Raw genomic sequence first — 57671 nt, forward strand, 5'->3', positions numbered from 1 at the left:
TCAATCCTCACGTATGTCTAATACGCTGCGGTTGCCCGTCTTCCGGCGCCTTGCAGGATGAACTTTTTCAACAGCCTGCCAGATTATCGGGAGGAATTATGAAAGAGACACAGAATACAAGAAAACCATTTATTTATTATTACGGAATAGTTTTAATAGTCATATTGCTATTAAATTCATTGGTTATGCCATATATTAATAAAATGAATCCGGAGGTTCAAGAGGTGGACTACGGTACATTTTTATCCATGATACAATCGGGAGATGTTACTACCGTGGAGGTTGAAGAAAAGCAAATTGCATTTTTGACAAAATCTAATTCTGAAAAGATTTATTTAACCAACAAGATGGAGGATCCGTACCTGGTGGACAGACTCCTTGCTGCCGGGCAAAATATAGCATTTGACAGAGTATACCCAAAGGAAAATTCCATGTTTGTGAATGCTCTCATATCGTGGGTTCTGCCGCTTATATTTTTTATAGCGATAGGTCAGCTTATGTCAAGGCAGATGCAGAAAAGGATGGGCTCGGGAGCAATGCAGTTCGGTAAAAGCAATGCAAAAATTTATGTGGAGGCACAGACCGGCAAAAGATTTGAGGATGTTGCGGGACAGGATGAGGCCAAGGAGGCTCTGACCGAAATAGTTGATTTTCTTCATAACCCGCAAAAATATGAAGCAATCGGTGCCGCGATGCCAAAGGGCGCACTGCTGGTGGGACCTCCGGGAACCGGCAAGACACTGTTGGCTAAGGCCGTTGCGGGCGAAGCAAAGGTACCGTTCTTTTCGATTTCCGGATCTGAATTTGTTGAAATGTTTGTTGGTATGGGTGCAGCCAAGGTCAGAGATTTGTTCAAGCAGGCGCAGGAAAAAGCACCGTGCATAATATTTATAGATGAAATAGATACCATAGGTAAAAAAAGAGATTCGGTAAGCGGCATGGGCGGCAATGATGAAAGAGAGCAGACCTTGAATCAGCTTTTAACTGAAATGGACGGCTTTGACGGACAGAAGGGAGTTGTGATTCTAGCCGCTACCAACAGACCCGAATCGCTGGACAGAGCACTTCTGAGACCCGGCCGCTTTGACAGAAGAATACCTGTTGAGCTTCCTGATCTGGCAGGACGTGAAGCTATTTTAAATGTCCATGCTAAAAATGTAAAAATGGATGAAAGCATAGATTATAATGCAATAGCAAGAGCAACAGCCGGCGCCAGCGGTGCAGAGCTTGCAAACATAATTAACGAGGGTGCACTGAGAGCAGTTAAAAGCGGAAGAAATGTTACTACTCAGGAGGATTTGGAGGAGGCAGTTGAAGTTGTCATTGCCGGATATCAAAGAAAAAATGCGGTGATATCTCCCAAGGAAAAGAAAATTGTCGCATATCATGAGATTGGGCATGCCTTGGTAGCTGCAAAGCAAACGGAATCTGCTCCTGTTCATAAAATCACCATAATACCGCGTACCTCCGGAGCGCTGGGCTATACTATGCAGGTGGCCGAAGAAGAGCAATTTTTGTTGAGCAAGGAAGAGGCATTCAATAAAATTGTTACATTTACGGGCGGACGCGCTGCCGAGGAGGTAGTGTTCAATACATTTACGACAGGTGCTTCAAATGATATTGAACAGGCAACTAAATTGGCAAGGGCAATGGTAACCCGCTACGGAATGAGTGAAGAATTTGACATGATGGCATTGGAAAGCGTGGCTAATCCTTATTTGGGAGGAGACTCATCTCTTGCCTGCTCATCCGTTACTTCAAGCAAAATAGATGATGAGGTGCTGAAAATAATTAAAAATGCTCATGAAAAGGCAATAAATATTTTGAAGGAAAATGAAAACAAGCTTCATGAGCTGGCAAGCTATTTATTGGAAAAGGAAACAATTACGGGGGATGAATTTATGGAAATTCTCAATAAGGAGCAGATGGGGAGTGAAGCATTATGAAAGATGAAATATTAAAAAGAGAATTGTGGGATATGACAAGAAATGTTACGACAGCGCTTCAGGCGATCCTCGGTCCTGTAATGGAAGCTCATGGACTTACAGCCATGCAGGGAAGGGTGTTGTCTGCCGTCAAGGAATGCGATGATGTAAATGTAGGCACCATATCAAAAATACTGGATGTTTGCGGCAGCAATGCTTCCAACATGTGCAAGAAGCTGGAAAAGGACGGTTTTATTATAAGGAAAAGAAGCAAGGAAGATGAAAGAGTTGTGGAGCTTTTGCTGACCGAAAAGGGTGAGAGCGTATTGGGGAGAATCAATAATGAATTGAAAGAAAGATATGGAGCGGTTCTAAAAGATATGGACGATGAGAAATTCGATTCAATAATCAAAGGAATAACCGCCCTCAATGAATTGTTGGAGGATTTTGAAAAAAGTATAAGTAATCAGGAGTGATTTGTAAATGAATATTTTAGTAACCCTTAATTCGAATTATATTGAACAATTGATAGTTATGCTTACTTCTCTTATTAAATCTGACGATAATGAGAAATTTGAGGTATATATTGTTCATTCATCCTTAGACGAAGATGATCTGATTTTAATAGTCAACAGTGTATGTATAGACAGGTGTAAAATTACAGATGTAAAAATACCTGAGGGTATGTTCGATGAAGCGCCTGTAACGTACAGATATCCGAAAGAAATGTATTACCGCATTTTTGCAGCTCAATATCTCCCGGAATCCGTGGACAGAATTTTATATCTTGATCCGGACATAGTGATTATTAACAGGATAAGCGGCTTATACAACATGGATATGGGCGACAATTTTTTTGCTGCGGCATCCCATGTGAGTAAAAGTCTTAAAAAAATTAATGAATTAAGGCTTGACATGCCTGAGGACAGCACATATATTAACTCAGGCGTCATGCTTTTGAATTTACAGGAATTAAGGAAAAGCCAGAATATCCGGGAGGTTTATGACTATATCGAAAATAAAAAAGCTTTTTTCCTGTTGCCGGATCAGGATGTAATCAATGGTGTGTATGCCGACAGGACAGTCCATGTTGATGCGATGATATATAATTTAAGTGACAGATATTTATACCTGTATAATGCGAATCCGAAGAACATAAGCACGAAAAGGGATATGAGATGGATAGCGAACAATACGTCAATCATACATTACTGCGGAAGAAATAAGCCCTGGAAAAACAACTATAAAGGAGAGCTGGGAGTTTTTTATTACTATTTTGAAAATTTAGTAAACAGGAAAATTTGCGCAATGGAATGAAATGGAAACCCCGTATTGACTAATAGCGCATATAATTATATAATTATATGATATTAATTAAGCCCCCCTTGTAAAGAGTATTTACATACACTTTACTTTTTATAAAGATGATTTCATTTGAAGTCATCTTTATTTATTTAAAAGCTTGACATAATGACTATACAGTCATACAATATGACTGTATAGTCATTATTTTATTGGAGGTATAATATTGCCTAAAAAAACATTTCATCGATTGGATGAGGATAAAAAAGAAAAAATATTGCGCTCTGCAATAGATGAATTTCATCAGAAGGGTTTTGAGCGTGCAACGGTTGATGCCATAGCCGCAAATGCCGGTGTGGCAAAGGGAAGTATCTATCAGTATTTCTCCGATAAGAAAGAGCTGCTTTTGTATTCCGCAACCTGGGCTCTCGAATATTTTATGAATGAGATTGATAAACGAGAAGCTTTGTGCGACATGGATGTATTTGAATATTTTTTGTCGGCTCAAAGAGGAAACAGAGTGGATTTATTAAAAAGGGAGCCCTTGCTTGTGGCGTTTACATCTGACGTTATGTTCGGCAAATTCGGAGAGTTGACGAAAAACCTGAGCGACGAAATCTGGAAGACAAGTGAATCCTATATGCTGTCACTTATCCGCAACGGTAAGAAAAAAGGAACTGTCAGAAGCGATATCGACGACGAGACATTGCTCCTGTTTTTCCAAGGTGTTGTAGACAGAATGGAGATGCATATGTTTAAAGGAATACAAGATCAAAATTTTGAAATGAGTAAGGAAGCATATGATGAGAGCATAAAAATGCTTAATAACATGGTGTCGTTATTAAAAGAAGGGATGGGTTGTTAAAATGTTTATATCAGCAGAAAGTCTTTGTAAAAGCTACGGATCGGGAGACGGTAAAAATGATGTGCTGAAGAATGTGGATATTTCATTGGAAAAAGGTCATATCGGCGTTATCTTGGGTCCTTCCGGTTCGGGAAAATCCACACTGATGAATATGATAGGCGGAGTTGACCGTGTCGATTCGGGAAGCATCATAGTGGACAATGATAATGTTGCCGGATTTGATGATGATGCTCTTACGGAGTATCGCCGTAAGAATGTAGGTTTTATCTTTCAGTTTTATAATCTTGTGCCTAACCTTACGGTTTCTGAAAATATTGAAGTATGTGCGAATATAAGTGATTCGCCATTAAGACTGAATGAAATTTTATCAATAGTTGGGCTTGAGGATAAAAAGAACCGCTTCCCACGGGAGCTGTCAGGCGGCGAGCAGCAGCGGGTTGCAGTTGCACGGGCAATTGTTAAAAACCCGAAGCTGCTTCTTTGCGATGAACCCACAGGTGCTTTGGACTTCGAGACATCCAGGGATGTGCTGTCACTCCTGCAAAAAATAAACCGTGAATTTGGTACTACCATACTTATGATTACGCACAATATCGCTATCGGTGATATGGCCCATGTGGTTTATAAGCTGCGCAGCGGTGAGATTACGGAGGTAATAAGGAATGATGAAATAATTCCGGCAGAAAGGATTGAATGGTGATGGTACTTAACAAACGTATTTTCCGCATGATGCGGGAGAATTTTGGTCGCTATACAGGTATTATACTTCTGATTTTCTTTGCAAGCTTTACATTGGTTGTTATGGGAGGGATAGGACAGAATCTCGGCCGGTTACTGACTTCATTTGCGGAGAATAATCGTCAGGAGGATATATCTTTTACAACCGATTACCCGATATCCGATATTGGTGAAATTGAAAGGGAGCTTGGACTTTCAATGGAAGATTTCATAAGTATGGACGTGGAGCTTTCTCAGTCTCAGACCTTGAGATTAATTTCTCCTAACCAAAAAATTAATATACCTGCTTTGAACGAGGGTCAGGATCTGTCATCTTCCGGTCAGATACTGCTTGAAAATTTGTATGCGGAGGCAAACGGATATTTGCCGGGTAGCACAATAGAGATTAACGGAAAAACATTTACCGTAACCGGACTTATATCCCTGCCAAACTATATTTATCCTCTTAAAAATCCATTTGATATTCTGGTATCATACAGCAATTTTGGTGTAGGAATTGTCGGCAGAGAAGATATGGAGGCATCAGGAGGCTATCTTCGCGGCTACACAGTTCGTTTTGATGACAGCAATACAAGCATTAACCAGCAGGCGGTCATACTGCGTGAAAGGTTGGAAAATGAAGGTGTTAATATATCAGATTGGATTGATAACAGAAATAACAAGCGCATGAGCGTTCCCTGGGCGTCTGTGACAGGAATGCAGAGCATGAGCATACCAATTCCCATAGCAATGTTTTTGCTTTGCTGTATTATCGTGGGTATTATGAACCGCAGAATTATCCGAGCTGAATCGGTAATCATCGGCACGTTTTATGCCCAGGGATATAGACGTCGTGAGCTGGTCAGACATTATATGGTCATTCCTGTACTTCTGCCCGCCATAGGAGGATTGTCGGGCGTACTGCTTGCATTACCCTGCCTTTCACCCGGAGTTAACGCTATGCTCATGTACTATAATGTTCCGTTTACAGGAATAGAATGGAATGTGCTTCATATTGCACTGGGAGTCTTATTACCGATAATATTGATGGGAGTCAGCAGCTACTTTATTATCCGCCGACAGCTGAGTCAAACACCCATGGAGCTTATGAAAGGAGATAAGCATAAAACAAAAGTAAATGCCCTTGAACGTGTTGTCAATCTTGAAAAATTTAAATTCAATACAAAATATAAACTCAGGGAGCAAATGAGAAGCATTTCGCGGCTTTTATTCCTTTTGTTTGGAATTATGGGGGCATCCGCACTTATGATGCTTGGCTTCACGATTCAGAACTCCTTGAATCATGTGTTCAGCAGCAGTACAGAAGGTACCTATGATTTTGCATATGAGTATTCCTTCAGGCAATGGCATTATGGTACTGCGCCTGAAGATGCCGAAGTTTTTTCGGCAGAAAAATTTTACCCTGAAGGCAACGAAATTATGGAGTTTTATGTAACGGGGGTTCAGTCTGATTCGGAGATGATTTTCTTGGAAGATTTGAACGGCAATCCCCTGTCGGTTAATCAGACTATTATTACAAGACCATTGGCCGAGAGGCTGAAGGTTGGTGCCGGAGATACGGTAAGTGTAATCGGTAAACGTGACGGCAAGACCTATGATTTCATGATTGACGCCGTATCGGGGACACAAGCCGGACAATTCATTTTCATGCCGATTGCTGAGTTAAACATAAAATTAGGACTGCCGAAAGACGCTCATATCGGATATTGGAGCAACATAAGGCTTGATATACCAGGTGATCAGCTTTCGGGGATGAAGTCTCTTGAGGATGTTGAAAATGCGGCATCCGAGTTTATGGGGCCCATGTTGTCAGCGATTATAGCCATGACTGCCTCTGCATGTATCATAGGGCTGATAATAATCTTTTTGGTTACATCATTAATAATAGAAGAAAGCAAAAAGACGATTTCTCTTTTTAAGATTTTCGGATATAAGAAAAAAGAAGTGCGTTCCCTTGTTTTAGGCGGGACCGTCTATATTGTTGTTGTCGGCTTCCTGCTTGGTATTCCTTTAATGGCTTTGTCTATGGGCGGCATATATGGGTATCTGGGAGAACAGATAAATATGGTACTGCCTGTTATAGTCAATCCTCTTTATATTATCATTTGTTTTGCGGCGATACTGCTTACTTATGAGGTAAGCAAAATGATGTGTGCTAGAAAAGTAGACAGAGTTGCAATGAGTGAGGCACTTAAATCTAATGCAGAATAAAAAATAACTGACATCTGTCATTGCTGATATATATTGTTCTGTACCTTTTTAAAGATACAGATGAATTTTATAATATATATACCAATTATTTAGGAGAAAGATATGCATAACATTCCAAAGGTTGCGGCAATTCATGATATGTCAGGTATAGGAAGATGCTCGATGACGGTTATAATGCCTGTCATGTCGGCATTGGGCTGTCAAGTGTGCCCGCTTCCGACAGCATTATTAAGCAGTCATTCAGAATTTAAGGATTTTTACTTTTTTGATTTTACCGACCATATGGAAGAGTATTTCAATATGTGGGAGAAGAACAATGCAGTCTTTGACTGTGTGTACAGTGGTTTTATCGGTTCTGAAAAGCAAATAGATATAATGAAAAGCATTATAGGCAGAGTAAAAAAAATCAATAATCCTCTGATAGTTGTTGACCCTGTAATGGGTGACCACGGCGTCATTTATCAGACCTATACAAATGCAATGGTAGAAAAAATGAATACTCTTGTGAGTGTTGCGGATATTATAACACCAAATCTTACAGAAGCGGAAATTCTTCTGAGAGAAAAATATACAAGCGAAAAGATAAATATTGAAAAGCTCAAGCAATATTTAAAACGCCTTTGCGATATGGGACCGTCAATATCTGTAATAACCGGAGTTATAACAGAGGACGGCGAACACATAAACGGATGCTATGATAAGATCAATGACAAGTTTTACAAGGTACCGTTTGATTATGTCAATAAAAGATATCCCGGAACGGGAGATTTGTTTACTTCATTATTTTTAGGTTATCTGCTGCAGGGGAAAAGTCTTCCCGAAGCAATGGAATATGCTTCTGTCTTTGTTTCAAAAGCTGTAACGGCAACATATGAGGCTGAAACTCCCGGCTCAGAGGGTGTTTTGTTTGAAAAAATAATGAAGGAACTGTACGTAGAAAAGGAAAACTTTATTTATACACAAATGTGATTAAATATGAGAATATGAGATTAACCCCCGGAGAATGTACCTGAAATGCATTCTCTTTTTTTTATTGCTTATTATGGTATATTTTTATAAAAATTGCTAATAATAAAAATAATTTACAGAAAAATTTACTTAAAAATCCCTTTGAAATGTACTGTGGACAAACATTTTATAAAAATAATAATATTTTCGATAAAAAAAGCTTGTTTTTTTTCCGTATTAGAGTTATAATACGTCTTGTGCAAAAATTTATGGGATTTTGCATAGGGATTGCCAATAATGTGTAAGTTCATACTTATACAAAAAGTAAATTTTTCAAGTAAAAATTTATACCTTTAATTGACAATGCGCAGGTCAATTTTTTGGATATTATTAAAGGTTGGTGGTAATATGAAGAAAATATACCCATTAATAGTTGTAACAATTTTAATAATGAGCTTTATTGTAATTAATGATAGTAATGAGGGAGACTCTAAATACAGCGCTTTTGCAAGCATATTCAAGGATGATGAAGCAGAAGCAAAATCTCCATTAAAGGAATTAAAGTATGATATTGACAGAAGTAAGGTAGAGCATAACACACAAATATTATATAATGATCAAAAATATGTAGACTATAAACAAGTAATTCAGCAAGGTTCGGATGGTTTAAAGAAATCAGTGTATCAGGAGTGCTATGTAGATGGAATGATGGTGCTCAGAACATTAGAGGAAGAAATAATCATCAAGGATCCTGTTGATAAAATTATCGAAGTAGGTACGAAGGAAAATACAGTGGCAACCTCAAGAGGCGGGTTCAGATTTAAAGATGAACTTGATATGGTTGCGACAGCGTATGACTTATCGTTTGAAAGTACGGGTAAAAGACCCGGAGATCCCTACTACGGTATTACGGCATCTGGCGCAAAAGCTCAGCCAGGAACAGTTGCGGTTGACCCGAAAGTAATACCTCTTGGAACGAAGCTATACGTAGCTTCCATAGATGGCAGTCCTGACTATGGGTTCGCAACGGCACTTGATACGGGTGGAGCAATCAAGGGAAACAGAATAGACTTGTTTATGGAAGACGGTACCGACGCGTACTGGTTTGGAATAAGACAAGTAAAAGTTTATATTTTAGAGTAAAATATCATTAAGCGAGAGAAGAAAGGAAAAAATCATATTGATTTTTTCCTTTTTTCATACAATAGGAAAGTCTATTGTATGAAAAACGAGGATTGCAAAGGACGGTACGTCCTTGCCGTTAAGAGGAGTGCTCAGTAAAAATGTTTACATTTTTACGCCGAAGGGGGACATAGGTCCCCCTAGCGGAATTTGCGCAGCAAATTTTCTTGTATGCAAATTGCAAAAAATAGTGTATATTGTAAGTAGAAAACAATATATGAGAGGAAATTATGAGGCAACCTATTTTTATTGGAGTATGTGGCGGCAGCGGTTCAGGTAAAACAACAATCGTTAACAGAATTAATTCAGAGGTTCCGGAAAAAAGTATATCAATAATGGAACATGATGCTTATTATAAGGACCAAAGCCATTTAACATACGAGCAAAGATGTAAAACTAATTATGACCATCCGTTTGCGTTTGACACGGATTTGTTTGTGGAACATATAAAGGAATTAAAAAAAGGAAGTACGATACAAAAACCCATCTATGATTATGGAATACATAACAGAACAAAGGAAACAATTATTTCAGAACCCAAGGAAATAATTATAGTTGAAGGCTTGCTGATTTTTTATGAAGAAAGAATAAGAGAGCTGTTAGACATAAAAATATTTGTGGACACTGATGCAGATATAAGAATTTTAAGAAGAATTGTAAGAGACATGAATGAAAGAAAAAGAAGCTTGGATTCGGTTATTAATCAGTATATGAGCACTGTAAGACCGGCACATGAGCAATTTATCGAGCCAAGCAAAAAATATGCGGACATCATTGTTACGGAAGGCGGCAATAATTTGGTGGCGGTTGATCTGATGGTTACAAAAATTAAATCATTGCTCGAACATGCTTACAGAGCTTAGCTTGAAGAGGTGCTAATTTGATAAAGGAAATAATAGTAGTTGAAGGAAAATCTGATATATCAGCTGTAAAAAGAGCAGTGGATGCAGAAGTAATAGCGACCAGCGGTCTTGGTATAAATGAAAATATAATCAAGGTTATAAAGAAAGCTTCCAAAAACAGAGGTATAATAATTTTGACTGATCCCGATTTTCCGGGCAAAAAGATCAGAAATATTCTTGCAGAGGAAATAGAAAACTGCAAGCACGCATATATACCCAGAGATAAGGCAAAAAAGGATGATGACATAGGTGTCGAAAATGCATCCCCCGAGGTCATCAGAGAAGCTTTAAAAAATGCAAGAGCAGAAATTTCAGACAGTGTTGCGGAATTTACAAATAAAGATATGGTTTATTACGGCCTTGTGGGTAATGACAATGCTTCAAAAATGAGAGGGCTGCTTGGTGATGAGCTTGCCATAGGCTATTGCAGCGCAAAGCAATTTTTAAAAAGATTGAATTCTTTTGGTATTACGAGAGAGGAATTGGAAGAAGCTATAATTAAAGTTGAAAATAACGAGGAATAAAGATTAATGGATGATAAAAAGTTATATTCACCTAGAGTGATGAAATACATACTTGATAAATACGGATTTAAATTCAGCAAAAGCTTAGGTCAAAATTTTCTTATAGATGGCAATATAATAAATAAAATAGCTGAAACCGCAGAACTGGATGAAAATTCAGGTGTCTTGGAAATAGGTCCGGGCTTCGGAACTCTTACTCAGATTTTATGCGGCAAGGCAAAGAAGGTTGTTGCTGTTGAGGTTGACAAAAGCCTGATTGAGGTTCACAAGGAAACCTTAAATTTTGACAATCTTAAAATAATTTACGATGACTTTATGAAGGTTGATGTGAATAAGTTGATAGAAGAAGAATTTAAAGGTCTTGATGTAAAAATAGTTGCGAACCTGCCCTACTACATTACAACACCGATTATTATGAAAATATTGGAGGAAGGTTACAAGGTATCTAAAATTGTTGTAATGGTACAGAAGGAAGTTGCACAGCGATTAAATTCAAAGCCCGGCAGCAAGGAATACGGGGCAATAACATTAGCTGTTCAATACAGGGCTGATACCAATATTGCTATTATTGTACCCAATACCGTATTTATGCCAAGACCTAAGGTAGATTCGGCGGTTATTGAATTTAATATATTAAATGCCCCCAAGATAAAGGTTAATGATGAAAAACTGATGTTTGATATAATAAAGGCATCATTCGGACAGAGAAGAAAAACATTGTTAAACGGTTTAAGTAACAATCTTAAAATTCCTAAGGAAACAGTAAAAACTGCCTTAGAAAATTCAAATATAGATCCCGGAATTAGAGGAGAAAATTTAGGACTTGAGGAATTTGGAAAAATTTCAGATGAAATCAGTAAAATTTTAGATAATGGGAGGAATATATGAAAATTTACACAAAGACAGGCGACAAGGGACAAACATCTCTGTATGATGGTACGAGAGTATACAAGGATTCATTGAGAGTAGAATCCTATGGAACAGTTGACGAGCTTAACTCATCGATCGGTTTTGCGATGAAGTTTGTAAAAGATGAGGAAATAAAAGAAAAGCTGAAGAAAATTCAAATGAGGTTATTCTTTGTAGCAGGTGAATTGGCGACGGTGGAAGAAGGTAAATATGTCTATAAAATAAAGGAAGAGGATATTGTTGCATTAGAAAAGATAATCGATGATTATCTTCCTAAGATAAAAGGTGTTGATAAATTTATAGTTCCCGGCTCATCAGAGGCTGCAGCAGCACTTCATGTTTCAAGAACAATATGCAGAAGAGCCGAAAGAAGAATATTGACTCTCAAAAGAGAAGAATCGGTAAGTGATATTCTGTTAAAATTCGTGAACCGTTTGTCTGATGTTCTATACACCTATGCAAGATACCTGGAAAGTGATTTAACTATTATGGATTTTGAAAAATTCTACAATGAAAAGTTGTAAAAATCTTCATAAATTCTTAATATTTGAATTCTTTACAAATAATATATTTATGATATCATATAATGCATATATCATACCATCGCCTCGGCAATGCAAGCGAGCTTGCGCTGCACTCTGCTCAGATATGATATAAAAGTAATATGATTGGAGGAATTTAAATTGAAGCGTTTTTTAAAAGTATTCTTTACTTCGCTCATATGCTTTTCATTGGTAGTTACCGGCGGTTTGTTTATGATGACGGGTTCAGATAATGGTTTAAGAGTGGAAGCTACAGATATTTTCAATAATATAATAGGTAACAATAAAAATGAAAGAATTAACGTATTGTTATTAGGTCTGGAGCATGAACGTTCTGACACGATAATGATTGCAAGCTATAATACGAAGACGAAGACAGCTGATATTATATCAATCCCAAGAGATACATACATAGAAAGGGATGGATTCAGAAACAATGCAAACAATAAAATAAATACTGTTTATACCGTAAAGGGAATAGAAGGACTTAATGAAACTATTTTAGGTATAACCGGCATGAAAATTGACAAATACGTCACTGTTGACTATGACGGTGTAAGAGCTGCAGTTGATGCAGTTGGAGGAGTGGAGGTAAATGTACCGTTCCATATGAGATATACAGATCCTTACTCGGACCCACCGTTAGATATCAATATACCAGAGGGAGAACAGCTGATTAAGGGTGACAGAGCAATGGAGTTTTTGAGATTCAGAAAAACTAATTATGCAGGTTACCGAGGGTATTCAGGAGGCGACTTAGGAAGAATAGAAGCTCAGCAGGGTTTCATAAAAGCAGCTATAAAAAAAGCTTTAACCTTTAGATTGCCAAAGGTAGTAAGCGAGGTATATCCCCACGTGAAAACAGATTTTGCATTAACAGAAGCAACCTCATTGGCAGTGAGTAGTGTGGGACTTTCGACTGACAATATAAACTTCCATACTTTGCCTGGAGCACCTAAAACAATAAACGATATTTCATTTTATATAATTAATCAAGAGGAAACAAAAAATTTAGTATATGGTATACTTAATATCAAATAAAAAACGCCGTCAGGCGTTTTTTATTTAGTGTTAAAATATATCTCTATCGGTAGGTGCTTGATTATTTATAAGCATTTTTTCGCCCATTCGTACCATTTCTCTTACACTTAATCCATTAACAACAGCAGGATACATTTCTGAAGTTGCATTTCTTAAAACAGGGACACCTAAATCCTGAGCTATTTCCATTTTTAAATTGTTAACAGCTTGTTGGGCTTCAGGAACTACTAATTTATTTCTGCTACTCATTTTTACAGCTCCTTTATGATTATTTACCTACACAAGCTCCAATTTTTATATGAAGCTATAAGATTATTATTAACTTTAAAAAATAATATAAACTGAAAAATATTTCAAAAAATAAAAATAAAATGAAAAAAATGAGCAGAAAAACTGCCCATTTCATATAGATTCACTGTCATTCTGAGGGCTTTGCCCGAAGAATCTCATCTTTTGCTCTACGAGATATTTCGCTTTCGCTTACCTTGGGACTACGGTAGGTGTTCCCAGACACCAATCGCACACATTCCAGCATCTGTTGCTTCCGCCTGTTCCTGCAACGTTATTACATCTGCTTCTTCCGCCGGTACCCGCAACGTTATTACATCTGTTGCTTCCACCTGTACCCGCAACGTTATTACATCTGTTACTTCCGCCGGTACCCATAACATTACCGCATCCGCAACCGCCGCCTGTTCCTGCAACTTCTCCACAACAGCAGCAGCATCGTCTTCCGCCGGTTCCTGCTACGCCGTCACAAAGTCCTGTTCCTGATATGCATCCAGGTCCTCTTAAAGCTATTCTTTGAACTCCGAATGTACCCATTACTTGGCCGCAATCTCCGGATCTATTAATAAATCTATCACAACTCATAATTAACACCTTTTTCTCTTAATATTTGAGTCAAGCTCAATATTATCATATTCGACAGCTTATAAAGTGTTACGACATACTTTTTAAATTTATTATTTATTATTTATTATGAAACAATGAACTTAAAAATTAATAAATTGTTAATAATTAGTTTATAGTTATTCAAGAGTAATAATGTATTATATAAATATACAACTACATAAACGTTTATGATTTTATGTTGCCAAATTATATATTGGAGGCAGGAAAATGAAAATTAATAAAAGATCAGCCATATTCATTGTTTTTATTCTTGGGGTATTGATTTTTGCAACATCTGCCTTTGCAGATATTATGCTTGGTTCGGGATACCACAGCCTGAAAAATTCTGCAAAGACAACAGCGGAAAAATTGACAAATGAGGTTGATAACTTTAGTATTGATGTTATAGTATCTTTAAAAGTTGACGGTGAGATTTTCTTGGAATCAACCGATAATACAAAGTTTGATTTTGTAAAACAATCACGTATAACAAATGGAACGCATTTTGAAAAAGGTGAAATGAGGAAGAATTATTCGTACAGCGATGAAAATCAGTCTATATACAAAAATTTTGAGGATGGCTCGTATAATGTAACAGAGAAACAAAAATCTAATAATAACAGAAAATTAATTGAAAATCCATTTGAAGAAGAACGGGTTAAGGATGCAGAAAAAATTATGGATGCATTTGTAGGAAGCTTGGAGGATATTATTCAAATCGAGGAATCAGGCGGAAAGAAAATGTATATGGGCAACATATCAGACACAGAAGTCCCTCCTCTTGTGAATGCTGTTTCATCCTTTGCATTAAAATATTCAATAATCAATGATTATACGGCGAAAAGGCTGGATGTTCCATATCCTAAATCAAATATATATGTTATAAATGCATCAGGAAAGGCAATTGAAAGCGAAGAGGGACTAATAGAAAGCGGCATTTTTACTGCAAGTATGTCTGCAGAGGACAGTAACGGTACAGAACACGTTTATACTGTGGAATTTTCAATTGACGTAAAAGATATTAACAATACGGTTGTTGTCGCTCCGGATTTAAATGGACAAAAGGTGACTTATGTCAAGGAAGGCTTTGAATTTGATACGAAATATATTGGAAAATATAAAAATGATATTGTAAAAGAAGAAAACAATTCCTTTGTGAAACAAGGTGAAAGAATTGTAGAAATAACCTCTGCTGATAAAGGCAGCATAAAGGGTAGATATTATGAGGTTTATAATGAGGGGTATGCCCCCGATACAGTAAGAAACTTTGAATTTAGTTCGAATTATGGTGAGTCAAGACATTACACGATACTAAATTATACTGACAGCAACGGCGAGAAGAAAAAGGGAGTTATACGCCGCGAAGGTTTACAAAATATCAGCATATCATTTGATGTTACATTCGATGAAGATGATGATGGCAACGTGAGTGGATATTCGTATTCAAACTATGATGGTGACTTTGATACTTACTTCTTTAGGATATTAGAATAAGAAAAGGGCGCAAGGGCTTTGTACTTTGCGTCCCAAAACTATTTTACGGAGAGGGTTATGTTGGATAAAGCAATTATAATTGAAAATCTTTCAAAGATGTATAAAAATAACCGTGGAATACATGACATTAATCTGGAAATTGACCGTGGAGAAATATTCGGATTTTTAGGACCGAATGGAGCAGGGAAGACTACTACAATGAAGATTATGGTGGGTCTTATGAAAGCTGATAAGGGTGATGTTATACTAAATGGCTATAGGATTTCAAAAGATTATGAAAAGGCAATGAAAAAGGTCGGCTGCATTGTAGAAAGTGTAAACCCATTTTCTTATCTTACTGCATATGAAAATATGAAGCTGTGCGGACGCTTTAATAATGATGTTGATGGAGCGAGAATTGATGAATGCCTGGAGATTACAGGGCTTATTAAATATAAAAATGAAAAGATAAAGCACTATTCACTAGGTATGAAGCAAAGAATCGGTATCGCCATGGCAATTTTATCAAATCCTGAGGTTTTAATTTTGGACGAGCCCCTAAATGGTTTGGATGTTGAAGGGATGGTGGAGATGAGGAAATTAATACTTAATCTGTCAGAACAGCACAAAACAACATTTTTTATATCCAGCCATTTAATACATGATATAGAGCTTACATGCAATAAAGTTGGAATTTTGTATAACGGTAAACTTTTAGGTGTAGACAGCACACATAATATTTTAAAAAATTATTCTTCTTTAGAGAATTATTATTTAAGTGAGGTAATATGAATGCAGGCTCTTAATGCAGTATACATAAATGAAATATTTAAAATGTCTAAAAAGAAAAAGGTTACAGCATCATTGATATTTTCTTTTTTTTCAGTTATTGTTACAGCAATTGCAGTATATGCTTTAAATAACTTTGCGGGAATAAGCATAACGGGAAGCTCAGAATTTTCAATTATGGTTTTGGCAGTTTTAAGCTACACATTTTTCCCTCTTTTTACCGCTTTTATTTGTATAGATATGTTTGCCGGAGAATTTGCCGATCATACGATTAAATTTACTCTTACGGGACCGGCATCAAGATTTAAGGTGTTTTTGGGGAAAATTCTTGCTATCGCCGTATTCATAATAGCTAACCTTGTTTTGGTAATGTTTTTGTCCCTTGTAGCTTCCATGTTTATAAACAGAGGTATGCCAAATTTTTTTAAAATATTAATTGCATATATCATGGAATTCTTTCCGATTCTTATCTTTGCATTGGCAGTTGTCTTGATTTCAAATATTACAAAGGGGACAACAAGCGCTTTTATGCTTTCTGTTTTTGTGTTTTTGGTGTTTAATGGAGTAGGCTTGGCTTTTCCGTACTTAAAAAGCCTGTTATTTACAGCCGCTTTTGATTGGTATAGATTGGCCTTGGGCAGCTATATAAATTTCGGCAAGATACTCAGGGTATTTCTAATTTTGCTCGGTTACGGTATAATGTTATTTACAGCAGGATATTATCTGTTTGAAAACAAAGATATTTAGGATGATTTTATGAATTTAAAACAAAGGTTTTTAACACAAAGTATGATGACGCTCGTAGGCACAATTATTATTACCGGTTGTGTTGGTTTTGCTTATGTCTTTTTTTATAATTTATTGAATAAATCGCCCATTTCCGTAAGTATGGGGGAAACGGCCATAGTTGTTATGGAAGATGATAATATTATATATAATAATGAGGAATTCAGTAACCTGCAAATTAAAGAAATGCTGATGAATATAAGTGTTAAAAATAATTATTATGACAATGGTGATACAAATTACAGCATAAATGCGGAAAACTTTACAACATCAAATGGTGATAAATATATGATAATAACCCTTAATCCTGTTATAAATACAGATGATAATTACAGGTCTCTTATTGCATTTGTTTTTATAACTTTTCTGATAGTCTTTGTTGTAGCAAGTACAGTTGTTCAAAAGCAAAATATGAAAAATATTATAATACCTATTACAAATTTAACAAAGGAAACGGAGAAGTTAAGAACCGGTGAGCTTGAAACAGCAATTACAGATCATGGCTACGGTGAAGTCAGAGAGCTTGGAAGAGCTGTGGAACAACTGCGTCTGCAGCTTAAAAACTCTATATACTATCAGCAAAAATATGATGAAAACAGAAAATTTTTAATATCAAGCATATCACATGATCTAAAAACCCCCGTTACATCCATAAGAGGATATATAGATGGAGTTCTGGACGGTGTTGCTGACACCGACGAAAAGAAGAAGTACTATTTATCAAAAGCCGTCAAAAAAACAAAGCTGATAGACACCATGATAGAGGATTTGTTGTTGTACTCCAAACTTGATTTAAATCAAATGCCCTTTGAAAAAGAAAAGGTTAATATTGTTAAATATATGGAAAGTTGCATTGAGGATAGTTCAGCGGAATTTGAACGTGAGAATAAAAATATAATCTTAGAGAATGAACTTTCAGATGTATATTTCGTAATAATAGACAGTGAAAAATTTAAACGAGTGATACAAAATATATTAGATAATGCTAAGAGGAACATCGAAAAGGGATTCGGTCAACTAAAAATTATATTAAGAGAAACAAATTCATCGGTTATATTAGAGTTTAAGGATAATGGTGCAGGAATCAGTAAGGATGATTTGCCTTATGTTTTTGATAGGTTTTATAAGGCAGATACTGCAAGAGCGGTTGAGGGTTCAAGCGGCTTGGGACTTGCAATTGCAAAGCAGATAGTAGAGGTCCTAGGAGGAAGAATTTGGGCAATTTCTGAAATTGGCACAGGTGCTTCCATCATTATTTCTTTAAAAAAGTTAAATGAGAGGAAATGAAAGAATGAAAAGGATATTAATTATTGAAGATGATAAAAGCATATCGGAGCTGCAAAAGGATTATTTGGAAATGAGCGGCTATGAGGTCGTTTGTGTTTTCGATGGTGATGCCGGTCTTGAGCATATAAAAACTGATAAATTTGATCTGGTTATTTTGGATTTGATGCTTCCTCAAAAGGGTGGATTTGATATATTAAAAGATATAGCCGATTCAAAACAAATACCCGTACTTATTGTGTCTGCGAAATCCGATGAAACGTATAAAATTAAAGGATTAAACTTAGGTGCTGATGATTACATAACTAAGCCTTTCAGCATGGGTGAATTGGTTGCAAGGGTAAACAGTCACCTGAAAACATATGAAAGATTTAACAGCAACTTAAAGAAAAAACTGATAAGAACAGGAGCGTTATCTATTGATAAAGAAGACCGCAGAGTTTTTATAGAAGATAATGAAATTCTTTTACCTCAAAAGGAATTTGACTTACTTTTATTTTTAGCTGAAAACCCAAATAGAGTTTTTAGTAAGGAAGAGTTGTTTGAAAAAGTTTGGGGGTATGATGCTTTGTCAGATACAACAACAATAACTGTACATATAGCAAGAATAAGAGAAAAGATTGAAACGAACTGCGAAGGACGTCAATATATTGAAACGGTATGGGGAACAGGATACAGATTTAAAATTTAGTAATATATAGGTGGAAGTATTATGGATATGGAAGTGTTTTTTAAAAGAGTATATACAGTTGCTTTTAGACTTACCGGGGATAAAGAGATTGCAGCAGAAATGGCTGCTCATGCAATCACACATACTGTTAATGAATTGGATGAAGATTATAAGATAACAGAGGATTTGCTTCAACTAACAATTATAGAACTGGTAAAAATATTCCTGAATGTACCGAAGTCACATCGCGATCATAATTTAAAAGGAATTCAAAAGGCTTTATTAGAACTTAAACCTATAAACAGAGCAGTACTAATCTGGAAGGATGTGCTAGGGTATCGGATATATGATAACATACCTGTATCGGATTGCACTCATGAAGAATTATTTAAAGAACTTGTTCATGGGAGAAAAATGCTTAAAGAATATATTAGCATGTAGGGAAATTACAAGATATAGATTCCATTGCAATAACTGCTAATTTTTTTCACTAGCGTATAGATTATCAGTTGTACAATAATTGAATTTAATTTTTGATTTTTGTATAAGTTTAATTATCATACGCTTCAATGTGCATCCATGTTTTACCATAATCGTCACTTGATAAATAAATTGTTTCTAAGACATTACTTGCACCGTTTTTACTTAACAGTATGGGTAAAAGCCCTCGCGTTTTTATTATAATGTATTTTACTTATTATACATTTACAAATTTATAGGTGTCAATATTCGGATGAAAAGTTATATTATATATCGATTTTGTAGATATAATTTTACATTTTACATGGGAGGTATATTTAAAAGTACGATGGATAGGAAGCGTATAAGAAATATTTATAAAAACATATAATTTCATGGTAATTAGTGGTATAATATTATATATAAGTCAGTTGGTTCATTTGTAGAATTATTGGTTATGAGGTGATAAAAATTGATAAAGCAAGCATTAAAAAGTGCTTTAGGCATAAGTTTAGGTGTAACAATAGGAATGGTAATGATTCCAAGAATTATGGATCCAAATTTAAACAAAATATATCCACCCATTTTTGTGCAGGCTGTTGTGCAATTTGTTGCATCATATATTGTGGCTTTCTTAATTTTCTTGATATTAGACTATTTTAAATTAAAAAAACAAAAGTAATATCAGGATAATTTTAATCGCAATGAAAATATTAATAAATAAAAGCTTTGGAGAAGATTATGAGAGATAATATTTTAATCGTTAATGAAGAAGATATCGTACAAAAACATAAAAATGAACATGATACTTATGCTTATTCAAAACGTGAAGTTACAAGCAGAAAAGATTTTGCTCAATGTTATGTTGCTGTTTATGAAATACCACCTCAAAAAGCTAACTATCCGTTACATTATCATGCTGCAAATACAGAGGTGTTTTATATAATTCAAGGAAATGGTATATTAATTACCGAGGATGGTAAGAAAGAAATAAAGCAAGGGGATTTCATAGTGTGCCCGCCTACTGAAAAGTCAGCACACAAAATAATTAATACATCAGAAAATAATATACTGAAGTATATTGATTTTGATACAACAAATTCACCTGATGTAATACATTATCCTGATTCCGGCAAGGTGGGGATTGTTATTCATAATAAATCAAGTGATTTTTTTAGAATTAAAGATAAAGTAGATTATTACGACGGAGAATGAAGTATAAATCTGGAGGGGATTAAATTGAGACCAGCATTAGTAATTATTGATATGCAACATTATTTTTTTAGAAGTGAGGAAAGAAGAGTTAAATTACCGGAACTTATTTTATCAATAAATGCACTAATAGATATTGCATATGAAAGCATTCCGTTTGAAGTGAAACTCAACGAGTCTAATTATACTGAGGATGAAGCAATAGCTGAGATAAATGCAACTTTAGCAATGGAAAACATGAATTTAACGAAAGAAGATATATTATTATTAAAAGAATATAGAATTAATAAAAGTTCAGTTGAAAATGTTCGGAAAAAAATAGTTTCTGAATATACTAAGGAGTAATAGGAATGAGCGATCAAATATATTGCTATCCTAATTCTGGTGCATTGATTAATAAATTAAATATTCGAGATTGTGATATATTGTCTGAAGCTGAAAGAAAACTTACAATGCTACGTATTTCCGATTTGATTGATAATCCAATTAAAGGTGAGTTTGATTTGAAACATTTGCAGACAATTCATAAATATATATTTCAGGATATTTATGATTGGGCTGGTGAAATTCGCACTGTTGATATTGCTAAGCAAAACATGTTTTTAGAAATATTGGATTATGTTATGAAGAGGACAGGTAAAGTGGCTGTTTTATCGGAATATGGTGATAAACCACCATATAACTGTGAACCAGAATATAGTATTAACACAAGCAAGGCAGTACAAAATTTAAAATATAATGTATAAAAAATCTTAAAATATGAGGCAAGTATGAAGTTAGAGGTTAAGTTTTATGATGAAATTAACGATGAAGATTTAAGGTTTGCTGTAATTATGGCGAAATATGATAGTAAATGGATTTTTTGCAAACATAGAGAAAGAGAAACATATGAAATTCCCGGTGGTCATAGAGAAGAGAATGAAATAATATTAGACACTGCAAAACGTGAATTACAAGAAGAGACAGGAGCAATTGAGTTTAAAATTGAACCTATTTCAATATATTCAGTTATAAGGAAGAATAGCATTAATAATAAAGAAAATGAGTCGTTTGGAATGTTATTTTATGCTGAGATATATACTATCAAAAAATCATTAGAAAATGAGATTGAGAAAATTGAATTGTTTGAAAAAATTCCGGTTAATCTGACTTATCCGGAAATTCAACCTTATTTGTATAACAAAGTGATTGAAAGTAAGGGAATAAAATAAGTTCAATGAAGTTTCCAAGTCAACAAAATAGATATCTTATTTATGATAAGCTTCACCTGCATTTATTTTGAATGCGCGGTATATTTGTTCCAATAATATGATTTTAAAAAGCTGATGAGGAAATGTCATTTTAGAAAATGACAGCTTAAAGTCAGCTTTTTTTATTACATCCTCTGACAGACCGTTGCTGCCTCCGATGATAAAAGACATATCAGAAATACCGTTGATACCTAAATTGTTTATTTTATCGGCTAATTCTTCGGAGCTGAGTTGTTTTCCCCTTATATCCATAACGACAACAAATGAATTTTTAGGTATGCTGTTAATTATTTTTATACCTTCCTTGATTTTTACTTGTTCTATTTCTGCCAGAGAATAGGTGTCATCCGCTCTTTCGTCAGGTATTATTTCTTCTGTCAACTTACAGAACTTTGACAATCGTTTTGTGTATTCACTGATGGCATCAATAAAAAACTTTTCTTTTATTTTTCCTACGGATATAATTGTTATTTTCATAATTCACCTTATTTGAAACATTATTATTTGCTTTATTAATTATAGTATATCATAAAAAAACAATTATCTACATATTTTTTGAATTTAAGAGGAAACGTTTACAAGTTTTTTGTTGATTAAATTTTAACTGTGTGTTATAATTTTTTAATATAACGACAATTGAGGTATATTATGATGAAGATAAAAATAGTATTGATTATTTCATTATTGATTTGTTTTTTTAGTATACAAGCTTACGGAGCAACCGAAGAACCTGTTAATGCAGATAAATTGATTGACGATTTAAAGAGTACATATGGCATTAAAGTAATAATACAGGATAAGGATGATAACATAAATTATAATGATTGTTTGATAGTGCTGGACAAAGGTCTAAGCAGATTCCCTGACGGCTTAATTAAAGAAATAACAGATTATTATGCTAAAAAAGAAATCAGCACCAATATTATTGTTAATAAAACAGAAAAAATCAGCGACTTATTTTCAGAATATGTAATGAGTGACTCGTCTGCAAATATTTATATAAATACATTGCTATACAGAAATTCATGCGTTGCTTCTGAAGAAGGGTTTATTTATGAAACAGGTCATTTTATAAGAGATTACATATTTGAAATATATGGATACGATAAATTAAAAAGTGAATTTGAAAAATTAAATTCAGGATATAATTACGGTACTTGGGCAGAAGGATATGAAAATATATTTTTAAATAAACATGCAGCGGCCTCATTTAAGGAGGAGGTTGCTAATTTAATTTGGTATACCGAAATTCATCCCGATAAACTTAGAAATATTAGTGATGGGAACTTTACGATTATACATAAGAAAATAGAGATATTATCTAATGCAGCAGAACAGAGTTTTTCGTCCGTAACAAAAGAAACGAATCTTTGGAATGAAGCATTACCTCAAAAACCGGATGAATGGGCGAGAGAAACGATTGAAAAAATGGAGACAGCTTCCTTAATACCAGAGGAATATGAAGGAATATACAGAGCATATATAACAAAAAAAGATTTTTATAATTTGACATTTAGTATTATTGAGAAAAAAATAGGCAAGGAAAGCTTTTCAAATACATTCGGTATAGTAGAAAAGGAAGAATATACGAGTCTGGACCCATTAAAGGGAGAAGCATATGTTAATATAGATGTGTATGATTCCGATGAAGATAACTACATAACAAGATTAGAAATAGCTAAGTTTTTTGGTTATGTCAGCAATAAATTAAATAAGGATATTTCTGATTATAAAATAGTTGAATTTGATGATATTTCCAGTGTAAGCGAATCAGAAAAATTATTTATTTATTATGTTTCAAGCAACGGATTATTAAATGGAAACGGCACCAGCTTTAAACCCTTTAAGAATTGCACCTATCAGGAGTCATATTTAATGTTGATGAGATTATACAATTTCTTGTAACATGTAATAATTTATATTTTAATAATAACTCTTTTTGTGATATAATACATATATCATACCATCGCCTCGGCAATGCAAGAGAGCTTGCGCTGCACTCGGCTCAGATATGATATAATGGTAAAACAATGAGGGCGGACTATGTTTGACTTAAGAAGTATTGTTGTCGGCATTATACTAATGCTTAAAAAATATACTTGCATCAATATTACCATATATGCAGATACAACTGATGAGGATTACAAAAGCGGCATTCTTGTTTTACCACTAATAGGATTTGTCATTGGTTTTGTTGCGTTTTTTATAGCTGGTCTAAAGTTTTTTTATGACAGCTTTTTTATTGGCGCATTAATTTTAATTTATTTGAATATAATTACAAAATCAGTTAATATAAAAGGTACATATGTCTCATTAAACTCTCTTTTAAAGACCAAGGACAACAATGAGCAAGTAACCGGTATGATCGGTATAATATTAATAAATTTATTGTATTTTTCATTAATTGGAATTATTCCTGCAACCGGCTTGATAATTATGCCTCTTGCGGGATATTCGAACCTTATTATATTGAGCTTTATTATTAAAAGCAATAAAGAAGATACATCTGTTATGAAACACTGTGAAAAATATCATATTATTTTTGCATTTGTAATTTCATTTTTATTGACTGTAATTTTTAACTATCGTTTAATTATTTCCTTATCATTGACATATATGTTTACAGGAATAATAATAAGCTTATTTGATGAAAAAATCGGCAAAATAACAGAATCCTTTGAGGGCTTCATAATAGAAATAACGCAAGCTCTGTTTTTGATAATAACGTATATGATGTATTTATAATATTAATTTTATTGATAATTTTGAAAGGTGAGATTATGCATACCGGCAAAAAGATACTGTTAGTAGAAGATAGTCGTTTTATAACAGCAGTAGTAGGAGATTATTTAAAAAAGAACGGTTTTGAAATAGATAGCGTTGCAACCGGTGAAGATGCAGTAGAAATAGTATGCGGTCATTCAGCTTGGGATTTGATACTTATGGATATAGAATTAGCAGGCGAGATGAATGGCATAGAAGCGGCTAAAATCATAAATAATCATAAAGAGCTGCCTATAATATTTCTTACGGCTAATGCTTCTGATACAATAATTAACCAAATAAGAAATATCAGTGCTTACGGTTTTATAGAAAAGGGAATGGATAACACCGCCTTACTTGCGACAATTGAAATGGCTTTAAAGCTTCATGATGTTAAATCTGAAATTAAGCAGAAGGAATCTATTTTAAATGCTGTAATTAATTCTGTTCAGGACGGTATGATTATGACGGATGACAAAGGTTATGTGTCTCTTTGGAATCCTGCTGCAGTTCAGTTGTTTGGCTATACAAAGGATGAGATGCTGGGCAAAGAGCTTCATGAGCTTACAGCAGCCGAAAGCATGAATAAGAATGATATTATTAATAGCTTATTTGCAGATAAAAAAGTAAAAGAATTAAAAATCAAGCATAAAAACGGACAAGTTTTTGATGCTGAGATTTCTACTTCAACGCTAAAAATTAATGATAAGGATTATTTTGTAGGAATTTTCCGTGACATAAGCGATAGGATCAAAGCAAGAGAAGAATTAGAAAAATTATCTGTAACAGACTATTTAACCAATACTTATAACAGAAGATTTTTTGTAACCAGATTGGAAGAAGAAATTGAACGCTCAAAAAGAACCGGAAGAGTTTTTTCGATTGCAATGTTAGATATCGATAGATTTAAAACAATAAATGACAAATATGGTCATAGCATAGGTGATTTGGTTTTGCAAAGTATAACCGGTTATATAAAGAAAAGGATACGTAAAGTTGATTGTCTTGCACGCTGGGGTGGTGAGGAATTTATGATATTACTGGCTGATACACCTATAATTAATTCCGGTGTACTGTTGGAAGATTTGAGATTAGGTATCAGTAAAATTGAAATTCCAAATGTTGACAGATTTACAGGAAGCTTTGGAGTAGTAGAATATGCTCCGGGAGATACAGCAGATATGATGATACAAAAAGCAGACAGCATGATGTATGAAGCAAAGAAATGCGGAAGAAATTGTATAAAATATATGATGTAGCTGTTTAAAGTATTTTTGACAAATAAAAAACGCTGTAGTATAATCAAAAAAGTACTTTTGAGAGCTTTCTGCTCCATTGTGGAAGAAAGTTCTTTTTATATACAGGATAACAATTTATATACGGAGGATAGCAATGGAAAATAAAAAGGTAATATTCAGCGGTATGCAGCCATCAGGTTCACTTACTCTCGGAAACTATTTAGGAGCATTGAAAAACTGGGTTAAGCTTCAAAGCGAATATGACAGCTACTATTGTGTGGTAGATATGCATGCTATAACAGTTCCGAAGGAACCAAAGGATTTAAGAAAAAATACATTTGAAGTACTTGCAAATTATATAGCAGCGGGCATTGACCCCGAACAAGTAACATTATTTATACAATCACACGTTTCGGCACACGCAGAGCTAAGCTGGATTTTAAATTGCTTTTCATACTACGGTGAATTAGGAAGAATGACTCAATTTAAGGATAAATCTAAGAAGCTTGATCACAATGCCATTACTGCAGGTCTGTTTACGTACCCTGTTTTAATGGCATCAGATATTCTTCTTTATCAAGCAGATTTAGTGCCTGTAGGGGAGGACCAGAGACAGCATCTGGAAATTACAAGAGATATTGCTACACGATTTAATAACAGATTCAGTGAAACCTTTAAAATTCCCGAACCATTCATAGAAAAGGAAGGCGCTAAAATAATGAATCTGCAGGAACCGTTAAGTAAAATGTCTAAATCAGATTCTAATGAGAATGCATACATATTGCTTTCTGATGATGTTGATTTAATAAGAAGAAAGTTCAAAAGGTCGGTAACAGATTCTATTGGAGTAGTTAAATATACTGATGAACAACCGGGAATCAAAAACTTATTAAATATTTATTCTAAAATAACACATAAACCATATGACGAAATTGTAGCTGACTATGAAGGTAAAGGTTACGCTCAATTTAAGGATGATGTGGCAGAGGTTGTTATCAATGAGTTGAAACCTATACAGGAAAAAATTGATTATTTATTGAAAAATAAAGATTACTTAGAGAAAATCTATCAAAGTGGTGCAGAAAAAGCAGATGCAACAGCAAGGAAAACACTTAGAAAAGTATCTAAAAAGGTAGGCTTTTTACCTAAATAATATGTATTTGGAGGAAGTATGTTAGTAATTAAAAATGGTTGCATAAAGACAATGGCAGGAGAAGACATCCCTAACGGACAAATAATTATTGAAGAAGGTAAAATAAAAGCCGTGGGAACCGGCTTGGAAATACCAAAGGATGCAGAGATAATAGACGCAAATGGTATGTTGGTTACGCCGGGATTTGTGGACGGACATTGTCATATAGGCTTATTTGAAGAGGGCATCGGCTTTGAAGGTGAGGACGGTAATGAAGCAGTTGAACCGATTACACCTCAGCTAAGAGCAATTGATGCCATTAATCCATTAGACCAAGGTTTCATAGATGCAATTGAAGGCGGAGTAACCTGCGCAGTAACGGGACCCGGCAGTGCCAATGTTATAGGCGGATCATTTCTTGCCATGAAGACATACGGCAAGAGAGTTGACGACATGGTTATAAAGGACCCTGTTGCAATGAAAATTGCATTTGGCGAAAATCCAAAGAGAGTTTATGACGAACAGCATAAATCGCCTGTTACAAGGATGGCTATTGCAGCGCTTTTAAGAGAAACATTATATGAAGCAAAACAATATAAAGAGGATTTAGAGGCCTCAGTGGAAGATCCCGATAAAAAACCTGACTTTGACCTGAAGCTTGAAGCACTGATGCCTGTTATGAGAAAGGAAATACCGTTAAAAGCTCATGCTCACAGAACTGATGATATATTTACGGCTCTAAGAATAGCCAAGGAATTTGATTTAGATATAACATTAGACCACTGTACAGAAGGACATTTAATAGCTGATGAATTAAAATCAGCAGGGAAACCATGCTTTATAGGACCAACCTTCGGTTCAAGGGTAAAATACGAGCTTAAAAATAAAAGCTTCGAAACACCAAAAATATTGCATGAAGCAGGTATAAAAATAGCAATAATAACTGATTCTAATGTTATACCGATCCAACATATAAATATGTGTGCCGGTATGGCAGTTAAAGCGGGATTACCTGAGAAAGAAGCATGGAAGGCAATAACTATCAACCCTGCACAAATAACCGGAATTGCCGACAGAGTAGGAAGCATAGAGGTCGGAAAAGATGCAGATATAGCTATATTCAAAGGAAATCCGTTGTTAGATATTGACTATGAAACAGTAATGACCATTATAGATGGGAAAGTAGTTTATAAAAATAATAAATTTTAATGACTTGATAAAGACACTATGTGGTGTCTTTCGGATTATTGATAAACTTTGTTTTCGTCATCCTGAGCGGCAGCGAAGGATCTCAGAACTTCAAAAGATGAGATTCTTCGGGCTAAAGACCTCTGAATGACAGTAACATACGATACGTTTCTTCATAGCAATGACAAATCCGAAAATACACTTTGCTATCAATTTTGGGGGACACTTAACGTGTCCCTTTTAAAGTATGAAAAAAAAGCTTGCATATTGCCTTTAAAAAGAATAAAATAATCCGTGGTTAAAAAAGGATGGTATGTATGAAAAATAAAATTATAAATATAGCAGTAATAGCTCACGTTGATGCAGGAAAATCCACATTAGTAGATGCTTTTTTGCAACAAAGCGGAGTTTTTAGAGAAAATCAGGAGTTAGTGGATCAGGTAATGGACTCCAATGCTATTGAACGTGAAAGGGGAATTACTATTTATTCCAAGAACTGTTCGGTAATGCATAATGACTATAAAATAAATATAGTCGATACACCAGGTCATGCCGATTTTTCATCTGAAGTTGAAAGAATCATGAAGACCGTCGATACGGTAATTCTTTTGGTTGATTCAATAGAAGGTCCTATGCCTCAGACAAGGTTTGTTTTACAAAAATCCTTGGAGGTCGGCTTAAGACCGATTTTATTAATAAATAAAATAGACAAAAAAAATCACAGAGCTGAAGAAGTCGTAGACATGGTATTTGATTTATTTGTTGAATTAAATGCAACAGATGAACAATTAGATTTCCCGATACTTTACGGTATAGCTAAGCAAGGTATAGTTCAATATGAGTTGGATCAGCCCAATGACAGTATAACACCTTTATTTGATACGATAATAAAGCACGTGGAAGCATACTCGGACAAAGACAATGATGATTTGCAGATGCAGATATCATCACTTGCTTACGATGATTATATAGGAAGATTAGGTATAGGCAGAGTTACAGAAGGTACAATCAAAGAAGGGCAGACGGTTTCTGTCGCTAAGCATGACGGAACGGTGGAAAAGCAAAAGATATCAAGCATATATGTATATCAGGGACTTAGCAGAATCAGTGTAAGTGAGGCATACAGTGGAGATATAGTTGTTGTATCCGGAATTTCCAATATTTCCATAGGTGACACCATATGCAATGAAAATAAAGTGATTCCGATGGAAACAATAAAAATAGAAGAACCGACACTGTCAATGAATTTCCTGATCAATACTTCGCCATTCGTCGGATTATCAGGTAAATATGTAACCACAAGGCATTTGAAGGCAAGATTGGAAAAAGAGCTTGAGATAAATGTAGGTTTAAGAGTAGAGCCATTAGAAGGAGCAGTTGACGGCTACAAGGTTTCAGGCAGAGGAGAGCTTCATTTGTCAATATTACTTGAAAATATGCGAAGAGAAGGATATGAGGTTTCAGTTTCAAGACCTGAAGTAATATTAAAGAAAATTGACGGCGTAGTAATGGAGCCTATTGAAAGAGTCTTTGTAAATACACCGGAAGTATATTCAGGCTCGGTTATATCAAAGCTCAATGTAAGAAAAGGAATGATGGTTTCAATGGTTCCTGACGGAAACTATGTAAGAATTGAATACATGGTACCTACAAGAGGACTTCTCGGTTATCGAACAGAGCTGATTAATGATACAAGGGGCGAAGGGACAATAGTCAGAAGCTTTGATCATTACGAAAAATACAAGGGTGAAATACCTCAAAGAATAAACGGAGTTTTAATATCCACAGAGCAAGGGGAGGCAATTGCTTATTCGTTGGCAAACCTTGAAAGCAGGGGGTCATTATTTATTAATCCCGGCGAAAAGGTGTACGAAGGAATGATTATAGGAATGTGTGCACGAGGTGAGGATATAACCGTTAATCCTTGCAAAGCAAAGAAACAATCCAATACTCGTTCTTCATCGGCAGATGACTCAATAAAATTAACACCCCCAAGAGTTATGACATTAGAATCGGCACTTGAATTTATCAATGATGATGAATTGGTTGAAGTAACTCCCGACAACATCAGATTAAGAAAAAGATACTTAACTGAAATAGAAAGAAGAAAACAAGCAAACAGATTGAAAACAGAACAATAATTGAACGATTGGTGAACAATAGATAAAGGGCGCGCAGCGCCCTTTATTAATATCCAATATCCATAGCCAATCAATAGCTTATTAATTGCCAATCTATTGCAAATCCATAGCTATTCCGGGTAATTTAAATTTTCTTCTTTTAAATTACATAAAACCTCATTATAAAATTTAGCTGCTTCATATTTTGCCATATCTAAATTCATATCCTGATAATTTCCGCAGGATATTGCGTCAGCTCCCGGAACTTCACCTTCATAATTAATAATAAATTCAAACATTTCCTTAATTATGTCAATGACATCGGATGAACTTAAATCACCCTTAAATATAACGTAAAGTCCTGTCCGGCATCCCATCGGCCCAAAATACACTGTCAGAGAATCATATTCATTGTGATTTCTTAGAAAAGTGGCACCTAAATGTTCAATTGTATGGAGCTCAGCCGTATTTATAACCGGTTCATTATTCGGCTCCTTCATTCTTATGTCAAAGGTAGTCAGTGTATGATTACCTACAACATCCTTTCTGGATACATAAATGCCTCTCTTCAATTTCAGGTGATTAACCTGAAAGCTCTCTATTTTTTTCATTTTCATCCCCCTCAAATTATCTCGGCCAATTCGTTATAGTCAATTATATTAGATTCCTTATATTTTGCTCTCAGAGCTGAAAAAATTTTTTTACCTTTTACATCAGTGATTCCGTTTCTTTGTAAATTTATATCGACGATTTCACTGATTTTGCTTGTTTTATTTTGCAGAACAACACTTACATTCCAGGCTGTTTCCAAAATAATCCTTCTGTCGTATTCAAATTTTTCTGCGCTTTTATACTTTGTATCATTAAATTCTAATTCTTCAATGTCCTTTATTATCAGAGCAACCTCTTTTTCATCAAGAACCACCTGTACTAATTTTTTCTGCTTTTCCGAACCGTTAATTTCTTTCATTAGTTAAAAATCTCCTATTATGTTGTAATATATATATTATACTATTTCAATCTGGAAATGTAAATTTATTATTCCGTTTTTGTTAACTTTGTAGTAAGATATGGGAAAAGCATGGAGGGATAATGATGGAAAGAACTTTAGTACTCATAAAACCGGATGTTCTGGAAAGAAAATTAATGGGGGAGATAATTTCAGTTTATGAAAAAACTAATCTTCACATAGCGGCGATAAAAATAATTAAGCCAACTGAACAAATAGCAGAAAAACATTATATAGAGCATAAAGAAAAACCATTTTATGTAGAATTAATACGTTATATAACAAGAGGAGAAGTTTGTGCTTTAATAATTGAAGGAGAAAATGCTATCACGGAAGTAAGAAAAATTAACGGCGATACTGATCCGGAAAAAGCAGAACCCGCATCAATACGAGGCAAATACGGTATATCCAAGACAGAAAACAGTGTACATTCTTCAGATTCCAAAGAAAGTTCAGAACGTGAAATAAGTATCTGGTTTTAAAATGACAGTACAAATCGATAAAATTATTTCCTTTGACAAAATTTGATAAAATGGTATAATCATAGTACAAATTACATAATGAGGTATAGGCAAGTGAAGAAAATAATGACGGTTATACTTTTAATTGCATTAGTATTTGCTTTGACAGCTTGTGATATAGTATCCGGAATGGAAACAAAAAAAGAAACACCAAGCCAGGCATTAACAAATATTATGACAGCAATAAAAGAGGTTAATAAAGAAGTACTGACAAATTACAATGCAATAAAATTAATAGGCAGCATAGATGAATCGAGCATTGCAAGAAACAAAAAAATATTTGAAAATTTAGAATATAATATTTTATCTGTTGAGGAAACTGAGGACGATTCCAAAGTCAAAATAGAAATTAAAACTAAGGATTTAACTGCTGTTTCTCAAGATTATGTGAATAAATCAGTAGCTTTGACTAATCAAAACAATAATCTTGGAGATAACAAGCTTGATGATACGGCTATGAAACAAAAATACAATGATTTGTTTGTAACAATAGTTGATGAATGTGAATACACAGAATTTAAAGAAGTAGTGGATGTTCACTTAACGAAGGAAGGCAACAGCTGGAAAATAAATTTAGATGGTAAATTTCATAATGCAATATACGGTAATTTAGTAACGGCACAAGAACAAGTTGTTTGGCCCGGTGCTAATAGTACGATTACTGTACAGGAAAAACAACAAGAAGAATCAGCGGAAATTGATAACAAGTCAAATGTTCAAAATAATTCTGATAATATTGCCGGTAAAAGCATAACTCCAAGAAAAGTCAGAACAATAAAATAAATAAACCAACAAAGTAAATTGATGGGAGCTAAAACTTTAGCTCCTATTTTAATCTCTTTTATTTTTAATATCTGTCCTCATTTTTTCATGACCACCGTCATGTATACCCGATATTTTTCCATCAATTATTCCAACATCAGCATTATCCTTTGGTTCCATTTTTCTTAACTCAGCATTGCTTTTTTCTCGGTCTCTCATTCTGTTTTTATTATTTTTCATAGCATCCTTCCTGTAAATAGTTTTATTTTTAGTATTCATTAACCTTAGAAATTTATACAAAAAATTCTAACATTCTATTCGGATTTGCATAAAATGAATGGAGGTGATTTTATGTCCGGGATAGGATTGGTATTAGGTGGCGGAGGGGCTAAAGGAGCTTATCAAATAGGAGCATGGAAGGCCCTTTGTGAATTTGGATATAATAATTATATAGATGTTTATTCCGGTTCCTCCATTGGAGCTATAAATAACTTTCTGATTCAGACAATGGATTGGAAAGATGCAACAAATATATGGCTGAATTATAATTTGTCCAAGGTATTTTTTGCAGATGGTACGGATTTAGACAGCTTAGTAAAAGCAATCAGGATGACTTTATTCGGTAAAAAGGCTCAGTTTGACAGCTTGTTTACAAGAGACGGATTTGTTAATTTATTTAATACTATAGGACTTGAAAATTTAGAAGGAACAGCTTTGGATACTTATGTAACGGTAGCGAACGTAACGGAAATTCCGGATGAAGAAAGGGTACTTAAAACAGCGATGGATTGGTATAAAGGCAGAAAATCAGGTTTCACACAATACATACATATAAAGAAGCCGGAAGCAGACTTCATTAAAGATATATTATTGGCAACCTCAGCCATACCAATCGTATATCCTCCCGAAAAAATTGGTGATCAGTATTATGTGGATGGTGCGATCAATGATGTATTACCTGTTTATCCGCTTAATAAAAGAGGGATAAATTCAATAATTGCTATATCCTGCGACAGGATAAACTATCAGGCTTTAAAAAGAAAATATCCATATGCAGATATTTTATTAATACAGCCATCAAGATATTTAGGTAATTTGTTTAACGGAACATTAAACTTTGACAACAGAAAGCTTAGAGAAACATACTACTTAGGTTACAGCGATGCTAAAAAAGCAATTAGAGGGATTGATATAGTATTGTCATCCGGATATCAACGAGATGAGGTTCTATCAGCACAACACTCAATGTGAGTGTTCAGATTGATGACAAAGTCATCAAGATGACAGGCTGTTAAAAAAGTTCATCCTGCAAGGCGCCGGAAAGACGGGCAACCGCAGCGTATTAGACATACGTGAGGATTGACCGGATGAACGGCAACGATACAGGGGGACTTTTTTAGCAGCCTGAACACTCAATGTGAGTGTTGTGCTTTTTTGAAAAATATAATACCTTTTATATTTTCAATAAGTTTGGTAAAATGTAATTAATTAAATATTAAAATAACTGATGATAAAAGAGGTGGTCAGATGAATAATGGAAATAAAAGAGTCACAAGGCTGATAGGTTATGTAAAGGGTCTTAAAGACGGATTGGACGGAGTAAAATTGTATGCAAAGTATAAGGAAGATATAGAAAGCGTTAAGCCTCAGGAAGCCTTTGAAATATTTTATTCGCTTATTGAAGAGGAAATTCAGCCTAAAGAAATTTTAGTGTTTTTAGATAAGGTTATCAATGTGTTTTATAAAAGCTTACTTAATCATAGATGGGAAAAGCCTGATAATGATAATTTCCTCATGGACTTAATAAATGAAAATGAAGCACTTGTTAAGAAAACCGATGAAATCAAAGCGTTGATGAAGGAACCGGATTTGAGCATCAGAAAGCAAAAGCTTCTCTCGCGTGTAAAAGAGCTGGAAGAATTTAATGACCACTATTTAAAAAAAGAAAATATATTGTTCCCTTATATGGAGAAAACGATGGACAAATTTCATGGATTGTCTATAATGTGGGAGCTTCATGATGTTGTCAGGAATCAAATTAAAGAAGCGGTAAATGTAATAAAGGATGACGACAGCTCTGAGCAGCAGGTTAACAAAGCAATTGCCAATTTATTTTTTGGCATATTAGGTGTAAAGAAAAAGGAAGAGCTTATTTTGTTTCCGGCTGCCAGCGAAGTGTTAAGTGATGATGATTGGTACCAGATGCATAAGCAAAGCATGGAATACGGATTTCCTTTCATTGAAAAATCAAGTTCGGAAACGATAAATGAGGAAGAAAAACAGATAATTAATAACGGTTTTATTAAGACAGAAACAGGAATTTTAAATTTCGAAGAAGTTCTTATGATTTTTAACACTCTTCCGGTTGACATGACCTTTGTTGACGAAAATAACAGGGTAAAATATTTTACAAGACCTAAGGACAGAATTTTCCCGCGATCTCCTGCGGTAATAGGTCGTAATGTAAACAATTGTCATCCGCCGGCCAGTGTACATATAGTTGAAGAAATTGTGGAAAGCTTCAGATCCGGAAAAGAAGACACGGCAAAATTCTGGCTCAATTTAAAAGGAAAAGATATACTGATTCAATACTTTGCGCTAAGGGATGAGAGCGGCAATTATAAAGGAGTACTGGAAGTCAGTCAGGATATAACAGAAATAAAAAGCCTGGAAGGGGAAAGACGACTTCTTAAATGGGGACAATAACGTATTTTAACAACGGGAGAAATTATGAAAAAATCACTTAAATCAGCAAAATATATGTCCATAGCCTTTGTAATATTATTTACAGTTGCTTTTCTGTCATCCATATTTATAAATGCTTACGTCAAATCATCTACTGAGGAATTAATTATTGCATTAGATGAAGCATTAAGTATTAAACCGGACTGTATTATAGTTCTCGGTGCGGGTGTCAGAAGCGACGGCTCTCCAAGTCCGATGCTGCAGGATAGATTAATAACCGGAATTGAGTTGTATGAAAAAGGTGTTTCGGACAGGCTGCTTATGAGCGGCGATCATACCAAAAAGGGATACGATGAAGTAAATATTATGAAGGGATATGCCATAGATAAAGGAATACCATCTGAGCATATATTCATGGACCATGCAGGCATATCCACCTATGACAGCATTTATCGTGCAAAGGAAATATTTCAGGCAGATAAAATAGTAATCGTAACACAGAAATATCATCTTTACAGAGCGCTCCATATTGCCGAAAGGCTTGGAGTAGAAGCATACGGAATTTCGGCAGATGTCAGGACTTATGCAGGTCAGGATTTAAGGGAATTAAGAGAAAAAGCGGCGAGAGTAAAAGATTTTATAAAGGCGACAGTAAAACCAAGTTCGAAAATTGGTGGAGAGACAATACCAGTGAACGGTAACGGAGATGTAACAAATGATTAAATTGAAAACATTTTCATTTTGTGTTATAATCCAAAATAACATAGTTCATTAACTGCAAAAACATATTATATACCTGTTGTTAAAAAGGGAGGGATAGAATTGTTTAATAAACTAAAAGAAAATTGGGAAAAGTTTGTTAGAGGTCATGAGGTATCTAAAGACATAAGACCTGAAATTTTATCGTCCTGGTATAGATGCGAAAAAATGAAAGTAGATTTCGAATTTGGAAAAGGAACTAAGGTAACAGATAAGGTTTTGGCTGAAAGCTTAAATAAAAGGAAGGACCTTATAGAAGTAGCCAGACCCATTATGGAGAATGTATTTGAAATAGTAAAGGATACAAGCTACAGCGTTGTCCTGACTGATGAAAAGGGTATAATAATTGATTTGATTATTAACCAAGTCTTAGAAGAAAATCACAAGAAATTAAATTTTGTGCTGGGCTCACTATGGGATGAAAAAAGCGTCGGGAATAATGCAATAGGCTCTTGTCTTGCAATGAATAAGCCTATACAGGTAATAGGAGCCGAGCATTATTGCGAATATCATCATAGATGGACCTGTTCCGCCGCACCCATACATAACAGTAAGGGTGAATTAATCGGATGCTTTGATTTATCGGGAAGAGCTGAAGATGTACAGGCACATACATACGGCATAGCAGTATCAAGTGCCAACAGCATAGAAAAACAATTTACTATACTTGAATCATACAAGCTTATGGATACTACCTTTGATTCAATTCTTGATGGTTTAATGATTATGAACAGTGAAATGAAAATTTATAAATTTAACCATCAAATACCGGAAATATTTAAATTGGGTGAAACTGAAATATACAATATAAACATTATGGAGGTATTTAAAGATTTCAATATTGTCAGTAACATATTCAATAATAAACAAAAAATTAAATACTCAGATATAACACTTGTAATAAACGATAAAAAAATTGAATGTTCTTTGACCATATCTCCAATTATTTTGGGTGATGATGTTATCGGTGCAGTTTTTTTAGTCAGAGAAGCTAAACAAATAAGAAAAGAAATAAGCAAATTAGCCGGTTTTAAGGCAAACTATACATTTGACAGCATTGTTACGGTTAGCAGCAAAATGGAAGAATTAATAAAAACAGCAAAGAAGATTTCTAAAACAAACTGTTCCGTTTTGATTGAAGGTGAAAGCGGAGTGGGAAAGGAATTGTATGCTCAATCAATACATAATGAAAGCTTCAGAAGGAACGGGCCTTTCATAGCAATAAATTGCTCTGCAATTCCAAAGGAGTTATTTGAAAGCGAGCTTTTTGGTTATGAAAGCGGGTCCTTTACAGGTGCAATGAAGGGTGGCAGACCCGGAAAATTTGAGCTGGCAAGAGGCGGCACTATATTTTTGGATGAAATCGGAGAAATACCATTAGATATACAGCCTAAGCTTTTAAGAGTATTAGATGATAATAAAATTGTAAGAATTGGCGGTACATTTGAAAGAGATTTAGATGTGAGAGTAATAGCAGCGACTAATAGAAACTTACTCGATGAAATAAGAGACGGCTCTTTCAGGCAGGATTTATACTATAGATTAAATGTTATTAATTTAAGAATTCCTCCGATAAGGGATAGAAAAGAAGATATATTAGAACTTGCAAAATACTTTTTAAATGAACTTAATAAAGAAAATGAAGAAATCAATAAAACATTCGGCCATTCTTTTGAAGATAAGCTGACGCGTCATGAATGGGTAGGAAATGTCAGAGAACTGAAAAATATTATTCAAAGAGCTTATTACATGTCAGAAGGAGAAGTTATTAATAATATTGTATTGTCAAAGCAAAGCGGGTATGTTAACAAGGAATTAACGTCTTTTAATCTAAAGGAAATTGAAAAAGACCGAATTATCCAAGCTTTATCTGTAAACAACAGAAATGCTGCAAAAGCAGCACAGGATTTAAATATAAGCAAGGCAACAATATATAGAAAAATAAAATTGTATTCAATAGATTTGGATAAAATAGAAAAATTAGCACAATAATTAGGCAGATGACCCAAATCTTCGATTTTGTGCAGACATTATAAGTGCAATAAAACTGTCTCAAATTAATTCTCAATTTGAGACAGTTTCTTTATCGTATTAGCTGTTTATTTTTGTCATGGTATCAATTTGAGAAAATAGTCTCATATTGATATTTTTTTATATACTAATTCCTAAAACAATTATCGAGATATTTTTTAAAGGAGTTAAAATTATGCTTAAATTTCAACTAAAGTTAAGTTATTTTGCACAATTATATTAATCTTATATCATTGGCATATATATTGCTATTCATAAATACAAACAAGCAGGGGGTGATAATACGAAAAGATACATAATAGAATTTGGCATGGGACTTTCATGGACAGGACGTGATGGTTTTATAGGGATCGCAGCAGCAAGTGTAAAAGTAGAAATAAAAAATGATGGGAGGTAATAATTTTGAACATTACAAACGAACAAATCAAAAATATGTATGAAACAATGCTGAAGATTCGTAAATTTGAATCAAGGGCAAAGGACTTATTTGCAGAAGGTAAAATTCCCGGATTCGTTCATCTATATATAGGTGAAGAAGCTGTCGCAACAGGTGCGTGCGCCAATTTGAACAATGATGACTACATAACAAGTACACACAGAGGTCATGGTCATATTATTGCTAAAGGCGGAAATTTAGACAATATGATGGCTGAGTTGTTTGGAAAAGAAACAGGCTATTGTAAAGGTAAAGGCGGATCAATGCACATTGCTGATGCAACAAAAGGTATACTCGGAGCTAACGGTATTGTCGGTGCAGGTCACAACATAGCTGTCGGTGCAGGACTGGCTGCACAATACAAAAAAACAGGTCAGGTATGTGTTTGCTTCTTTGGTGATGCTTCAACAAATCAAAGTACATTCCATGAGGCCTTGAATTTAGCAAGTGTCTGGAAACTGCCGGTAGTGTTTGTCTGTGAAAATAACGGATACGGTATTTCAGTAAGCCAGGAAAGACATCAAGCTATAACAGATGTATCTGTGAGAGCTACGGCATATAATATACCGGGTATAACTGTTGACGGTAATGATGTGTTTGCAGTTTATGAGGCTGTAGGTGAGGCTGTTGCAAGAGCAAGAAAAGGACAGGGACCCACACTGATTGAATGTAAGACATACAGACACAGGGGACATTTTGAAGGTGATATGACTGTTTACAGGACTAAAGAAGAGTTGGAAGCATGGTTGAAAAAGGATCCAATACCAAGAATCGAAAAATATATTTTAGAAAATAACATTATGACTGAGGAAGAAATAAAAGAAGAAAATGCCAAGGTTGAAAATATGGTAAAGGAAGCAGAAAAATTTGCGGATGAAAGCAATGTGCCGACGTTGGAATCAGCTCTTGAAGATGTATATACCGATATAGTTGAGGAGGGCAGAGTGAGATGAAAAAAATGACATATGCAGAAGGTATAAGAGAAGGTATGAGCCAAAGAATGAGAGAAAATTCTGATGTTCTTCTTTTTGGCGAAGATGTAGGAAAATTTGGCGGATGCTTTGGAGTATCAGCAGGAATGTGGGAAGAATTCGGCGATATGAGAGTAAGAGACACTCCGATTTCCGAAGGAGTTATAATAGGAGCAGCTGTTGGCTCGGCGGCATGCGGATTAAGACCCATAGCTGAATTGATGTTTGTTGACTTTCTGACAGTGGGAATGGATCAGTTAGTAAATCAGGCAGCTAAAATGAGATATATGTTCGGCGGAAAAATTGCCCTTCCGATGGTGGTGAGATTGCCTGCAGGAGGCGGTATCAGCGCTGCCGCACAGCACTCTCAATCTCTTGAGTCATGGGTAACACATGTGCCGGGGTTAAAGGTTGTATATCCGTCAAATGCTCAGGATGCATATGGATTGATGCTTACAGCTATAGATGATGATAATCCTGTTGTTTTTCTGGAAAACAAAGTATTATACTCTGTTAAAAGTGAAGTTGAGGATAAGGTTGAACCTATTCCGTTTGGCAAAGCTTCTGTTACAAAAGAAGGTACAGATGTAACTATCATAACCTATGGACGACAGGTACTTGATTCATTGAAAGCCGCAGAAGCATTGGCTAAGGATGGAATAAATGCAGAGATTGTAGATTTAAGGAGCCTTTTCCCTCTTGATAAAGAAACAATTTTCAAATCGCTGGAAAAGACTCACAAGGTGGTACTGGTAAACGAAGAGGCTAAAAGAGGTGCATTTACCGGAGAAATCGCATCGATAATAGCTGAAGAATATTTCTATGAATTAGATGCCCCTATTAAACGGGTGGGAGCATTAAACACACCTGTTCCTTTCGCACTGAACTTAGAAAATTATGTATTGCCAAATAATCAGGATATTGTAGCTGCGGTTAAATCATTATTTTAAATAATAGAAATTTCGTAGCTTTAATAATATTGATATTATTAAAGCTACTTGTTTCTTTTTTATATAATAGGAGGTTGGCACATGATTTCCATAGGAATAATAGCAAATCCTGCTTCCGGAAAAGATATCAGAAGACTGGTGTCCCATGCCACGGTTATAGATAATAATGAAAAAATAAATATTGTGGAGAGAATTATTTTAGGAGCTCAGGCACTGGGTGTTGGCAGGGTATACATGATGCCGGACTCCTTCAACATGGGATACAGAGTTGAAGAAAAATTAAACACCTGCGACGAATTAAGGTGTGAAATAAACGTAATAGACATGTACAGATACGATGGTATAGAAGATACACTTGCGGCTGCAGAGCAGATGGAAAAACTAAATGTGGGCTGCATAGTTGTGCTTGGAGGTGACGGTACAAACAGAGCGGTAGCAAAGGTTGTTAAAAACACACCGCTGATTTCTATTTCCACAGGCACAAACAATGCGTATCCCGTCATGATGGAGGGTACAATTGCGGGAATGGCCGCTGCTGCGACTGCCAACGGCAGTTTCGACGAAAGCTTTTACATTGAACGTGATAAGCGGATAGAAATATATAAGAATGGTGTTCTTGAGGACATAGCTCTTATTGATGCGGTCATATCTAAAGAAACCTTTGTCGGTTCAAAGGCAATATGGGATATGGACAGCATCGATAAAATTTTTGTTTCAAGATGTCATCCTGCATCAATAGGATTTTCCGCAATTGTAGGGAGTAGAAAAATTATTTTACCAAAAGATGATTATGGCGCATGTGTAGATATAAATAATAATAACTCTAAAGTATTTGCAGCCGTAGCAGCAGGAGTTGTTGCACCTGTGTCTGTTTCAGAACCGATAATTTTAAATTTGGACGATGAATATAAATATACTACGAGCTTCAGAGGAACTATAGCTCTTGATGGAGAAAGAGAAATACAATTTTCTGAAAAGCAAGAATTTGTTTTTAAGGTAACACGTCACGGTCCAAGGCGCATAAATGTTAAAAGAGCTTTGGAAACAGCACAGAACAACGGTTTTTTTAAGACAAAAAACGATAGTTTGATATAATTTGTAACTTTTAATAAGGAGGACAATATGGCAAATATCTTAGTAATGCCTAAATTAGGTCTCACTATGAGTGAAGGCGTTATCTCAAATTGGAGGAAGCAAGAAGGAGATATAATAAAGAAAGGTGAAATTCTTTTCGACATTGAAACAGATAAATTAACAAATGAATATGAAGCGATAAATGAAGGCGTATTAAGAAAAATTTTAGTAAGCAGCGGAACAGTTCCTGTTTTAGCTCCGGTTGCAATTATAGGAGATGAGGATGAAGATATAACAGAATTATTAAATCAGACAGGTGCTGAAGAAGTTGAAAAAACAGAGTTAAAAAAAGATAATAACGCTAAGCCGTCAACTGCGGCTGCAGTCACCGGAGGAAGAGTTAAAGCTTCCCCAAGAGCTAAGAAAATAGCTACAGAATTAGGTGTGGACATAAATTTAATTAAAGGTACGGGACCGGATGGCTCTATAACTGAAAATGACATTAAAAATTATTCAGAGCAAGAAAAAGAAAATAAGAAAAAGGCATCACCTACAGCATTATTGGTAGCATATAACCTTGGAGTCGATATATCTAAAATTGATAAAGATGCTCGTATAATGAAGGATGATGTTATTAAATTTAAACTGAGTGAAGAACTTCAAAGGTTTGCGGATCCTCAGGAATTCAGAAAGCCGATGAGTGCAATGAGAAGGATTATCGCAAAAAGGATGCTTGAAAGCATGCAGATATCACCAACCGTTACCTTTAATATAAAGGTTGATATAACGGCAATGAAACAATTCAGGGAAGAAATAAAAGAAACAGCTAAAATATCATATAATGACATATTGGTAAAGGTTTTATCCAGAATTTTATTAGAATTTCCGCTATTAAACAGTTCGGTTGAAGAAAACGATATAATAATCAGAAATTACGTAAATATCGGGGTTGCCGTAGCACTTCCCGAAGGTCTTTTAGTACCTGTAGTTAAGTACGCCAACGTTAAAGGATTAAAAGAAATTTCCGAAGAAATAAAAACAATGGCTGAAAAAGCCAGGAATAACGAATTATCACCGGACGAGCTTACCGGCGGAACATTTACAATAAGCAATTTGGGTATGTATGGAATTGAATCATTCGCACCTATTGTAAATCAGCCGGAAGTAGCTATACTCGGAGTAAATTCAATAAAGGAAGAAGCGGTAGTCGTTAATGGAGAATTAAAAATCAAGCCTATGATGAATTTAAGCCTAACAGCAGATCATAGGGTGGTGGACGGAGCAGTAGCGGCAGAATTTTTAGCAAAATTAAAAGATTATGTCGAGAAGCCAGGACTTCTTTTGTTATAGGGAGGTGCTGCGATGAAAATAGTAATTTTAGGAGGAGGTCCCGGTGGTTATGTTGCGGCTATACGTGCTGCACAATTGGGGGCTGAGGTAACTGTTGTTGAGAAGGATAAGGTAGGCGGAACTTGTTTAAACAGAGGCTGTATTCCGACAAAGGTTCTGCTGCATACCTCTGTTGAAATGGAAAATGTCAATAAAGAGTTTAAAGAAATAGGAATTGACATAAAAGGAGCCGAAATAAATTGGGAGCAGCTGCAAAGAAGAAAAGAAACAATTGTAAACAGATTAGTAGGAGGGGTAGAAACGTTATTAAGAAGCAATAAGGTAACAAAAATAGCAGGCGAAGGAAGCTTTGTTAACAGCCGCCAGATAAAAATAAAAAGCGATGACGGTGAAATTATTTTAGATTTTGACTACGCTATCATAGCAACCGGTTCAGCCCCTGTTATAATTCCGTTACCCGGGATAAATTTACCGGGGGTTATAACCAGTGATGAGGTTCTGTCTTTAAAAGAAATCCCCAAAAGTATGGTAATAATAGGGGGAGGAGTAATAGGGACAGAAATAGCCAGCATTTATTCTTCATTAGGCTGCAAGGTTTCCATAGTTGAAATGCTCCCCGACATAGTTTCAAATATGGATCAGGACATAGTAAAGCCGCTAAAGGATAAGCTGTTAAAAAATGGAGTTGAAATTTACAATAACACAAAGCTTGAATCAATTAATAATTCAAGCAATGGATTACAGCTAAATGTTTCTTCGTCTTCAGGAAAAATAACAATACAGGCAGAAAAGGTTCTTTTGTCTATAGGCAGAAGACCGGTTACTGAAAACCTATCCTTAGAAAAAGCAGGAGTAACAACTGAAAAAGGAAGAGTAAAAGTTAATAAAAATATGAAAACTAATGCAGATAACATTTATGCTGTGGGAGACTGTACAGGAGGGGCAATGCTGGCTCATATATCATCAGCGCAAGGTATCGTAGCCGCAGAGCACATAATGAATAGAAAACCTCAAATTGATTTTAAAACAATACCATATTGTGTTTACACAAAGCCTGAGCTTGCAGGAGTAGGACTAACAGAAAAACAAGCAAAAGAAAGAGGTTATGCTATAAAGGTTGGTATTGCTCCAATGTATATAAATGGGAAATCAATAATAGAAGGTGATACTGACGGTATAGCAAAGTACATTGCGGATGCTGACACCGGAGAAATATTAGGTCTCCATATATCGGGACCGAGAGCAACCGATTTAATAGTTGAGGGAGCACTTGCCATCAGACTGGAAGCTACAATCGATGAAATTACTTCTACGATACATGCCCATCCCACAGTAGGAGAAATTCTCCATGAAGCGGCTCATTCAACTTATGGAAATGCCATTCATATTCCTAAGAAATAACTTATTGTGACAGTTACAAAACACTGTCACTTTTTTTATTGTTGTAAGAATAATAATACTATAGTAAAATATAACAAATGATTAAGAAACTTAGATTTTCAGTATTGAACAAGAAAGGGAAGTACAAAAGATGCATAAAGAAAACACTTTGTTTTACAATAAACCTGATGACAGCGGCAGGCTGCAGAAGGAAATTTATACATATGATTTATTAAATAAATTGAATATACGATTCGCAGGAATTGATCATCCTGAAGCAAAGACAATACAAGATTTGGGTAATACGGAATCTTTATTGGGAGTCAGTATAGCAAAGAATTTGTTTTTATGCAATTCCTCCAAGAAGGACTTCTATCTTTTGGTTATGCCGGGAGACAAAAAATTTCTGACTAAAGATTTGTCTAAGCAGATAGGAAGCTCAAGATTATCTTTTGCGGACGGTACATACATGGAGGTATTTTTAAATATTGCGCCGGGCTCTCTCAGTGTAATGGGTCTTATGTTTGATGAGAAACATAAAGTTAAATTGGTTATCGATAAAGATGTTTTAGAAAGCGAATATTTTGGATGTCACCCATGCGTAAATACTACAAGCTTAAAAATTAAAACATCAGACATTATAAATGTTTTTTTACCGTATACAGGTCATGAACCTGTTATAGTAGAGCTATAATAAACACAGGGGGCTAATATGAAGCATTTAGGTACAAAGACAATTGAAACGGAAAGATTGATTTTAAGAAAATTTGAATTAACAGATATTGAAGATATGTATAACAATTTTGCTAATGATGATGATGTTACGAGATATATAACCTGGCCTGCACATAAGAGTATCGAGGAAACAAAGAAGGTTGTACAAGGATACGTTAATGATTCCGAAAGAGATAATTACTATCATTGGTGTATTGTGCTCAAGGAAACAAATGAAGTAATCGGAAGTATAGGTGCGCCCAGAATGTTTGATGATTTGAAATTATTTGAGGTTGGATACGTTATAGGAAAAAGATTCTGGAACAAAGGAATTATGACTGAAGCAATGAAACCATTATTGAAGTTTTTCTTTGAAGAGGTTGGAGTAAATAGAATAGAAGCAAGACATGACACTAAAAATCCCGGCTCCGGCAAGGTAATGGTAAAATCAGGAATGCAAATTGAGGGTATTTTACGGCAAGCTGGTAAAAATAATACAGGGATTTGCGATTCGGCAATTTATTCAATATTAAAAGAAGATTACGAAAGAATGAACAAGAAAATTTTTAAAGCATGAAAAAAGGAGTACTATGGATAAGAAAAAAATAGAAATTGAAAAATACAATAAGCCTGTTGATGAGGAAATCAAGAAGAAGCTTACGAAAGAGCAATACAACGTAACACAACACAGTTATACGGAGCCGCCCTTTGACAATGAATACTGGAGTAATAAAGAGAAGGGAATTTATGTAGATATAGTTACAGGCATGCCTCTTTTCGTATCTGCGGACAAATACGATTCCGGCTGCGGATGGCCGAGTTTTACTAAGCCTATAGACAAAGATTTAATTGTATACAAAAGAGACAAATCCTTTGGCATGGAAAGAACAGAAGTAAGAAGCAGGAACAGCGATTCCCACTTAGGTCACGTTTTTAATGACGGCCCTGCTGAGGAAGGTGGATTAAGATACTGCATAAACAGTGCTTCCTTGAAATTCATACCGCTGTCGGAGATGGAGAAGGAAGGCTACGGAGAATTTGTTGAATTGATAAATTAAAGGAGCAACCTATGAATAAATACGATGAAAGAAACATCATGTTTTCAAGAATGAATTATGAAGAGGGAAGCGAAATATATAACGATTATTACGGCAGAAACCCTCACATGAAGGAAATAGATGATTCATTAAGATTACTGCCTCAAATGGGACAAGAAGGTTCTGTTATGCATGACATGATTAATTCACCGATAGTTGATTCAGCATTTAAATATTTGGGGGATATCAGGAAATTAAGTGAAGGAAAGCCTGCAGAAGACAAGGTAGAAGTTAATCCTGTATCTATGACTGAAAAATTAAAAGGTCTCGCTACGTTTTACAATGCTGCATTAGTGGGTATAACAGAGATGAAGGATTACCACTATTATTCCCACAGAGGCAGACATACGGAAAATTACGGTGAAGAAGTGACAAATAAACACAAATACGGAATAGTTTTTGCATATGCTATGGACAATGAAATGATAATGAGGGCACCAAAGTTATCAGAGGCAATAGGAGTGGTAAAGGGATATGTGGAGGCAGCCACTATAGGTATGGTTCTTTCATACTATATAAGAGAACTTGGATACGATGCAATGAATCATATGGACGGGAATTACCTGGTTGTTGCTCCTTTGGTAGCTATGGATGCAGGCATAGGTGAGTTTGGAAGAAACGGACTTATTGTAACTAAGGAATACGGACCATGCATCAGATTAGGTGTGGTAACTACGGATATTCCTTTGATACCTGACGAAAAACAGTGTTTTGGTGTGAAAGAATTTTGTACAGACTGCGGAAGATGTGCGAGGACATGCCCCGGTAAAGCAATTTCTAAAACAGATAGAGAGGAAAAGGACGGAGTTTTAAGGTGGAAAATAAATGCTGAGGAATGCTACAGGCGGTGGAGATGCTTAGGTACGGATTGTGCCATATGCATAGCTAACTGTCCGTTCACGTATGGTATATCGGAAGAATTAATATCTGAAATCAAAACATCAGGTGAGGTTCGGAGAAAGATATTAAAAGAATTCGACGAAAAGTATGGCGTGCGTCCTATAATCAGAGAAGATGCACCGTGGTTAAGATAAAGAAGTCAAAATTAATTAAATTAACTGACTGAAGAGGAAAATGGCATGTTATTTATTGCAGGTATATATCAAAAAAGAGAAGAATTAGATTATTATGAACCAATAATGTGCAGCTGCTGTACCCAATACGGCAGATATGAAAGTTACATGGAATACAGTGTTTTTAGTTTTTTCTTCATACCGCTATTTAAGTTTAACAAAAAGTTTTATGCAAGAACAACCTGCTGCAACAGCTTGTACCTGATAAAAAACAAAGAGAAAGGGCTGATGATGGAAAGAGGACAAGGACATAACGTCTTTCTGAAGGATAGTGACCTTGAACTGATGCATAAAGGAATTTGCAATTGTGATATGTGTCCAAATTGCGGCAGCCAAGTAAGCAAGGAACACAATTATTGCCCGAATTGCGGGAAAAGTCTATGAGTGAGGAAGATATGAAAAGAGATAAAAAACCGTGGTATAAAATTTGCCCGCCTTGAGTAATGATGTATATTCTGCTGTTTGCAGGATTTGGCATAGCATATTTAGTAAAATATCTATTTCAGTAGGGAGTATAAATATGATTTTTGAGAAAAAAGAGGTAGTCTTGAAAAACGGTGCAAGCTGTATTTTACGGAGTCCGCTGATTGAAGATGCAGAAAGTATGATAGACTATTTAAAAACTACATCTGCAGAAACAGAATTCATGGTTCGCTATTCGGAAGAAGTCACTATGACTATTGAGGAAGAAGGAAGCATACTAAAAAGAATGATTGACAGTGAAAACAGCATCATGATCGCAGCATTTGTAGAGAATGAATTGGCAGGAAATGCAAGTATTAGCTGTGTGGGCGAAAGGATAAAATTATCTCATCGTGCAACATTCGGAATTGCTGTTAAGCAAAAGTTTTGGGGTATGGGAATAGGTGATATCCTGTTGTCCGAAATAATCGGTAAGGCCAAAGAAATTGGTTTTGAGCAAGTAGAACTTACAGTTGTAGAAAATAATAATAAGGCAATTAACCTTTATGAAAAGTTTGGATTCGTAAAATGCGGAGTTATACATAAAGCTTTTAAATTAAAGGATGGACGCTATTATGGAGAAATAATTATGATTAAATCACTGTGACAGTTGATATGTATTTCATTTCAACTGTCACGTTTTTAACTAAATTTCATCTCTTGGATGAGGCGGTAAATTGACTACATTCTCGGGAAGAGGGTATTGTTGTGGAACTAATCTAAGCATATCAACATTAAATTTTGTTGTAATCCCTTCAAAAAGACGAATGTTGTTACATCTGTACGGTGCAAAATTGGCAGCATTCACAGTGATATCATATGTTGTGAAATAATATTCCGGTCCTCTGATTAAACTTCCTAAAGGATGAGCAACCGGCAAATTTACTATAATAGGAGAATTACCGGTAGGTGTATTAAAAACAGGTATATCATTGTTTTCTTGTCTCGCATATATTGTTATTAATGCTCCGGGCACAGCAAATTCTCCACGGTCCGTAAATACAAAAACCTCCATAAAGCCTGTATTGCGATTAACCGGAACCTGAAATTCGTTCATAAAAACCTTGTCATCGAGATATTTATTGGCACTATATATATTGTTTTGATAAACTTGCGGCATTTTATTAAATATATTATTCATTTCACTCTCCTGTTTCGATTATGTTCTCCCCAGCCGATGGGCGGAGGAAATCTTAATTTATCTATATTTTATGTAAGAAAATTATAAAAGACACAATATGTTTTTTCTTAAAACAGCTTATACAATAATGTTTTGCTGTTTAATTCAATTATGTGGTATAATAAGGTAATTAATTTTATAGGTATTGGAGGAGAGCAATGAAAAATTTAGTTGTGTATTATTCAAGAAGCAAAAACACAGAAACGGCAGCTCAAGAAATATTAAAAGCAGTAGGTGGGGATGCTAAAAAAATTGAACTTATCAAGGATTGCAGCTTTGCAGGTGCAGCATTCAAAGCATTGTTTGGATTGAAAGGTAAAGTTAAATCTATTGATTTTAATGTAAAAGACTATGACAATATATTTATCGGTTCTCCCGTATGGGCAGGTAAAAGCTCAACACCGATCAATACATTTCTCAGCGATGTTGACCTTGCGGGCAAGAATGTATTTGTTTTCATCACACAAGCCGACGGCAAAACTCCATATCCTGTATACAAATCAATTGCAGAACGTGTAGAATCAAAAGGAGGCAAGGTAATTGACAGCTTTTTTATAAAAACAGACATGAAAAATCCATTGACACCAGCACAGGCAGCAGAACCTGTTTCAGAGTGGATTAATAAGAATAGTGTTTACCTACAATAATATATTGCTGAAATAGGGATAATTTAAATCATATAAATGAATTCATGCTTTATGACGGAAATATGCTTGCAGGATATGCGGGAATCGGCAGCTTTGGTGGAGAAGCATTAGAAGTTAACGGTATGGTGCATCCTGATTACAGAAAAAAAGGAATTTTTACAAGGTTGTTTTCTTTGGTAAAGGATGAATTTTATAAGAGGAAATCCAATGAAATGCTTTTGCTAAGCGACAATAATTCTGCTGCAGGTATTGAATTTATTAAAAAGGCAGGCGGTGAATACCATCATTCAGAATACGATATGAATCTGGATATGGATGTAATAAATGAATTAAGGTTTGATGATTTAACTTTTAGAAAAATAATTTATAGCGATATAAGAAAAATTTCTGAGGCTGATTTTGAATTCCTTAATGAAAGTGATATTGAAGAATTATTATTATCACCTACTTATATTGTCGAAAAAGATGATGCTTTAATTGGAAAGACAAGATTAGAAATTAATGATAATATAGGAGGCATATACGGTCTCGAAGTTTTGCCTGAATATCGCGGTAAAGGTTACGGCAGAGAATTATTACTGCTGTCAATTATTGGATTAAAGGAAGGTAATGCTGAAGCAATTACCTTACAGGTCGAAACAAACAATAAAAATGCTTTAAATCTGTATAAATCATGCGGTTTCAAAGAAAATTACACTATGGATTACTATAGCATTACTAAATAAAGGATTATCAGGTAATGAACATGAGCAAATTAGAATGCAATGTATGTCATCATCATTGTAAATTAAGTGAAAATCAAACAGGCTTATGCAATGCAAGAAGCAATATAAACGGAAAGATTGCTGCTGTTAATTATGGGGAAATCACATGCTTAGCCTTGGATCCGATAGAAAAGAAACCCCTCAGACACTTTTATCCCGGAAGCATGATTTTATCGGTGGGAAGCTTTGGCTGTAATCTGAAATGTGCATTCTGTCAGAACTATGAAATTTCCATGGCAAAAAAGAATGATATAAAAACCCAACATGTTGAACCGGAAAAATTGGTACAAATCGCATTGGACTTTGAAACTCGGAAAAATATCGGTATCGCATATACATACAATGAACCATTAATCGGCTATGAATATGTAAGAGATTGTGCTGTTTTAGCACAAAAGAACAAATTAAAAAATGTGGTGGTGACTAATGGCTGCGTTAATGAAGAAATATTAAAGGAACTACTTCCATATATTGACGCTTTTAATATTGATCTGAAGGGTTTTAGTGAAAAATTTTATAAAAATATTGGAGGGGATTTTGAAACCGTTAAAAAATTTATTAAAACAGCTCATACCCGGTCCCATATAGAAATAACCACACTTATAATTCCGGGCGAAAATGACAGTGAACAGGAAATTATAAATTTATCTGAATTTATAGCATCCTTAGATAATGAAATACCCTTGCATATATCAAGGTTTTTCCCTTGTCATAAAATGAAGGATAAAAATCCCACGGACGTAAAAAAGGTATATGAGCTTGCTAAAACAGCCGGAGAGAAACTCAAATATGTTTATGAGGGAAATTGTTAATTGAAAGAAAAAATTTAGTTGCGATACATTGCCTCTGATTTCCGAAGAAATACGAAATCAGAGGTATTTGATTTTTCTCTGTTATAGCTTAATTTTATAATTGGACGTTTAAGTATAAAATACACGAATTTGACTTGAATTCAATTAATATGATATTCTGAGCATGATATTTAATTGACAAGCGAGGAGGCAGTCATGAATAGAAATAACTCTAATTTTAAATTGGTTTTTTCAGCAGTAGCAATAGCAATTAATATTGTATTAGGAACTGTAGTCGGATTATTGAATATACCTTTGCTGTTTTTAGATACAGTTGGTACAATTTTCTCTGCTGCATTGTTCGGACCTTGGTACGGAGCAGCAGTAGGAGGATTGACAAATGTAATTCAGGGTATATTGACAAACCCGAAAAATATTCCATTTGCATTGGTTAATATTGCAGTAGGTATTATAGTAGGGTTAATAGCAAGAAAGTGGAAATTCAACATTGTAACGTCAATTGTTACAGGGTTAATTTTATCGGTTGTTGCACCTCTTATAGGAACACCGATTGCAACATACGTTTATGGAGGGATTACAGGTGACTTTAACGATGTATTTTTTACATGGTTGGTTAAATCCGGACAGTCCGTTTTTACTGCAGCTTTCATACCAAGAATTACAAGCAATATTGTTGATAAAATTGCAAGCTGTATAATAGTATCACTGTTAATAAACAAGATACCACAAAAATTTACTCAGGGCTCCAATTAAATGGAAAGAAACAAACGAATTGTATTGGTGTCTCATTGTATATTAAATCAAAACTCAGTGGTGTATCCTTTGGCAAGAGCTAAGGGTGCATACAAAGATATAATTATCGAATTGATTAACAATGATATAGGCATACATCAGCTTCCATGTCCTGAATACAGGTATTTAGGATTAAAAAGAGAGCCGATGACAAAAGAACAATATGACAATGAAAATTTCAGAAATATTAATAAAAGAATTGCAGATGATACTGTTATTGTTGTAAAAGAATATTTAAACAATGGTTATGAAGTTTTGGGAATCATAGGAATAAATGAAAGTCCTACGTGCAGTATAAACGGCAATAAAGGAATCTTGATGGAAGAGCTTATGAACATATTAAATAAAGAAAATATCCGGCTTGAATATATAGATGTATTTACAGACTACCATGACGGTGAAAGAAGCAATGAGTTCATTGTTGAATTACATAAATTGATAAAATAAAGCTCATGCTGTCTCGTTGAGGCAGCATGAGCTTTATTGAAAATTTCGGTTGTTGTTATCCTGTCGGTAGTAAAGAATCTCATTTTTTGTTCTTAAATATTTAATTTTGTTTTCAATTTCTCAAGCATGTCTTTCGTCATTGCATCTAAATCATATTTCGGGTTCCAGCCCCATTCTTCTCTGGCTGCCGAATCATCTAATGAATCGGGCCACGAGTTTGCTATTTCCTGCCTTATCGGGTCAACGTCGTAATTCAGTTCAAAATCCGGTATGAATTTTCTTATGGATGCAGCTATCATTTCGGGCTCAAAGCTCATAGCGGTAACATTAAAAGCGTTGCGATGTTTTAATTTGCTTGAATCTGCCTCAATTAAATCAATAATAGCATTTATGGCATCAGGCATGTACATCATATCCATATATGTTCCTTTTTGGATAAAGCTAACGTATTTTTGTTTCTGCAAAGCTTCATAATAAATATGTACAGCATAATCCGTCGTTCCTCCTCCGGGCAGCGTCTTGTACGAAATAAGTCCCGGGAAGCGGACGCCCCTTGTATCAACTCCAAATTTTTTAAAATAATAGTCACATAATAATTCGCCGGCTGCTTTTGTTACTCCGTACATAGTGGTGGGTCTTTGTATTGTGTCCTGGGGAGTTTTGTCCTTTGGAGTAGAAGGACCGAAAGCAGCAATGGATGAAGGGGTGAATAACATACAGTTTTTTTCTCTGGCTATTTCTAAAACATTGTATAACCCGTTCATATTTATATTCCAGCATTGATTCGGATCCTTTTCTCCTGTAGCCGATAGAATTGCCGCTAGATTTACAATTGTATTTATTTTATGTTTATCTACAGCTGCTGCCAATGTAACAGGATCATTGATATCTATGACTTCAAATGGTCCTGATTCGATTAACTGTTCATGCTCTTTCTTTATTCTTCTGTTACTTGCCACAACATTGTTCAAACCATAAACTTTACGCATTTCCGTTGTTAATTCAGTGCCTATTTGCCCCAATGCTCCCGTAATTAATATTTTCCTCACAACATACCTCCCATATTTTAATATAAGATATTTTGTTAATATATATATGATAACAAAAAAAACATGAAATATAAATAGTAATCTGTCTAATAAATAAAATAAAAAAAGTACTTGACCTGTCGTAGTAAATATAATATAATTACTTTATCAGATGAAGTACGACAGATGTAGTAAAATTATCAGGAAGGGGTATATTTATGATTAGCAGTGATGTTATTCGAGGATATAACGATACTATGATATTGTATCTTTTGCTGAACGAACCATCTTATGGATATGAAATTTCCAAAAGAATTCGGGAATTAACAGATGAAAAATACATTATGAAGGAAACAACCCTTTATTCTGCATTTAAGAGAATGGAATCCAATGGTTTTATTGAAGCATTCTCAGGCAGCGAAACGAACGGGAAACCGAGAACATATTACAAAATAACAGATGCAGGAAGAAGCTACTATAAGGAAAAGTGTGAAGAGTGGGAAATTACCCGGGAAGTTATTGAGAAATTTATAGTAAAGGAGAATTTTCATGAATACAATTAGGAATTATCTTGACAATATGTTTTTAGGATTACCACAGACAGAAGAAGTAACAAAAGCAAAAATGGAACTGTTAGCAATGATGGAAGACAAATATAATGAGTTAAAAGATAGTGGAAAAACTGAAAATGAAGCTATTGGAATTGTTATATCAGAATTTGGAAATTTAGATGAGTTAGGGGAAACCTTAGGAATTAAGCATGCACTGGAGAACAAATCTGATATACCTATGATTACCTATGAAGATGCACGAAAATATATAGAAATTACTAAAGAAGCAACACCAAAAATCAGCTTGGGAATATTGTTATGCATAATATCCCCCGTAGTATTGCTTTTATTGCTTGGACTAAGTGAATTAAATATGGTTCGTGTAAAGGAAGAGGCGTTAATTGCTATCGGACTGGTCGCATTAATTGCTTCGGTAGCCGCAGGAGTATCATATATAATAAGATTTTCAGGAAAACTTGAAAAATATGATTACCTTAAGTATGATTTATTTGAAACAGACTATAAAACAGAGCAAATGGTACGTGGCATATTGGAAGAGGATGAACCTATATACAGGTCAGCAGTAAGTACGTCCGTTATATTGTACATTTTAAGTGCATTGCCGGTTATTGTCATACCGCTTGTATTTGAGACCGAAGGATTGAGTGTGTTATCCGTAGTTATTACCTTATTTATAGTTGCATTTTCCACATACAATCTAATCAGTAAAAGTGCCGTTAACGGTACATGCAACATACTGTTGCAGCAGGGAGATTACTCTTTAAAAAGGAAATCCAACAAAATATCAAGAATCGTTTCAAGCGTGTATTGGTGCGTAATTGTTGCGGCTTATCTTGGATATAGCTTCACAACATACAATTGGGCAATGTCATGGATTATATGGCCGGTAGCAGGTATTTTATATGGAGCAATCAGTGCAATTGTAGATGAAAGATAAAAATGTCTTGTAAAATAAACGAAATGCCGATACTCGGGTATCGGCATTTTTCTGCATCTGATCAGGCTATTTTAAAAAGTCAGGAAATGTCCCCTGTCTATATCCTGCAATTTTCCAATTATCATCGGTTTTGCTGAGTAATAATTTTCCCTTGGCTGTGCCTTCAGTTTCTGTGCTATCATCCGAAATTAGCTTTAAATTAACTTCAAAGCTGTAATCGGCTTCATTATTATCAATATCAGCGTAGTTTTCTGATAATTGGATTCCGGTAACTTGCATTGTAAAATTTTCTCTGTAGCATATTTCGGTAAATTTTAAATTTTGTCTGTTTTTCAATAATACCTCATATCCATCCTCTGTCATTAATGATTTTAAAATATCATCATTAACATGTACCGCAGTATTCAAATCCAATTCCATTGCTTCCGAAGGAGATGCATTCTTTAAGGAGCTATAATTTCCAACTTCTTCGCTGCTTACCGTATATAAATCTGAAATAAAATCCTTTGCAACCTGCTGCGCATTTTCTTCTTCATTTTTACTGCACCCGGCAAAAATTAATATAATTAAACATAGAATAATAAAAACGAAATTATTTGTTCTTTTCATTAATCAACCTCCAAGCATACATGTCTTTTTTATCTGTATTATCTATATTATATCATTATTTGTAAGGATTTCCCACAGTTAATTCCGATAAATTATATGAAACAATAATCGCTGTAAATAAAGGAATAAAGATAAAATTGCTATTGTTATTTACAAACATAATAGCATAGTATATTATGGTAAAATAAGTATAAATAAATGTTAGATACTATAAAATTGAGGTGATTATATGAATCATGCAGGAACCATAACTCTTACAACAGACAGGTTAATTTTGAGACGGTTTACTGTTGATGATACGGAAGCTGTATATAACAATTGGACAAGCGACAGCGATGAACCAATAGGGGCTATTGGTTTATTTGTAGTTAATGAAGGTGATATGCGGGGAGATTTTGCATACAGTATAAGCAGAAGATATTGGGGGATGGGTATCGCTTCGGAGGCATTTAAGGAAGTATTAAAATTTGCTTTTGAAATTGTAGGATTTAACAGAATAGAATCCTATCATTCAATAAACAATCTCGCTTCGGGAAAAGTGATGCAAAAGGCCGGAATGAAATTAGAAGGATTAGCAAGGCAGAAATATAAAAGCAACGTAGGTTTTGAAGACAGCTATATGTATTCAATTTTAAAGAACGAATTCAAATAAATCGCCTAAAACGTTAAGTTTTGTGATATAATAGGACAAATTATATTAGGAAGTAAGGGGAGACGATATGAAAATTCTAGTGCTAACGGGTAGTCCGCACAAAAATGGAACAACTTCATTTCTAGCAGATGAATTTTGTGAAGGAGCAGAACAATCAGGTCATGAGGTTATACGTATTGACACTGCTAAATTGAAAATCAATCCGTGCCTCGGTTGTAATCACTGCCGCAGAAATGAAGGAAAATGTATCCATGAATACGATGATATGATTGAAATTATTTTACATTTATTAACTGCTGATGCAGTTGTACTGGTATCACCGCTGTATTATTTTGGTTTGACAGCACAGTTGAAAACAGTAATAGACAGGTTCTATTCCGTTAATTCACTGCTCAGAGAAAGTCCGAAAAAACTATATTTAATCTCTGCGGGAGCGGATAAAGATGAATGGGCAATGGACGGAGTAAGAGCACATTATGAAACCCTGTGCAAGTATCTGAACTGGAAGGAAGGCGGAACATTATTGGCTTATGGATTAGCTACCCGAGAGGATGCCGAAAACAGTGAATACAAAGTTTGGGCTAACAGGCTTGGAATGGGGGTATCATGAACGACGTAATAGAATTATTAAAATCACACACATCTATCAGAAAGTTTAACGAAACAAAAATAGCAGATGAACAGGCACAGTATATTATTGATTCAGCAATGCGTGGAGCGACTGCCGGCAATATGATGGCTTACAGTATTATAAAAATACGATCAAAAGAAACCTTATCAAAGCTTGCAAAGAGCTGTGACAATCAACCGTTTATAGAAAGTGCGGATTTGGCATTATTGTTTGTAGCCGACAGCTATAAATGGCACAGATTTTTTTGGCAACGAAACATTAATGAAGCATTTCCCGATTATAAAGGACCTTGCATAAGTGATTTTATGCTTGGAGTTCAGGATGGGATGATTGCGGCACAAAATGCGGTAATAGCAGCGGAAAGCTTAGGAATCGGAACCTGTTATATCGGTGATATAATGGAAAACTACGAATATCACAGGGAACTTTTCAATCTGCCCGAATATACGATGCCAATAACATTAGTTGTAATGGGAAATTACGATACCAAGCCGCAGATAAGAGACCGGTTTGACAAATCATGTGTTGTATTTGATGAGGTATATCCAACAATATCAGAAGAATTCATTAACAACATGTTCCTTAAAAATGAATCTAAGGATTCGGATTTTGCTGTAAAATTTTATAAAAGAAAAATAGACGCACCATTTTTCAAAGAAATGATCAGATCAATAAAGAAATACATTAATGAATGGAATTGATTAAATTGCCCGAGAGAGACCTCGGGCAAAACTTCAATTATTTCTTTCTCCAATATGTCCAGGTAATCATTGGCTCATATCCGATTGAGCTATAGAACTGGCTTCCTCCACCGGTCATATGTGTTGCACCGAGTGTCTTCATTCTTCTGTACATTTCAGACAATGCTGCAGCCGCAAGACCTTTGCCTCGATATTCTGGTACAGTGCATAAAGGCTCCATATATGCAAGCTTATTTTCAGGCGTCCACCACATACCTGCCCAGCATACGTAATCACCT

At 35.0% G+C, this 57671-nt stretch carries 66 protein-coding genes and 1 pseudogene (1 of these 67 running past the window's edge); 57 read left to right on the forward strand and 10 right to left on the reverse strand.

What is annotated here, in order from left to right; all coding sequences use genetic code 11:
• The first annotated feature begins 98 nt into the window (after window positions 1-98).
• The 13 genes from ftsH to HZF24_RS14330 all read left to right on the forward strand — a co-directional run bounded on the left by ftsH (window position 99) and on the right by HZF24_RS14330 (window position 13089).
• On the forward strand, window positions 99-1946 hold the full coding sequence (ftsH, locus tag HZF24_RS14270) for an ATP-dependent zinc metalloprotease FtsH (RefSeq protein ID WP_179239018.1): 1848 nt from the start codon (window positions 99-101) through the stop codon (window positions 1944-1946).
• Window positions 1943-2401 (forward strand): MarR family winged helix-turn-helix transcriptional regulator, encoded by a 459-nt coding sequence (locus HZF24_RS14275; RefSeq protein WP_179239019.1) that lies wholly within the window; start codon window positions 1943-1945, stop codon window positions 2399-2401. The genes ftsH and HZF24_RS14275 overlap by 4 nt, the downstream gene beginning before the upstream one ends.
• A gap of 7 nt (window positions 2402-2408) precedes the next feature.
• Entirely contained in the window at window positions 2409-3242 is an 834-nt protein-coding gene (locus tag HZF24_RS14280; RefSeq protein ID WP_179239020.1) for a glycosyltransferase family 8 protein, read from the forward strand.
• A 211-nt stretch (window positions 3243-3453) separates the two neighbouring features.
• Window positions 3454-4092, forward strand: coding sequence for a TetR/AcrR family transcriptional regulator (locus HZF24_RS14285; protein WP_179239021.1), 639 nt, complete (start codon window positions 3454-3456; stop codon window positions 4090-4092).
• 1 nt (window position 4093) lies between these two features.
• The gene (locus HZF24_RS14290; protein ID WP_179239022.1) at window positions 4094-4792 is read left to right on the forward strand and encodes an ABC transporter ATP-binding protein; all 699 of its coding nucleotides are present in this window, start codon (window positions 4094-4096) and stop codon (window positions 4790-4792) included.
• Complete coding sequence (locus tag HZF24_RS14295; protein ID WP_246346154.1) at window positions 4786-7041, forward strand: ABC transporter permease; 2256 nt, start codon at window positions 4786-4788, stop codon at window positions 7039-7041. Before HZF24_RS14290 ends, HZF24_RS14295 begins: the two co-directional genes overlap by 7 nt.
• 102 nt (window positions 7042-7143) lie before the next feature.
• Entirely contained in the window at window positions 7144-8010 is an 867-nt protein-coding gene (locus HZF24_RS14300) for a pyridoxamine kinase (protein ID WP_179239023.1), read from the forward strand.
• A gap of 387 nt (window positions 8011-8397) precedes the next feature.
• Window positions 8398-9132 carry a 3D domain-containing protein gene (locus HZF24_RS14305; protein ID WP_179239024.1) on the forward strand — a complete coding sequence of 245 codons (735 nt, stop codon included), beginning with the start codon at window positions 8398-8400 and terminating at the stop codon, window positions 9130-9132.
• 269 nt (window positions 9133-9401) lie between these two features.
• Window positions 9402-10034, forward strand: a complete 633-nt coding sequence (udk, locus tag HZF24_RS14310) for a uridine kinase (protein WP_179239025.1) — start codon at window positions 9402-9404, stop codon at window positions 10032-10034.
• Window positions 10035-10051: 17 nt separating this feature from the next.
• Window positions 10052-10597 (forward strand): ribonuclease M5, encoded by a 546-nt coding sequence (gene rnmV, locus HZF24_RS14315; protein ID WP_179239026.1) that lies wholly within the window; start codon window positions 10052-10054, stop codon window positions 10595-10597.
• Between the two features lie 6 nt (window positions 10598-10603).
• Window positions 10604-11485 carry a 16S rRNA (adenine(1518)-N(6)/adenine(1519)-N(6))-dimethyltransferase RsmA gene (gene rsmA / locus HZF24_RS14320; protein WP_179239027.1) on the forward strand — a complete coding sequence of 294 codons (882 nt, stop codon included), beginning with the start codon at window positions 10604-10606 and terminating at the stop codon, window positions 11483-11485.
• On the forward strand, window positions 11482-12030 hold the full coding sequence (locus HZF24_RS14325; RefSeq protein WP_179239028.1) for a cob(I)yrinic acid a,c-diamide adenosyltransferase: 549 nt from the start codon (window positions 11482-11484) through the stop codon (window positions 12028-12030). Before rsmA ends, HZF24_RS14325 begins: the two co-directional genes overlap by 4 nt.
• Before the next feature lie 159 nt (window positions 12031-12189).
• Window positions 12190-13089: an LCP family protein gene (locus tag HZF24_RS14330; protein ID WP_179239029.1), complete on the forward strand. Its 900-nt coding sequence runs from the start codon at window positions 12190-12192 to the stop codon at window positions 13087-13089.
• Between the two features lie 30 nt (window positions 13090-13119).
• Here HZF24_RS14330 and HZF24_RS14335 read toward each other — a convergent pair whose 3' ends face one another.
• Together HZF24_RS14335 and HZF24_RS14340 are read right to left on the reverse strand one after the other, a co-directional pair.
• On the reverse strand, window positions 13120-13338 hold the full coding sequence (locus HZF24_RS14335; RefSeq protein ID WP_179239030.1) for a small, acid-soluble spore protein, alpha/beta type: 219 nt from the start codon (window positions 13336-13338) through the stop codon (window positions 13120-13122).
• 231 nt (window positions 13339-13569) lie between these two features.
• A complete protein-coding gene (locus tag HZF24_RS14340; RefSeq protein ID WP_179239031.1) occupies window positions 13570-13962 on the reverse strand; it encodes a hypothetical protein in 393 nt (130 codons plus the stop codon).
• Between the two features lie 249 nt (window positions 13963-14211).
• Between HZF24_RS14340 and HZF24_RS14345 the strand changes: the two genes are divergently transcribed.
• From HZF24_RS14345 to HZF24_RS14395, 11 genes are all read left to right on the forward strand, one after another.
• On the forward strand, window positions 14212-15477 hold the full coding sequence (locus HZF24_RS14345) for a hypothetical protein (RefSeq protein WP_179239032.1): 1266 nt from the start codon (window positions 14212-14214) through the stop codon (window positions 15475-15477).
• Window positions 15478-15537: 60 nt separating this feature from the next.
• A complete protein-coding gene (locus HZF24_RS14350; protein WP_179239097.1) occupies window positions 15538-16248 on the forward strand; it encodes an ABC transporter ATP-binding protein in 711 nt (236 codons plus the stop codon).
• Window positions 16249-16992 carry an ABC transporter permease gene (locus HZF24_RS14355; RefSeq protein WP_179239033.1) on the forward strand — a complete coding sequence of 248 codons (744 nt, stop codon included), beginning with the start codon at window positions 16249-16251 and terminating at the stop codon, window positions 16990-16992.
• Window positions 16993-17001: 9 nt separating this feature from the next.
• Window positions 17002-18318 (forward strand): sensor histidine kinase, encoded by a 1317-nt coding sequence (locus HZF24_RS14360; RefSeq protein WP_179239034.1) that lies wholly within the window; start codon window positions 17002-17004, stop codon window positions 18316-18318.
• A 4-nt stretch (window positions 18319-18322) separates the two neighbouring features.
• Window positions 18323-19006, forward strand: coding sequence for a response regulator transcription factor (locus HZF24_RS14365; protein ID WP_179239035.1), 684 nt, complete (start codon window positions 18323-18325; stop codon window positions 19004-19006).
• Window positions 19007-19027: 21 nt separating this feature from the next.
• On the forward strand, window positions 19028-19426 hold the full coding sequence (locus HZF24_RS14370; RefSeq protein WP_179239036.1) for a hypothetical protein: 399 nt from the start codon (window positions 19028-19030) through the stop codon (window positions 19424-19426).
• 490 nt (window positions 19427-19916) lie between these two features.
• Entirely contained in the window at window positions 19917-20126 is a 210-nt protein-coding gene (locus HZF24_RS14375; RefSeq protein WP_179239037.1) for a hypothetical protein, read from the forward strand.
• A gap of 59 nt (window positions 20127-20185) precedes the next feature.
• Window positions 20186-20659, forward strand: a complete 474-nt coding sequence (locus tag HZF24_RS14380; RefSeq protein ID WP_179239038.1) for a cupin domain-containing protein — start codon at window positions 20186-20188, stop codon at window positions 20657-20659.
• A 24-nt stretch (window positions 20660-20683) separates the two neighbouring features.
• Window positions 20684-21001 carry a hypothetical protein gene (locus tag HZF24_RS14385; protein ID WP_179239039.1) on the forward strand — a complete coding sequence of 106 codons (318 nt, stop codon included), beginning with the start codon at window positions 20684-20686 and terminating at the stop codon, window positions 20999-21001.
• Window positions 21002-21006: 5 nt separating this feature from the next.
• Window positions 21007-21402 (forward strand): Fic/DOC family protein, encoded by a 396-nt coding sequence (locus tag HZF24_RS14390; protein WP_179239040.1) that lies wholly within the window; start codon window positions 21007-21009, stop codon window positions 21400-21402.
• A 24-nt stretch (window positions 21403-21426) separates the two neighbouring features.
• Window positions 21427-21867 (forward strand): NUDIX hydrolase, encoded by a 441-nt coding sequence (locus tag HZF24_RS14395; protein WP_179239041.1) that lies wholly within the window; start codon window positions 21427-21429, stop codon window positions 21865-21867.
• 36 nt (window positions 21868-21903) lie between these two features.
• Here HZF24_RS14395 and rlmH read toward each other — a convergent pair whose 3' ends face one another.
• Window positions 21904-22383, reverse strand: a complete 480-nt coding sequence (gene rlmH, locus HZF24_RS14400) for a 23S rRNA (pseudouridine(1915)-N(3))-methyltransferase RlmH (RefSeq protein WP_179239042.1) — start codon at window positions 22381-22383, stop codon at window positions 21904-21906.
• Between the two features lie 171 nt (window positions 22384-22554).
• Here rlmH and HZF24_RS14405 point away from each other — a divergent pair, with 171 nt between their 5' ends.
• The 6 genes from HZF24_RS14405 (at window position 22555) to typA (ending at window position 30368) form a co-directional block, all read left to right on the forward strand.
• On the forward strand, window positions 22555-23811 hold the full coding sequence (locus tag HZF24_RS14405; protein ID WP_179239043.1) for an S-layer homology domain-containing protein: 1257 nt from the start codon (window positions 22555-22557) through the stop codon (window positions 23809-23811).
• Between the two features lie 138 nt (window positions 23812-23949).
• Window positions 23950-24651 (forward strand): adenosylcobinamide-GDP ribazoletransferase, encoded by a 702-nt coding sequence (locus HZF24_RS14410; RefSeq protein ID WP_179239044.1) that lies wholly within the window; start codon window positions 23950-23952, stop codon window positions 24649-24651.
• A gap of 35 nt (window positions 24652-24686) precedes the next feature.
• The gene (locus tag HZF24_RS14415) at window positions 24687-25928 is read left to right on the forward strand and encodes a GGDEF domain-containing response regulator (protein WP_179239045.1); all 1242 of its coding nucleotides are present in this window, start codon (window positions 24687-24689) and stop codon (window positions 25926-25928) included.
• Between the two features lie 133 nt (window positions 25929-26061).
• Window positions 26062-27060 (forward strand): tryptophan--tRNA ligase, encoded by a 999-nt coding sequence (trpS, locus tag HZF24_RS14420; RefSeq protein ID WP_179239046.1) that lies wholly within the window; start codon window positions 26062-26064, stop codon window positions 27058-27060.
• Between the two features lie 18 nt (window positions 27061-27078).
• Entirely contained in the window at window positions 27079-28248 is a 1170-nt protein-coding gene (locus HZF24_RS14425; protein ID WP_179239047.1) for an amidohydrolase, read from the forward strand.
• 296 nt (window positions 28249-28544) lie between these two features.
• The gene (gene typA, locus HZF24_RS14430; protein ID WP_179239048.1) at window positions 28545-30368 is read left to right on the forward strand and encodes a translational GTPase TypA; all 1824 of its coding nucleotides are present in this window, start codon (window positions 28545-28547) and stop codon (window positions 30366-30368) included.
• 110 nt (window positions 30369-30478) lie between these two features.
• Here the strand turns inward: typA and HZF24_RS14435 are convergent, their stop codons facing one another.
• Window positions 30479-30958, reverse strand: coding sequence for an S-ribosylhomocysteine lyase (locus HZF24_RS14435; protein WP_179239049.1), 480 nt, complete (start codon window positions 30956-30958; stop codon window positions 30479-30481).
• A gap of 11 nt (window positions 30959-30969) precedes the next feature.
• Window positions 30970-31317, reverse strand: coding sequence for a hypothetical protein (locus HZF24_RS14440; RefSeq protein WP_179239050.1), 348 nt, complete (start codon window positions 31315-31317; stop codon window positions 30970-30972).
• Window positions 31318-31442: 125 nt separating this feature from the next.
• Between HZF24_RS14440 and ndk the strand changes: the two genes are divergently transcribed.
• The gene (ndk, locus tag HZF24_RS14445; protein WP_179239051.1) at window positions 31443-31838 is read left to right on the forward strand and encodes a nucleoside-diphosphate kinase; all 396 of its coding nucleotides are present in this window, start codon (window positions 31443-31445) and stop codon (window positions 31836-31838) included.
• Between the two features lie 93 nt (window positions 31839-31931).
• Window positions 31932-32660: a hypothetical protein gene (locus HZF24_RS14450; protein WP_179239052.1), complete on the forward strand. Its 729-nt coding sequence runs from the start codon at window positions 31932-31934 to the stop codon at window positions 32658-32660.
• 48 nt (window positions 32661-32708) lie between these two features.
• On the opposite strand, the gene HZF24_RS14455 is transcribed toward HZF24_RS14450, so the two are convergent.
• Window positions 32709-32879 carry a hypothetical protein gene (locus tag HZF24_RS14455; RefSeq protein WP_179239053.1) on the reverse strand — a complete coding sequence of 57 codons (171 nt, stop codon included), beginning with the start codon at window positions 32877-32879 and terminating at the stop codon, window positions 32709-32711.
• Between the two features lie 111 nt (window positions 32880-32990).
• Between HZF24_RS14455 and HZF24_RS14460 the strand changes: the two genes are divergently transcribed.
• The 15 genes and pseudogenes from HZF24_RS14460 to HZF24_RS14530 all read left to right on the forward strand — a co-directional run bounded on the left by HZF24_RS14460 (window position 32991) and on the right by HZF24_RS14530 (window position 48228).
• The gene (locus HZF24_RS14460) at window positions 32991-33890 is read left to right on the forward strand and encodes a patatin-like phospholipase family protein (RefSeq protein ID WP_179239054.1); all 900 of its coding nucleotides are present in this window, start codon (window positions 32991-32993) and stop codon (window positions 33888-33890) included.
• Between the two features lie 276 nt (window positions 33891-34166).
• A complete protein-coding gene (locus tag HZF24_RS14465) occupies window positions 34167-35345 on the forward strand; it encodes a DUF438 domain-containing protein (RefSeq protein WP_179239055.1) in 1179 nt (392 codons plus the stop codon).
• 24 nt (window positions 35346-35369) lie between these two features.
• Complete coding sequence (locus HZF24_RS14470) at window positions 35370-36047, forward strand: SanA/YdcF family protein (RefSeq protein WP_246346155.1); 678 nt, start codon at window positions 35370-35372, stop codon at window positions 36045-36047.
• Between the two features lie 99 nt (window positions 36048-36146).
• Window positions 36147-38075: a sigma-54-dependent Fis family transcriptional regulator gene (locus HZF24_RS14475; RefSeq protein ID WP_179239056.1), complete on the forward strand. Its 1929-nt coding sequence runs from the start codon at window positions 36147-36149 to the stop codon at window positions 38073-38075.
• A gap of 471 nt (window positions 38076-38546) precedes the next feature.
• Entirely contained in the window at window positions 38547-39503 is a 957-nt protein-coding gene (locus HZF24_RS14480; RefSeq protein ID WP_179239099.1) for a thiamine pyrophosphate-dependent dehydrogenase E1 component subunit alpha, read from the forward strand.
• Window positions 39500-40471 (forward strand): alpha-ketoacid dehydrogenase subunit beta, encoded by a 972-nt coding sequence (locus HZF24_RS14485; RefSeq protein WP_179239057.1) that lies wholly within the window; start codon window positions 39500-39502, stop codon window positions 40469-40471. Before HZF24_RS14480 ends, HZF24_RS14485 begins: the two co-directional genes overlap by 4 nt.
• 81 nt (window positions 40472-40552) lie before the next feature.
• Window positions 40553-41566 carry an ATP-NAD kinase family protein gene (locus HZF24_RS14490; RefSeq protein WP_179239058.1) on the forward strand — a complete coding sequence of 338 codons (1014 nt, stop codon included), beginning with the start codon at window positions 40553-40555 and terminating at the stop codon, window positions 41564-41566.
• Between the two features lie 27 nt (window positions 41567-41593).
• Window positions 41594-42895 carry a dihydrolipoamide acetyltransferase family protein gene (locus tag HZF24_RS14495; RefSeq protein WP_179239059.1) on the forward strand — a complete coding sequence of 434 codons (1302 nt, stop codon included), beginning with the start codon at window positions 41594-41596 and terminating at the stop codon, window positions 42893-42895.
• A gap of 12 nt (window positions 42896-42907) precedes the next feature.
• Window positions 42908-44296: a dihydrolipoyl dehydrogenase gene (lpdA, locus tag HZF24_RS14500; RefSeq protein WP_179239060.1), complete on the forward strand. Its 1389-nt coding sequence runs from the start codon at window positions 42908-42910 to the stop codon at window positions 44294-44296.
• 130 nt (window positions 44297-44426) lie between these two features.
• Entirely contained in the window at window positions 44427-44969 is a 543-nt protein-coding gene (locus HZF24_RS14505) for a prolyl-tRNA synthetase associated domain-containing protein (RefSeq protein ID WP_179239061.1), read from the forward strand.
• Between the two features lie 18 nt (window positions 44970-44987).
• The gene (locus tag HZF24_RS14510; protein WP_179239062.1) at window positions 44988-45566 is read left to right on the forward strand and encodes a GNAT family N-acetyltransferase; all 579 of its coding nucleotides are present in this window, start codon (window positions 44988-44990) and stop codon (window positions 45564-45566) included.
• A 16-nt stretch (window positions 45567-45582) separates the two neighbouring features.
• A pseudogene (gene msrB / locus HZF24_RS14515) lies at window positions 45583-46047 on the forward strand (peptide-methionine (R)-S-oxide reductase MsrB); the annotation flags it as partial.
• An 11-nt stretch (window positions 46048-46058) separates the two neighbouring features.
• On the forward strand, window positions 46059-47120 hold the full coding sequence (locus tag HZF24_RS14520) for a 4Fe-4S dicluster domain-containing protein (RefSeq protein ID WP_179239064.1): 1062 nt from the start codon (window positions 46059-46061) through the stop codon (window positions 47118-47120).
• A 45-nt stretch (window positions 47121-47165) separates the two neighbouring features.
• Entirely contained in the window at window positions 47166-47543 is a 378-nt protein-coding gene (locus HZF24_RS14525) for a zinc ribbon domain-containing protein (protein ID WP_179239065.1), read from the forward strand.
• A gap of 136 nt (window positions 47544-47679) precedes the next feature.
• Window positions 47680-48228, forward strand: coding sequence for a GNAT family N-acetyltransferase (locus HZF24_RS14530; RefSeq protein ID WP_179239066.1), 549 nt, complete (start codon window positions 47680-47682; stop codon window positions 48226-48228).
• A 39-nt stretch (window positions 48229-48267) separates the two neighbouring features.
• Here HZF24_RS14530 and HZF24_RS14535 read toward each other — a convergent pair whose 3' ends face one another.
• Window positions 48268-48762 (reverse strand): hypothetical protein, encoded by a 495-nt coding sequence (locus tag HZF24_RS14535; RefSeq protein ID WP_179239067.1) that lies wholly within the window; start codon window positions 48760-48762, stop codon window positions 48268-48270.
• Window positions 48763-48959: 197 nt separating this feature from the next.
• Here HZF24_RS14535 and HZF24_RS14540 point away from each other — a divergent pair, with 197 nt between their 5' ends.
• The 5 genes from HZF24_RS14540 (at window position 48960) to HZF24_RS14560 (ending at window position 52263) form a co-directional block, all read left to right on the forward strand.
• On the forward strand, window positions 48960-49448 hold the full coding sequence (locus HZF24_RS14540) for a flavodoxin family protein (RefSeq protein WP_179239068.1): 489 nt from the start codon (window positions 48960-48962) through the stop codon (window positions 49446-49448).
• 44 nt (window positions 49449-49492) lie between these two features.
• Window positions 49493-50173 carry a GNAT family N-acetyltransferase gene (locus HZF24_RS14545; protein ID WP_179239069.1) on the forward strand — a complete coding sequence of 227 codons (681 nt, stop codon included), beginning with the start codon at window positions 49493-49495 and terminating at the stop codon, window positions 50171-50173.
• A 20-nt stretch (window positions 50174-50193) separates the two neighbouring features.
• A complete protein-coding gene (amrS, locus tag HZF24_RS14550) occupies window positions 50194-51024 on the forward strand; it encodes an AmmeMemoRadiSam system radical SAM enzyme (RefSeq protein WP_179239070.1) in 831 nt (276 codons plus the stop codon).
• A gap of 195 nt (window positions 51025-51219) precedes the next feature.
• Complete coding sequence (locus HZF24_RS14555) at window positions 51220-51777, forward strand: CD3073 family putative ECF transporter S component (RefSeq protein WP_179239071.1); 558 nt, start codon at window positions 51220-51222, stop codon at window positions 51775-51777.
• Entirely contained in the window at window positions 51778-52263 is a 486-nt protein-coding gene (locus tag HZF24_RS14560; protein ID WP_179239072.1) for a CD3072 family TudS-related putative desulfidase, read from the forward strand.
• Window positions 52264-52355: 92 nt separating this feature from the next.
• Here the strand turns inward: HZF24_RS14560 and HZF24_RS14565 are convergent, their stop codons facing one another.
• Window positions 52356-53312, reverse strand: coding sequence for an L-threonine 3-dehydrogenase (locus tag HZF24_RS14565; RefSeq protein WP_179239073.1), 957 nt, complete (start codon window positions 53310-53312; stop codon window positions 52356-52358).
• Between the two features lie 197 nt (window positions 53313-53509).
• Between HZF24_RS14565 and HZF24_RS14570 the strand changes: the two genes are divergently transcribed.
• Entirely contained in the window at window positions 53510-53854 is a 345-nt protein-coding gene (locus tag HZF24_RS14570) for a PadR family transcriptional regulator (protein WP_179239074.1), read from the forward strand.
• Entirely contained in the window at window positions 53841-54800 is a 960-nt protein-coding gene (locus HZF24_RS14575; protein ID WP_179239075.1) for a permease prefix domain 1-containing protein, read from the forward strand. The genes HZF24_RS14570 and HZF24_RS14575 overlap by 14 nt, the downstream gene beginning before the upstream one ends.
• A gap of 66 nt (window positions 54801-54866) precedes the next feature.
• On the opposite strand, the gene HZF24_RS14580 is transcribed toward HZF24_RS14575, so the two are convergent.
• Window positions 54867-55409, reverse strand: coding sequence for a hypothetical protein (locus tag HZF24_RS14580; RefSeq protein ID WP_179239076.1), 543 nt, complete (start codon window positions 55407-55409; stop codon window positions 54867-54869).
• A gap of 229 nt (window positions 55410-55638) precedes the next feature.
• On the opposite strand from HZF24_RS14580, the gene HZF24_RS14585 reads away from it, so the two are divergent.
• The 3 genes from HZF24_RS14585 to HZF24_RS14595 all read left to right on the forward strand — a co-directional run bounded on the left by HZF24_RS14585 (window position 55639) and on the right by HZF24_RS14595 (window position 57393).
• The gene (locus HZF24_RS14585) at window positions 55639-56061 is read left to right on the forward strand and encodes a GNAT family N-acetyltransferase (protein ID WP_179239077.1); all 423 of its coding nucleotides are present in this window, start codon (window positions 55639-55641) and stop codon (window positions 56059-56061) included.
• A 67-nt stretch (window positions 56062-56128) separates the two neighbouring features.
• Window positions 56129-56671 (forward strand): flavodoxin family protein, encoded by a 543-nt coding sequence (locus tag HZF24_RS14590; RefSeq protein ID WP_179239078.1) that lies wholly within the window; start codon window positions 56129-56131, stop codon window positions 56669-56671.
• The gene (locus tag HZF24_RS14595; RefSeq protein WP_179239079.1) at window positions 56668-57393 is read left to right on the forward strand and encodes a nitroreductase family protein; all 726 of its coding nucleotides are present in this window, start codon (window positions 56668-56670) and stop codon (window positions 57391-57393) included. The genes HZF24_RS14590 and HZF24_RS14595 overlap by 4 nt, the downstream gene beginning before the upstream one ends.
• Before the next feature lie 37 nt (window positions 57394-57430).
• Here HZF24_RS14595 and HZF24_RS14600 read toward each other — a convergent pair whose 3' ends face one another.
• Window positions 57431-57671: the 3' portion of a GNAT family N-acetyltransferase gene (locus tag HZF24_RS14600; RefSeq protein ID WP_179239080.1), read on the reverse strand. It continues 629 nt past the right edge of the window; only the last 241 of its 870 coding nucleotides appear in the window; the start codon falls outside the window, past its right edge — the gene reads right to left on this strand; it ends in the stop codon at window positions 57431-57433.

Origin of the sequence: Sedimentibacter hydroxybenzoicus DSM 7310, from assembly GCF_013403245.1 — a bacterium.
GTDB classification, from domain to species: domain Bacteria; phylum Bacillota; class Clostridia; order Tissierellales; family Sedimentibacteraceae; genus Sedimentibacter; species Sedimentibacter hydroxybenzoicus.

Excerpts from the sequence above, each read along its gene's own strand:
- ftsH (WP_179239018.1), top strand. The coding sequence starts at position 99 with ATGAAAGAGACACAGAATACAAGAAAACCATTTATTTATTATTACGGA.
- HZF24_RS14540 (WP_179239068.1), top strand. The coding sequence starts at position 48,960 with ATGAAAAATTTAGTTGTGTATTATTCAAGAAGCAAAAACACAGAAACG.
- HZF24_RS14580 (WP_179239076.1), bottom strand. The coding sequence starts at position 55,409 with ATGAAAAGAACAAATAATTTCGTTTTTATTATTCTATGTTTAATTATA.
- typA (WP_179239048.1), top strand. The coding sequence starts at position 28,545 with ATGAAAAATAAAATTATAAATATAGCAGTAATAGCTCACGTTGATGCA.
- HZF24_RS14365 (WP_179239035.1), top strand. The coding sequence starts at position 18,323 with ATGAAAAGGATATTAATTATTGAAGATGATAAAAGCATATCGGAGCTG.
- HZF24_RS14590 (WP_179239078.1), top strand. The coding sequence starts at position 56,129 with ATGAAAATTCTAGTGCTAACGGGTAGTCCGCACAAAAATGGAACAACT.
- HZF24_RS14305 (WP_179239024.1), top strand. The coding sequence starts at position 8,398 with ATGAAGAAAATATACCCATTAATAGTTGTAACAATTTTAATAATGAGC.
- HZF24_RS14505 (WP_179239061.1), top strand. The coding sequence starts at position 44,427 with ATGCATAAAGAAAACACTTTGTTTTACAATAAACCTGATGACAGCGGC.
- rsmA (WP_179239027.1), top strand. The coding sequence starts at position 10,604 with ATGGATGATAAAAAGTTATATTCACCTAGAGTGATGAAATACATACTT.
- HZF24_RS14275 (WP_179239019.1), top strand. The coding sequence starts at position 1,943 with ATGAAAGATGAAATATTAAAAAGAGAATTGTGGGATATGACAAGAAAT.
- HZF24_RS14585 (WP_179239077.1), top strand. The coding sequence starts at position 55,639 with ATGAATCATGCAGGAACCATAACTCTTACAACAGACAGGTTAATTTTG.
- HZF24_RS14495 (WP_179239059.1), top strand. The coding sequence starts at position 41,594 with ATGGCAAATATCTTAGTAATGCCTAAATTAGGTCTCACTATGAGTGAA.
- HZF24_RS14325 (WP_179239028.1), top strand. The coding sequence starts at position 11,482 with ATGAAAATTTACACAAAGACAGGCGACAAGGGACAAACATCTCTGTAT.
- lpdA (WP_179239060.1), top strand. The coding sequence starts at position 42,908 with ATGAAAATAGTAATTTTAGGAGGAGGTCCCGGTGGTTATGTTGCGGCT.
- HZF24_RS14525 (WP_179239065.1), top strand. The coding sequence starts at position 47,166 with ATGTTATTTATTGCAGGTATATATCAAAAAAGAGAAGAATTAGATTAT.
- HZF24_RS14595 (WP_179239079.1), top strand. The coding sequence starts at position 56,668 with ATGAACGACGTAATAGAATTATTAAAATCACACACATCTATCAGAAAG.
- HZF24_RS14465 (WP_179239055.1), top strand. The coding sequence starts at position 34,167 with ATGAATAATGGAAATAAAAGAGTCACAAGGCTGATAGGTTATGTAAAG.
- rlmH (WP_179239042.1), bottom strand. The coding sequence starts at position 22,383 with ATGAAAATAACAATTATATCCGTAGGAAAAATAAAAGAAAAGTTTTTT.
- HZF24_RS14340 (WP_179239031.1), bottom strand. The coding sequence starts at position 13,962 with ATGAGTTGTGATAGATTTATTAATAGATCCGGAGATTGCGGCCAAGTA.
- HZF24_RS14295 (WP_246346154.1), top strand. The coding sequence starts at position 4,786 with ATGGTGATGGTACTTAACAAACGTATTTTCCGCATGATGCGGGAGAAT.
- HZF24_RS14485 (WP_179239057.1), top strand. The coding sequence starts at position 39,500 with ATGAAAAAAATGACATATGCAGAAGGTATAAGAGAAGGTATGAGCCAA.
- udk (WP_179239025.1), top strand. The coding sequence starts at position 9,402 with ATGAGGCAACCTATTTTTATTGGAGTATGTGGCGGCAGCGGTTCAGGT.
- HZF24_RS14395 (WP_179239041.1), top strand. The coding sequence starts at position 21,427 with ATGAAGTTAGAGGTTAAGTTTTATGATGAAATTAACGATGAAGATTTA.
- HZF24_RS14460 (WP_179239054.1), top strand. The coding sequence starts at position 32,991 with ATGTCCGGGATAGGATTGGTATTAGGTGGCGGAGGGGCTAAAGGAGCT.
- HZF24_RS14360 (WP_179239034.1), top strand. The coding sequence starts at position 17,002 with ATGAATTTAAAACAAAGGTTTTTAACACAAAGTATGATGACGCTCGTA.
- HZF24_RS14490 (WP_179239058.1), top strand. The coding sequence starts at position 40,553 with ATGATTTCCATAGGAATAATAGCAAATCCTGCTTCCGGAAAAGATATC.
- HZF24_RS14345 (WP_179239032.1), top strand. The coding sequence starts at position 14,212 with ATGAAAATTAATAAAAGATCAGCCATATTCATTGTTTTTATTCTTGGG.
- ndk (WP_179239051.1), top strand. The coding sequence starts at position 31,443 with ATGGAAAGAACTTTAGTACTCATAAAACCGGATGTTCTGGAAAGAAAA.
- HZF24_RS14415 (WP_179239045.1), top strand. The coding sequence starts at position 24,687 with ATGCATACCGGCAAAAAGATACTGTTAGTAGAAGATAGTCGTTTTATA.
- HZF24_RS14520 (WP_179239064.1), top strand. The coding sequence starts at position 46,059 with ATGAATAAATACGATGAAAGAAACATCATGTTTTCAAGAATGAATTAT.
- HZF24_RS14410 (WP_179239044.1), top strand. The coding sequence starts at position 23,950 with ATGTTTGACTTAAGAAGTATTGTTGTCGGCATTATACTAATGCTTAAA.
- HZF24_RS14480 (WP_179239099.1), top strand. The coding sequence starts at position 38,547 with ATGTATGAAACAATGCTGAAGATTCGTAAATTTGAATCAAGGGCAAAG.
- HZF24_RS14575 (WP_179239075.1), top strand. The coding sequence starts at position 53,841 with ATGAATACAATTAGGAATTATCTTGACAATATGTTTTTAGGATTACCA.
- HZF24_RS14370 (WP_179239036.1), top strand. The coding sequence starts at position 19,028 with ATGGATATGGAAGTGTTTTTTAAAAGAGTATATACAGTTGCTTTTAGA.
- HZF24_RS14470 (WP_246346155.1), top strand. The coding sequence starts at position 35,370 with ATGAAAAAATCACTTAAATCAGCAAAATATATGTCCATAGCCTTTGTA.
- HZF24_RS14290 (WP_179239022.1), top strand. The coding sequence starts at position 4,094 with ATGTTTATATCAGCAGAAAGTCTTTGTAAAAGCTACGGATCGGGAGAC.
- HZF24_RS14440 (WP_179239050.1), bottom strand. The coding sequence starts at position 31,317 with ATGAAAGAAATTAACGGTTCGGAAAAGCAGAAAAAATTAGTACAGGTG.
- HZF24_RS14535 (WP_179239067.1), bottom strand. The coding sequence starts at position 48,762 with ATGAATAATATATTTAATAAAATGCCGCAAGTTTATCAAAACAATATA.
- HZF24_RS14335 (WP_179239030.1), bottom strand. The coding sequence starts at position 13,338 with ATGAGTAGCAGAAATAAATTAGTAGTTCCTGAAGCCCAACAAGCTGTT.
- HZF24_RS14300 (WP_179239023.1), top strand. The coding sequence starts at position 7,144 with ATGCATAACATTCCAAAGGTTGCGGCAATTCATGATATGTCAGGTATA.
- HZF24_RS14530 (WP_179239066.1), top strand. The coding sequence starts at position 47,680 with ATGATTTTTGAGAAAAAAGAGGTAGTCTTGAAAAACGGTGCAAGCTGT.
- HZF24_RS14380 (WP_179239038.1), top strand. The coding sequence starts at position 20,186 with ATGAGAGATAATATTTTAATCGTTAATGAAGAAGATATCGTACAAAAA.
- amrS (WP_179239070.1), top strand. The coding sequence starts at position 50,194 with ATGAGCAAATTAGAATGCAATGTATGTCATCATCATTGTAAATTAAGT.
- HZF24_RS14510 (WP_179239062.1), top strand. The coding sequence starts at position 44,988 with ATGAAGCATTTAGGTACAAAGACAATTGAAACGGAAAGATTGATTTTA.
- HZF24_RS14560 (WP_179239072.1), top strand. The coding sequence starts at position 51,778 with ATGGAAAGAAACAAACGAATTGTATTGGTGTCTCATTGTATATTAAAT.
- HZF24_RS14455 (WP_179239053.1), bottom strand. The coding sequence starts at position 32,879 with ATGAAAAATAATAAAAACAGAATGAGAGACCGAGAAAAAAGCAATGCT.
- HZF24_RS14570 (WP_179239074.1), top strand. The coding sequence starts at position 53,510 with ATGATTAGCAGTGATGTTATTCGAGGATATAACGATACTATGATATTG.
- HZF24_RS14545 (WP_179239069.1), top strand. The coding sequence starts at position 49,493 with ATGCTTTATGACGGAAATATGCTTGCAGGATATGCGGGAATCGGCAGC.
- HZF24_RS14355 (WP_179239033.1), top strand. The coding sequence starts at position 16,249 with ATGCAGGCTCTTAATGCAGTATACATAAATGAAATATTTAAAATGTCT.
- trpS (WP_179239046.1), top strand. The coding sequence starts at position 26,062 with ATGGAAAATAAAAAGGTAATATTCAGCGGTATGCAGCCATCAGGTTCA.
- HZF24_RS14555 (WP_179239071.1), top strand. The coding sequence starts at position 51,220 with ATGAATAGAAATAACTCTAATTTTAAATTGGTTTTTTCAGCAGTAGCA.
- HZF24_RS14405 (WP_179239043.1), top strand. The coding sequence starts at position 22,555 with ATGATGAAGATAAAAATAGTATTGATTATTTCATTATTGATTTGTTTT.
- HZF24_RS14390 (WP_179239040.1), top strand. The coding sequence starts at position 21,007 with ATGAGCGATCAAATATATTGCTATCCTAATTCTGGTGCATTGATTAAT.
- HZF24_RS14425 (WP_179239047.1), top strand. The coding sequence starts at position 27,079 with ATGTTAGTAATTAAAAATGGTTGCATAAAGACAATGGCAGGAGAAGAC.
- HZF24_RS14435 (WP_179239049.1), bottom strand. The coding sequence starts at position 30,958 with ATGAAAAAAATAGAGAGCTTTCAGGTTAATCACCTGAAATTGAAGAGA.
- HZF24_RS14280 (WP_179239020.1), top strand. The coding sequence starts at position 2,409 with ATGAATATTTTAGTAACCCTTAATTCGAATTATATTGAACAATTGATA.